Annotated in this window: 36 protein-coding genes (2 of these 36 cut by a window edge); 21 read left to right on the plus strand and 15 right to left on the minus strand. The window is 71.7% G+C overall.

What is annotated here, in order from left to right:
* Positions 1 to 168 carry the 5' end (the start) of a YbaB/EbfC family nucleoid-associated protein gene (locus ACH34T_RS27565; RefSeq protein WP_396023820.1) on the minus strand. Its footprint begins 252 nt before the window's first position, so only the first 168 of its 420 coding nucleotides appear in the window; its start codon is at positions 166 to 168; its stop codon lies beyond the left edge, outside the window.
* 296 nt (positions 169 to 464) lie between these two features.
* On the opposite strand from ACH34T_RS27565, the gene ACH34T_RS27570 reads away from it, so the two are divergent.
* From ACH34T_RS27570 to ACH34T_RS27590, 5 genes are all read left to right on the plus strand, one after another.
* Positions 465 to 944 (plus strand): nuclear transport factor 2 family protein, encoded by a 480-nt coding sequence (locus ACH34T_RS27570; RefSeq protein ID WP_396023821.1) that lies wholly within the window; start codon positions 465 to 467, stop codon positions 942 to 944.
* A gap of 76 nt (positions 945 to 1,020) precedes the next feature.
* The gene (locus tag ACH34T_RS27575) at positions 1,021 to 2,679 is read left to right on the plus strand and encodes a hypothetical protein (protein ID WP_396023822.1); all 1,659 of its coding nucleotides are present in this window, start codon (positions 1,021 to 1,023) and stop codon (positions 2,677 to 2,679) included.
* A gap of 593 nt (positions 2,680 to 3,272) precedes the next feature.
* Positions 3,273 to 4,064, plus strand: a complete 792-nt coding sequence (locus tag ACH34T_RS27580) for an SDR family oxidoreductase (protein WP_396023888.1) — start codon at positions 3,273 to 3,275, stop codon at positions 4,062 to 4,064.
* Between the two features lie 28 nt (positions 4,065 to 4,092).
* A complete protein-coding gene (locus ACH34T_RS27585; RefSeq protein ID WP_396023823.1) occupies positions 4,093 to 5,238 on the plus strand; it encodes a sulfotransferase family protein in 1,146 nt (381 codons plus the stop codon).
* A gap of 370 nt (positions 5,239 to 5,608) precedes the next feature.
* Positions 5,609 to 6,391 carry a class I SAM-dependent methyltransferase gene (locus tag ACH34T_RS27590; RefSeq protein WP_396023824.1) on the plus strand — a complete coding sequence of 261 codons (783 nt, stop codon included), beginning with the start codon at positions 5,609 to 5,611 and terminating at the stop codon, positions 6,389 to 6,391.
* Between the two features lie 669 nt (positions 6,392 to 7,060).
* Here ACH34T_RS27590 and ACH34T_RS27595 read toward each other — a convergent pair.
* Genes ACH34T_RS27595 through ACH34T_RS27605 form a run of 3 tightly spaced genes read right to left on the minus strand, consistent with a single transcriptional unit; the run spans position 7,061 to position 8,685 of the window.
* Positions 7,061 to 7,420: an MmcQ/YjbR family DNA-binding protein gene (locus ACH34T_RS27595; protein ID WP_396023825.1), complete on the minus strand. Its 360-nt coding sequence runs from the start codon at positions 7,418 to 7,420 to the stop codon at positions 7,061 to 7,063.
* A 42-nt stretch (positions 7,421 to 7,462) separates the two neighbouring features.
* Positions 7,463 to 8,098 carry a class I SAM-dependent methyltransferase gene (locus ACH34T_RS27600; protein ID WP_396023826.1) on the minus strand — a complete coding sequence of 212 codons (636 nt, stop codon included), beginning with the start codon at positions 8,096 to 8,098 and terminating at the stop codon, positions 7,463 to 7,465.
* The gene (locus tag ACH34T_RS27605; RefSeq protein WP_396023827.1) at positions 8,095 to 8,685 is read right to left on the minus strand and encodes a VOC family protein; all 591 of its coding nucleotides are present in this window, start codon (positions 8,683 to 8,685) and stop codon (positions 8,095 to 8,097) included. The genes ACH34T_RS27600 and ACH34T_RS27605 overlap by 4 nt, the downstream gene beginning before the upstream one ends.
* A gap of 967 nt (positions 8,686 to 9,652) precedes the next feature.
* Between ACH34T_RS27605 and ACH34T_RS27610 the strand changes: the two genes are divergently transcribed.
* Genes ACH34T_RS27610 through ACH34T_RS27620 form a run of 3 tightly spaced genes read left to right on the plus strand, consistent with a single transcriptional unit; the run spans position 9,653 to position 13,778 of the window.
* Positions 9,653 to 10,567 carry a hypothetical protein gene (locus tag ACH34T_RS27610; RefSeq protein ID WP_396023828.1) on the plus strand — a complete coding sequence of 305 codons (915 nt, stop codon included), beginning with the start codon at positions 9,653 to 9,655 and terminating at the stop codon, positions 10,565 to 10,567.
* Positions 10,564 to 12,588, plus strand: a complete 2,025-nt coding sequence (locus tag ACH34T_RS27615; RefSeq protein ID WP_396023829.1) for a GMC family oxidoreductase — start codon at positions 10,564 to 10,566, stop codon at positions 12,586 to 12,588. The genes ACH34T_RS27610 and ACH34T_RS27615 overlap by 4 nt, the downstream gene beginning before the upstream one ends.
* Positions 12,585 to 13,778 (plus strand): ferritin-like protein, encoded by a 1,194-nt coding sequence (locus tag ACH34T_RS27620; protein ID WP_396023830.1) that lies wholly within the window; start codon positions 12,585 to 12,587, stop codon positions 13,776 to 13,778. The genes ACH34T_RS27615 and ACH34T_RS27620 overlap by 4 nt, the downstream gene beginning before the upstream one ends.
* A gap of 122 nt (positions 13,779 to 13,900) precedes the next feature.
* Here the strand turns inward: ACH34T_RS27620 and sigJ are convergent, their stop codons facing one another.
* The 4 genes from sigJ to ACH34T_RS27640 all read right to left on the minus strand — a co-directional run bounded on the left by sigJ (position 13,901) and on the right by ACH34T_RS27640 (position 18,192).
* Complete coding sequence (gene sigJ, locus ACH34T_RS27625) at positions 13,901 to 14,827, minus strand: RNA polymerase sigma factor SigJ (RefSeq protein WP_396023831.1); 927 nt, start codon at positions 14,825 to 14,827, stop codon at positions 13,901 to 13,903.
* Positions 14,828 to 15,011: 184 nt separating this feature from the next.
* Entirely contained in the window at positions 15,012 to 16,604 is a 1,593-nt protein-coding gene (locus ACH34T_RS27630; RefSeq protein ID WP_396023832.1) for an MFS transporter, read from the minus strand.
* 240 nt (positions 16,605 to 16,844) lie between these two features.
* The gene (locus ACH34T_RS27635; protein ID WP_396023889.1) at positions 16,845 to 17,486 is read right to left on the minus strand and encodes a DNA alkylation repair protein; all 642 of its coding nucleotides are present in this window, start codon (positions 17,484 to 17,486) and stop codon (positions 16,845 to 16,847) included.
* Positions 17,487 to 17,637: 151 nt separating this feature from the next.
* The gene (locus ACH34T_RS27640; RefSeq protein ID WP_396023833.1) at positions 17,638 to 18,192 is read right to left on the minus strand and encodes a MarR family winged helix-turn-helix transcriptional regulator; all 555 of its coding nucleotides are present in this window, start codon (positions 18,190 to 18,192) and stop codon (positions 17,638 to 17,640) included.
* On the opposite strand from ACH34T_RS27640, the gene ACH34T_RS27645 reads away from it, so the two are divergent.
* From ACH34T_RS27645 to ACH34T_RS27660, 4 genes are all read left to right on the plus strand, one after another.
* Positions 18,193 to 18,582, plus strand: coding sequence for a hypothetical protein (locus tag ACH34T_RS27645; protein ID WP_396023834.1), 390 nt, complete (start codon positions 18,193 to 18,195; stop codon positions 18,580 to 18,582).
* A 19-nt stretch (positions 18,583 to 18,601) separates the two neighbouring features.
* The gene (locus ACH34T_RS27650; protein WP_396023835.1) at positions 18,602 to 19,516 is read left to right on the plus strand and encodes a zinc-binding dehydrogenase; all 915 of its coding nucleotides are present in this window, start codon (positions 18,602 to 18,604) and stop codon (positions 19,514 to 19,516) included.
* A gap of 257 nt (positions 19,517 to 19,773) precedes the next feature.
* Positions 19,774 to 28,089 carry a SpvB/TcaC N-terminal domain-containing protein gene (locus tag ACH34T_RS27655; protein WP_396023836.1) on the plus strand — a complete coding sequence of 2,772 codons (8,316 nt, stop codon included), beginning with the start codon at positions 19,774 to 19,776 and terminating at the stop codon, positions 28,087 to 28,089.
* Between the two features lie 17 nt (positions 28,090 to 28,106).
* A complete protein-coding gene (locus ACH34T_RS27660; RefSeq protein WP_396023837.1) occupies positions 28,107 to 38,543 on the plus strand; it encodes a neuraminidase-like domain-containing protein in 10,437 nt (3,478 codons plus the stop codon).
* A gap of 32 nt (positions 38,544 to 38,575) precedes the next feature.
* Here ACH34T_RS27660 and ACH34T_RS27665 read toward each other — a convergent pair whose 3' ends face one another.
* Together ACH34T_RS27665 and ACH34T_RS27670 are read right to left on the minus strand one after the other, a co-directional pair.
* Complete coding sequence (locus ACH34T_RS27665; protein ID WP_396023838.1) at positions 38,576 to 39,727, minus strand: hypothetical protein; 1,152 nt, start codon at positions 39,725 to 39,727, stop codon at positions 38,576 to 38,578.
* On the minus strand, positions 39,720 to 40,271 hold the full coding sequence (locus tag ACH34T_RS27670; protein ID WP_396023839.1) for an RNA polymerase sigma factor: 552 nt from the start codon (positions 40,269 to 40,271) through the stop codon (positions 39,720 to 39,722). Before ACH34T_RS27670 ends, ACH34T_RS27665 begins: the two co-directional genes overlap by 8 nt.
* 355 nt (positions 40,272 to 40,626) lie before the next feature.
* Between ACH34T_RS27670 and ACH34T_RS27675 the strand changes: the two genes are divergently transcribed.
* Entirely contained in the window at positions 40,627 to 41,193 is a 567-nt protein-coding gene (locus tag ACH34T_RS27675; RefSeq protein ID WP_396023840.1) for a DUF1062 domain-containing protein, read from the plus strand.
* A 21-nt stretch (positions 41,194 to 41,214) separates the two neighbouring features.
* Here ACH34T_RS27675 and ACH34T_RS27680 read toward each other — a convergent pair whose 3' ends face one another.
* Positions 41,215 to 41,565, minus strand: coding sequence for a VOC family protein (locus ACH34T_RS27680; RefSeq protein ID WP_396023841.1), 351 nt, complete (start codon positions 41,563 to 41,565; stop codon positions 41,215 to 41,217).
* 60 nt (positions 41,566 to 41,625) lie between these two features.
* On the opposite strand from ACH34T_RS27680, the gene ACH34T_RS27685 reads away from it, so the two are divergent.
* Positions 41,626 to 42,264 (plus strand): TetR/AcrR family transcriptional regulator, encoded by a 639-nt coding sequence (locus ACH34T_RS27685; protein ID WP_396023842.1) that lies wholly within the window; start codon positions 41,626 to 41,628, stop codon positions 42,262 to 42,264.
* A 10-nt stretch (positions 42,265 to 42,274) separates the two neighbouring features.
* Here the strand turns inward: ACH34T_RS27685 and ACH34T_RS27690 are convergent, their stop codons facing one another.
* Entirely contained in the window at positions 42,275 to 43,015 is a 741-nt protein-coding gene (locus ACH34T_RS27690) for a VOC family protein (protein ID WP_396023843.1), read from the minus strand.
* 125 nt (positions 43,016 to 43,140) lie between these two features.
* Between ACH34T_RS27690 and ACH34T_RS27695 the strand changes: the two genes are divergently transcribed.
* The 4 genes from ACH34T_RS27695 to ACH34T_RS27710 all read left to right on the plus strand — a co-directional run bounded on the left by ACH34T_RS27695 (position 43,141) and on the right by ACH34T_RS27710 (position 53,422).
* Complete coding sequence (locus ACH34T_RS27695) at positions 43,141 to 46,143, plus strand: CHAT domain-containing protein (RefSeq protein WP_396023844.1); 3,003 nt, start codon at positions 43,141 to 43,143, stop codon at positions 46,141 to 46,143.
* A 17-nt stretch (positions 46,144 to 46,160) separates the two neighbouring features.
* The gene (locus ACH34T_RS27700; RefSeq protein WP_396023845.1) at positions 46,161 to 46,604 is read left to right on the plus strand and encodes a hypothetical protein; all 444 of its coding nucleotides are present in this window, start codon (positions 46,161 to 46,163) and stop codon (positions 46,602 to 46,604) included.
* A gap of 444 nt (positions 46,605 to 47,048) precedes the next feature.
* Entirely contained in the window at positions 47,049 to 49,109 is a 2,061-nt protein-coding gene (locus tag ACH34T_RS27705) for an AAA family ATPase (protein ID WP_396023846.1), read from the plus strand.
* A 3,377-nt stretch (positions 49,110 to 52,486) separates the two neighbouring features.
* Positions 52,487 to 53,422, plus strand: coding sequence for a CHAT domain-containing protein (locus ACH34T_RS27710; protein WP_396023890.1), 936 nt, complete (start codon positions 52,487 to 52,489; stop codon positions 53,420 to 53,422).
* Positions 53,423 to 53,504: 82 nt separating this feature from the next.
* On the opposite strand, the gene ACH34T_RS27715 is transcribed toward ACH34T_RS27710, so the two are convergent.
* Together ACH34T_RS27715 and ACH34T_RS27720 are read right to left on the minus strand one after the other, a co-directional pair.
* A complete protein-coding gene (locus tag ACH34T_RS27715; RefSeq protein WP_396023847.1) occupies positions 53,505 to 53,675 on the minus strand; it encodes a hypothetical protein in 171 nt (56 codons plus the stop codon).
* Positions 53,665 to 54,330 carry a DUF6338 family protein gene (locus ACH34T_RS27720; protein WP_396023848.1) on the minus strand — a complete coding sequence of 222 codons (666 nt, stop codon included), beginning with the start codon at positions 54,328 to 54,330 and terminating at the stop codon, positions 53,665 to 53,667. The genes ACH34T_RS27715 and ACH34T_RS27720 overlap by 11 nt, the downstream gene beginning before the upstream one ends.
* 240 nt (positions 54,331 to 54,570) lie before the next feature.
* Between ACH34T_RS27720 and ACH34T_RS27725 the strand changes: the two genes are divergently transcribed.
* Genes ACH34T_RS27725 through ACH34T_RS27735 form a run of 3 tightly spaced genes read left to right on the plus strand, consistent with a single transcriptional unit; the run spans position 54,571 to position 56,042 of the window.
* A complete protein-coding gene (locus ACH34T_RS27725; RefSeq protein ID WP_396023849.1) occupies positions 54,571 to 54,912 on the plus strand; it encodes an ArsR/SmtB family transcription factor in 342 nt (113 codons plus the stop codon).
* Between the two features lie 3 nt (positions 54,913 to 54,915).
* Positions 54,916 to 55,422: an SRPBCC family protein gene (locus ACH34T_RS27730; RefSeq protein ID WP_396023850.1), complete on the plus strand. Its 507-nt coding sequence runs from the start codon at positions 54,916 to 54,918 to the stop codon at positions 55,420 to 55,422.
* Complete coding sequence (locus ACH34T_RS27735) at positions 55,422 to 56,042, plus strand: dihydrofolate reductase family protein (RefSeq protein ID WP_396023851.1); 621 nt, start codon at positions 55,422 to 55,424, stop codon at positions 56,040 to 56,042. Before ACH34T_RS27730 ends, ACH34T_RS27735 begins: the two co-directional genes overlap by 1 nt.
* A 340-nt stretch (positions 56,043 to 56,382) precedes the next feature.
* Here the strand turns inward: ACH34T_RS27735 and ACH34T_RS27740 are convergent, their stop codons facing one another.
* Positions 56,383 to 57,671, minus strand: partial view of a thiamine pyrophosphate-binding protein gene (locus ACH34T_RS27740; protein WP_396023852.1) — the 3' portion only. Its footprint extends 403 nt past the window's final position; the window shows 1,289 of its 1,692 coding nt (coding positions 404-1,692); the start codon falls outside the window, past its right edge; it ends in the stop codon at positions 56,383 to 56,385.

The raw sequence follows: 57,671 nt of genomic DNA on the forward strand, positions 1-57,671 counted from the left end.
CTCCCCGTCCGCCGACACGGTCGCCCGGACCAGCCCCCCGGCCGCCTCGCCGTGCCCTTTGGCGGACGGCGCGCCGGGACGCGCACCGCTGTTTCCGGCCATCGTCCCCAACGCGGCGCGTGCCTCGTTGAGCAGATGTTCCAGCTCACCACCCGGGATCCCCGCCATCGAGCGCCTCCGCTGCTAGGTCGCTTGGGAGATCATAATCAATCGGTCCAAATGTTGGCCAACGACCAAATACGCGGTGAACTGGGAGAATGGCGAGTTCCGCCGCAGGCCGAAGGTGACAATGGTCACGGCGAACACCGACCGTCACTTATGCTCCACCGATTGCGCATGCAGAACGCCAGGCGAACGCCCGAGACCTGGCACCGGTCCCGCCGGAGGCACCGGGTCCCGCCGGAGGTAGCGGAGATTAGAACCTGTTCTTGTCTTCCGGGTCGGCGCCTAGCAGGCTGTGACGCATGGACCTGGTTGCGCTGGAAGAGATCCGCCGGTTGAAGCACCGGTATCTGAGGTGCGTCGACCTGAAGCTGTGGGACGAGTTCGCCGAGGTGTTCACCGCGGACGCCGTCGCCGAGTACGACACCCCGCTGCTCGGCAAGACCCTCAGGCTGGACGGACGGGACGCGATCCTCGCCTACATGCGGACGAACCTCGGCCCCGACAAGATCTCCACTCACACGGCGGGCTGCCCGGAGATCGACGTGGACGGCGACCGGGCGACCGGCGTCTGGTCCCTCGACGACACGATCATCATTCCGGAGCACCGCCTGCTCATCCGAGGCGCCGCGTACTACCACGACGCGTACCGGCGGGACGGGGACGGCCGCTGGCGAGTCGAGCGGACGGGCCACCGGCGAACGTACGAGTACACGATGTCCCTGGACGACGCACCCAGCCTGAAGTTCACCACTTCCCATTGGCCGGGACGGCGCCGTTGACCCGTGATAGAACGAGTTCTAGTCTCCGGTTCCGACGCCGCGCACCGCATCTCATCCGTGATCTCAGGAGAGCCCGGTGGCCACCGACCCAGCCACAGCCAAGACCACCCACACCGATCACTCCACCCCCACCGCCCCGTCCACCCCCACCGCCCAGCCCGCCCGGCCCGCCCCGTCCGCCCGCACTGACCAGCCCGCTCCGTCCGCCCAGCCCGCTCCGTCCGACCGCGTCGTTCAGCCCGGCGAGACGGGCCAGACTGGCCAAACGGACCGGACCGGCCGCTCCGGCCCGTTTGGCGACTCCGGCCAGATCGACCGCACCGGCGAGTCCAGCGAGTCCAGCGGGTCCGGCGGGTCCGGCCAACCCGATCAGCCCGGCGAGACCGTCCGCCTGGGCCAGTCCGGCGAGGCCGTCTGCCCGGGCCAGTCCAGCGAGTCCGGCGAGAACGGCCAGATCGACCGGACCGGCCAATCCGGCGAGACTGGCGAGGTCGACCGCGCGGTTCAGCTCGGTCAGGGCGATCGGGACGATTCGGCCGGTCGTCCGGGTGGGGGCTCGGCCACGTGGGCGTTCGCCGAAGCGGTCGTCGAGGCAGAGCGGATCATTCGCGGCGCGCCGCACGTCGCGTCCGATCAGGACCTGGCGGAGGGGCTCGACTACCTGGCGGGCAGCATCAAGGCGTCGTTGCACATGGTGGGCGCCTATCAGCGCGAACACCCCTACTTCGCGTCGTCCACCGGGCCCTACACCAAGCTGGGCCTCGACAATCCCGACACGTTGTACTTCCACGCCTACATAAGGGACGACGCCGAGTACGTGGTCACCGGGCGGCGCGGCACGACCGCCGACCTGAGCTTTCAGATCATGAACGGCGACTATTCGCCCACCCAGTCGCCCGACAGCCTCACGGCCTTCGACGACCGCGAGTTGCGTATCGCGGACGACGGGACGTTCCACCTGCGTTTCGGTCCACCGAGGCCGGACGCCGGCCCCGGATACGTCGCGCTTCCTCCGGGCTCGGCGATGCTGATCGTCCGCGAGGTGTTCAGCGACTGGGAGAACGAGCGGCCGGGGGAGATCCGCATCCATCGCGCCGACACTCTCGGGACGTCGCCGCCGCCCGTACCGTCCGACCGGATGGCCAGACGGTACGAGGTCGCGGGCAAGATGCTGCTGGCCAGGCTGCGCACTTTCCTGGCCTTTCCCGAATGGCATTACCTGAAATTGCCGGTCAATACGCTGTCGGAGCCGCGTCCCACACCCGGCGGGCTGGCCACGCAGTTCTCGTCCGTCGGGCACTACGATCTGGACGACGACGAGGTCATGGTGATCACCGCACCGGCCGCCGCCCGCGATGTGGCGCCGTACCAGGGATTCCAGCTCGGCAGCATGTGGTACGTCTCGCTCGACTACATCAACCACCAGACGAGCCTCACCGCTGACCAGGCCCGCGTGGACGACGACGGCATGATCCGGTACGTGGTCAGCGAACGCGATCCTGGCCTCGCCAACTGGATCGAACGCACCGGACATCGCCGCGGCTACCTGCAATTCCGCTGGCAGCGCCTCACCCGCGACCTCACACCCGCGGACGGCCCGACCGCCGAAGTGATGCCGTTCGACGAATTGCCGCGCAGGCTTCCGCACTACGACCGGCAGCGCGTCGACGTCCAGGAATGGACGCGACGGATCGCGGCCCGCCAGGTCGCCGTCGCCCGCCGAATGCTCGGCTGATGGCCGCCAAACCCCCGTCCCCGGAACCCCCGTCCGCCCAACCGCCAGTTGCGGAGCCCAGCGCCGCCGGACAGACGACGCGCAAAGAGCCCACCACCGACCCGCCACCCGCCGACCCACTGGCGGCCAAACCCCCTCCCGCCAACCCGTCAGCTGCCAACCTGCCGCCGGACGCCCCGTCAGCCGCTGAACCGACACCCGTCGCCCCGCCGCCCGCTGAACCATCGGCTGCCGACCCGCCGCCCGCGGACCCGCCGACCGTCGAACCATCGGCTGCCGAGCCGTCAGCTGCCGACCTGTCGCTGGATGACCCGGCAGCTGCTGAACCGACGCCTGTCGCCCCGGCGTCCGCTGAACCATCGGCTGCCGACCCGCCGCCCGCGGACCCGCCGACCGTCGAACCAGCGGATGTCGAGCCGTCAGCTGCCGACCTGTCGCTGGACGACCCGGCGGCTGCTGAAGCGACGCCCGTCGACCCGCCGATCGCTGAACCAGCGGCTGCCGACCTGAGGATCGGGGAGTCGTCGTTTGCGGGATTGGTGGCCGTCGGACAGCCGACCGGTGAATCACCGACCGGGGAGCCGTCGCCGGGTGTGCTGTCGGGCGGTGGGTTGCTGGCTGGGAAGGTCATTGTCGTTTCTGGTGTCGGTCCTGGGCTGGGGCGGGGGCTGGCGGTCCAGTGCGCGAAGGCCGGGGCGGACGTGGTGCTCGCGGCGCGTAACGAGAATCGGCTTGCCGGGGTCGCCATGGAGGTCGAGGAACTTGGCCGCCACGCGGTCATCGTCCCCACCGACATCACCCACCCGGCGGCCTGCGAACGGCTGGCGGAGACGGCCCGCAACGCGTTCGGTCGGGTGGACGGCCTGGTCAACAACGCCTTCGCGACACCGCCGCTGACCGACCTGACCGAGGTCGACCTCGACGCGGTGCGCGCCGGGTTCGAGACGAACGTGCTGGCGGCGCTGCGTCTCACCCGCCTGTTCGCGCCCGTCCTCGAAGCGACCGGCGGCTCCGTCGTCATGATCAACTCGGCGGTGCTGCGGCACTCGCGGCGGACGTTCGGCGCGTACAAAATGGCCAAGGCGGCGCTGCTCGCGATGACGCAGAACCTGTCCACGGAGCTGGGGCCGCGCGGTGTCCGCGTCAACACGATCGCGCCCGGATACATCTGGGCCGACAACCTCAAGTGGTACTTCGACCACCTCGCCAAGAAGCGGGGCGTCCCGGCGCGGCAGGTGTACGACGAGAACGCCGCGACCACCGACCTGCGCAGGCTGCCCGAACCGGACGAGGTCGCCGACGCCGTGGTGTTCATGCTGTCGCCGCTGGCCCGCGCGGTCACCGGCCAGTGCCTCGACGTCAACTCCGGCGAATGGCATCACTGAGCACCCTGAACACCGGGAGGGCGGGCCGATGACCTCAGGCCGCGACAGCGTGGGCACGGTCGAGGACCTGCACGCCTCCGCCACCAAGATCACCGGCATGGACGACTTCGGGGACGGCGCGTACCTGGACGGTCTGACGGTCCTGCTGGAGTCCTACGCCGGGGACGCCGGGCTGACCCCGCTCGGCAACAAGGCGCACCGTGCGATGCTGCGCGGCGCCCTGGTCGCCCGGCAATTCTCCGAGGCGGCGTGGCGGCGGTATCCCGGGCACGCCGATGTCCGCGTCGAGCGTCCGATCTTCGTCACCGGTCTGCCGCGCACCGGCACGACGGCGCTGCACCGGCTGCTCACCGCCGACCCCGCCCACCAGGGCCTCGACCTCTGGCTGGCCGAGACGCCACGGCCGCGCCCGCCGCGCGAGATCTGGGCGGACGACCCGGTCTTCCAGGCGATCGACGCTGGATACCGCCGGCACCACGTCGAGAACCCCGAGTTCATGGGCGTCCACTACATCTCGGCGGACACGGTCGAGGAGTGCTGGCAGCTCCTGCGGCAGAGCATGCTGTCGGTCTCCTTCGAGTGCCTGGCGCACGTGCCGGGCTACTCGTCCTGGCTCGCCGACCAGAACTGGACGCCCGCCTACCGCAGGCATCGCCGCAACCTCCAGCTCATCGGCCTGAACGACGCCGGAAGGCGCTGGGTGCTGAAGAACCCCAGCCACCTGTTCGCCCTGGACGCGCTGCTGGACGTCTACCCCGACGCGCTGATCGTCCAGATGCACCGTGCGCCGCGCACCGCGATGGCGTCCATGTGCAGCCTGGCCGCGCACGCCACGGCGGGCTGGTCGGACGTGTTCACCGGCGCGACGATCGGCCGCGACCAACTCGACCTGTGGAGCCGAGGCCTCGCCCGGTTCCGCGGAGAACGGGCCCGACATGATCCCGCGCAGTTCTTCGACGTCCACTACGACGATTTCGTCCGCGACCCGATCGGAACGGTAGAGAGCGTCTACCGCCATTTCGGGCTGCCGTTCAGCGACGACGCCCGCGCGGCCATGACGGACCTCCACCACGAAAACACCACCGGAGCCGCCAAACCGGCACACCACTACACCCTCGAAGACTTCGGCCTGACCCCCGGCCAGGTCGACGACCGCTTCGCGAACCTGCTCTAGCGTCGTCCCAGACGGCCCATCGCAGGCGGACGCCGTCTAACCCGCTCACCCACCCTCCCCGCCGGAGACGGAGTGGCCATCATCCACAAGCACTCCGGGAGACCGACCCCAGCACGAGCGCCCAACACCCAGCCGCAAAGTACCCAGCGCCCAGCGCGGAGCGCTGCGAAGCGACCGGCCTCGACCGTCGGCTTATCGGGATGTGATCGGGGTAGGGCACCCGGCGACCGGTTCCCTCTCGCGGAACCGGGCTTGGAGCGGGCGGCGAACCACCCGTCCCCGCGAATCGATTGCACCCGGTCCCGGATGTGCCGACGTGGCCTTCAGGCACCGGACAGTGCATCTGAAGCGCATTTAGAGGACGAGACCGATGACCGAGCCGCTCCCACCGACACGCAGAAACCGCGCGAGCCTGACCTACAAACTGCGGTACGCCGTCCAGAACCCGGACCGGATCAAGTCGTACCTGGCGAGAGTGACCAGGGACGTCAAATTCCGCCTTTCCAGCCGTGACCACGTCGCCTACTACAGGGCCGTGATGAAGTCCGACACGGCCAAGAATCCGGAAGCGGCGGTCGGGAGCCGCAGCCACGAACGTTGGCTGGCGCTCGGCCAGATGCAGTTCGACTACCTGCGCAAACATGGACTCAAACCCGACGACCGGGTCCTGGAGATCGGCTGCGGCAACCTGCGGGCCGGATGGCGCCTCATCGACTACCTCGACGCCGGAAACTACTACGGCATCGACATCTCACCCGACATCCTGCTCGCCGCGCAGAACACACTCGTCCGCCAGGATCTGCGGGAGAAGCTTCCGCACCTGGCCTTGGTCGACGACCTGAAACTGGAGTTCCTTCCGTCCGGGCACTTCACCGTCGTGCACGCGCACAGCGTGTTCAGTCACTCGCCCATCGACGTCATCGACGAATGCCTCGCCAATGTCGGCCGCGTCCTCGCGCCCGGCGGCTTCTTCGATTTCACCTTCGACCGCACCGAAGGAACCGAGCATCACGTCCTCCGGGAGGACTTCTACTACCGCACCGAGACCCTGACCTCCCTCGCCGAGAAGCACGGTTTCGCCGCCCGCTTCATGGACGACTGGGAAGAGCTCCCCCACGGCCAATCCAAAATCCGCGTAACCCACCCAGCCTGACCAAACACGAACCCAACCCCAGGCCTGCCCCCAGGCCGCAACCGCCCCTTGCCCTCACCCACAACCCACAACCCGCCAAGCAGAACAGCTCGCCCACTCCAGAACAAGCTCATCCACCCCAGAACAGCACCTCCACGCGCGAACGCGCGTCCGTGCGGGAACGCGCGTCCGTGCGGGAACGCGCGTCCGTGCGGGAACGCGCGTCCGTGCGGGAACGCGCGTCCGTGCGGGAACGCGCGTCCGTGCGGGGAGGCGCGTCCGTGCGGGAACGCGCGTCCATGCCGGAACCGTGCCTCCAAGCCGGAACGCGCGTCCACGCCGATAATGCGCGCTCACGTGGGAACGTAGCGTCCTCGCGGGAACAGTGCGTTCATGCCGGAACGGTGCGCCCATACGGAGACGGCGCGTCCATGCCGGAACCGTGCCTCCAAGCCGGAACGCGCGTCCACGCCGATAATGCGCGCTCGCGCGGGAACGAAGCGTCCACGCGGGAACAGTGCGTTCATGCCGGAACGCGCGTTAATACCGGAGGGGCGCGTCTGCGCAGGAACGTGCTTGTTCGTGCGGGGGCGGTGTGTCTGTGGCCGGGTTTTGCTTGGCGGTGTTCGTTCCTTGTGAGCCGGACGGCCGTCGGGGTGTGGCAGCCCGGTGCCGCCTGAGCGCCGCCCCTTATGGCTGGTCGGGTGCGGGCGGCGGCTCTTGCAGGGCGGCGGCGAGGCGTTTCGGTGCCGACAGTCGCCAGCCTTCGGTGACGAGTTCGGCCAGTTCGACGGGGTCGACCGCCGCGAGCCTGACCTCGACCCAGGCGAACCGTCCGCCCGCCCACGACGGTGAGAAGACCTCCGGTGCCTCGGCGACGAGCGCTTCCTGTTCTTCCCGTGTGGCCTTGAGCATGATGGTCCCGTCGGCTTCGTTGAGGTAGCAGAACCCCTTCCCGCGCACCCGGAATCCGGTCAGCTCCGGATGCCCGTCGCTCTGGCTCACCTCCGGCAGCCCGAGGACGACGCGCAAGAACTCCTCGACGGTCACCCCACCAGGTGTACCAGCGACATCCGACAGTTCAACCGGCGGTCAGGCGGCACGGCGGAAGCGATAATGCGTCGCGGCGACCCGGGGGCCGAGCGGCAGCGGGACGGCCATGTCATTGGGGTAGGCGTCCACCAACCGTAGTTCGGGCGCGAAGAACTCGGCCAGACCGGACCGGCGGCGCGGGCCGATCGGCCGCCAGTCCAGCGGATGCCGTTTGGTCCAGTGCTCCAGCAGGAATTCGCCGCCGGGAGCCAGCCACGACTCGATCAGCCGCGCCCGGTAGGCCCGCAGCCCGGATCGATTCATGTTGTGCAGGCAGCCCGAGTCGAACACGACATCGAAGGGCTCATCGGGGCGCAGGCCCAGCACGTCGCAGTGCAGGACGGTGAAAGGAGTCTGTGACCTGGCGGACCTGGCCCGCGCCATGCCGATCGCCTCGGGATGCAGGTCGATCGCGGTGACCTGGAAGCCCTGCCCGGCCAGGTATTCGGCGAAGTTGCCTGCGCCGCACCCGATGTCCAGGAGGCGGCCGGGCTCCCGTGTCGTCTCGGCGAGCGCGATGAGCAGCCGATCTGGTTCGTCCCGGTTCCATGGCAGCCTTCCGGGGTCCCCCTTGGCCGCCGCGTACGACATGTCCAGGACTTTCCGCTGGCCGAGACCCATGCCCGCGCGTGTCATGGCAGGACCGTCCAGAACTGCCAGTGATGTCCCTCCGGGTCGACGGCCAGGTAGCGGCGGTGGCCGTGCGCGTTCGCCGGCTCGGAGATGATCTCGGCGCCGTGCTTGCGGGCGTGCTCGAAATGCTTGTCGACGTCGTCGACCATCACGTAGAGGCTCTGCGTCGAGGCGCCGCCCAGCGCCGCCGGGGTCGTCGAGCCGTCCGGACCGGACGGGCCGATGGCCATGATGACGCCCTCGCCCAGGCACAGTTCGGCGTGCTCGATCCGTCCGTCCGGCGCCACGTACCGCATGCGCTCGGTCAGCCCGAACACGCGCACCAGCCAGTCCAGGCTCTGGGCGTCCGCGTAGTAGACCATCGGCGTGATCTGCGGGTAGTCCCCGGTCTCGCCTGCGGCGGTGAGCGTCTCGACCGGCACCTCCAGCGCGCCCGCCAGGGCCGCCACCGTCTCGGCCGACATCGACCCGTCCTCCGCCCGCTGGACGGTACGGATCGCCACACCGGCCGCCTCGGCCAGTTGCTCCTGGGTGAGCGCGCGCCGCACCCGCAACCGGCGAACACGCGCACCCGCTGACCTCCGCTGCACCGCGACCTCCTGTGTCCCGTTCGGCTCCGCTCAACCACAGTCCCAGCAGGCACCCCGGCACACCACGACCGCAGGACGACACTTTCCCGCCACCACCCCAAAACCACCCGCACCGGCCCACTGACCCACACCGGAGCACGCACCCCCCGCCTACGCGCTCCGCCCGCGTCCCGCCCACGTGCCTCGCCTACGCGCTCCGCCCACGCGTCCCGCGCGTCCTGCGCGCTCCGCCTATGCGTCCTGCGCGTCCTGCGCGCTCCGCCTATGCGTCCTGCGCGTCTTGGGCGCTCTGCCTGCGCGTCCTGCTTACGCTTCCCGTGTGCGCGTCCGATGTGCAACTCCCGCCTTGGCGTCCCGCGTGAGTGTTCCGGGTGTGCGTCTCGCCTGTGCGTTTCGAGTGCCTGACGAGACCTTCGACATCGGTCTCAACAGCGGGCTCCCTGGTCAGTGATCACACGCCTGCCTGCCCCTTCCAGGGCGGCGGAATAGGCGAAGCGGAAATCACCCTCGATCGGCCACCGCTCCGGTGCTCGGTCGGCATTCCAGAGGTCTCGGACGGTCAGCGGCGATCGATTCGGCGTTCCCACGCTGAAATGTCCTGCGATCGAGCGAATTCTTGGCAGCGCCCAGCCGTGCTCGCGCTCCGGCCGACTCGGCATGCTGCGGGTATACGCGCGAGCGAGCGCTCGGACGCGCTCCCGGTGGCTTTGGCCTTGTTCGCAGCGAATCAAGGAGATTGTTCGGGTGTTGGCTGTTTAGCCTTCGAGAAGGACGCGGGCGCAAGTTTCTCATACCCCTCAGGTAACAAGGAAATGGCGTTGCGTGATCCGCGTCCTCAAATATGGCCGGACGACCGCTGGCTACACTGAATTTCCGGTGGACTTGATCTATGTCGCCGCCAGGTAATTATGCGGCCTTCCGAGCTGGAACAGTCGATGGGGACCGGTGAAATGGAGACAAGATCCTGATGGACGACGTGCGCGACGAAGCCCGCGCCGATGACCACGCCGATCTCCATACGGCGGCCGTGTCCGAGGACGTGGCGAGGTTCGTCGAGATCTCGGAGGTGCTCACCGGCTTCAGCCGCTACGACCTGCGGGGAACCGGGATGGCCGAGCTGTACCTGGACACCGTCAGACGCCAGATCGGTGCGTCCCACTACGACGCACTGCTCGCCATCCTCGCGGAGTCCCCGGTGACAGACCCGGACTGGCAAGCGCACCCGGCCCTGCTGGAGGCCGCGAGGGCAATCGTGTACCTGTGGTACACGGGGGCTTGGCCGCGCATGGCTCCCGCCGCGCACGCAGCGCTGCGACGGCAGATGGCCAACGAGGAGTTCGTCGTCTCGTCCAGCGCCTACACCGAAGGACTCGTGTGGCGGACGTTCCACGGGCACCCGGCGGGCGCGAAACCACCCGGCTACGGCACCTGGTCGATGGCGCCGCCGCCCGTCCCGCCCATCGACGAGATCCTCGACGAGCTTGAGCCCGACTTCACGGGTCGCCATGCCGTGTTCACCACGCCGGTGTCCGTCTCCGACATCGATCCATCCATGCTGCCCGGTCTGGCGGCGGAGCGTTACGTTGCACCGTCCGCCCAGCCCAGAGCCGCCCAGCCTGGGACCACCGATCCCAGAGCCGCCCAGCCTGAAGCCGGCAACCCCAGGGCCGCCGCCCAGCCGAGGGCGACCGAGTCCAAAACCGCCGGATCCAAAACCGCCGGATCCGGAACCGCTGAGTCCGGGACCGCTGAGTCCGGGACCGCCGGGGCCGGGGCCGCTGGGTCCAAAACTGCGGAGGCCGGGGCCGGGGAGGGCGGGGCTGGTGAGGCGGGAGGCGGGCAGGTCGGAGGGGGCGAGTCGGGGCGGGAGGAGAGGTCATGAGCGACGCTGTGAGTGCGCCTGGACGGCTCGACGGCCGCCGTTACGACGTGATCATCGTGGGGGCGGGGCTGTCCGGCAGCCTGATCGCCAAGCGGCTGGGCGCCCAGGGCTGGCGGGTGCTCGTGCTGGAGGGCGGCAACGGCGGGACGCAGACCTGGCCGGGCTACCTGGACTCCCTCGACACCTACCACTCGGCCGCGATCAAGGTGCCGAACTCGGCGTACCGGCGCAACGCCGCCGCGCCGTCCCCGGACGTGCTCGACCTGTCGCCCATCCCCGGCGGGGACGGATACCGCGCCAACGGCTACTTCCTGCAGAAGGGGAAGCTGCCGTACGGCACCGACTACCTGCGCGTACTCGGCGGATCCGCGATGCACTGGCTGGGAGCCGTCCCCAGGATGCACCCGACCGACTTCCAGACCGACACGCTGTACGGGTACGGGCGCGACTGGCCCATCGACGCCGCCGAGATGCAGCGGCACTACGCCCGGGCCGAGCACGAGATCGGCGTCGCGGGCGACGCCGCCGAGCAGCGCGAGTGGCTCCGCGACGTGAGCGACCCCGGCGACCCGTCCGTCATCGCCGACCGCCGCTACTCCTACCCGATGCACAAGATCCCGCCGAGCCACATCGACGAGGTGTTCCGCGGGATCGACGACACCGAGATCTCCGACGATGTCGGCGGTCAGGCGGCCAGGTTGCACGTCACCGCGCTGCCGCAGGCCCGTACCAGCACCCCGAACCCGAAGTACGACGGCGGAGCCGGATACCGGCCGACAGGCGCGGTGGGCCTGCCCAACTACGGGGAGCGCTGCGTCGGGAACGCGAGCTGCGTGCCGATCTGTCCCGTCCAGGCGAAGTGGACGCCGCTGCGGCTGCAGGCGCAGTTCGGCGACTCGGTCACGCTCGCCACGCGGTGCGTGGTCAGCCGCGTGCTGCTGGGCGCGGACGGACGCGTCCGCGGCGTGGAGTACCGGGCCTACGGAGATCCGGCGACCCCGGTCAGCGACGTGTACACCGCGGAGGCGGACGTCGTCGTCCTCGCCGGGCACGCCATCGAGAACGCCCGCCTGATGCTGACCTCGCGCCTTGCCCCGAACAGCAGGCAGCTGGGCCGCAACCTCATGGACCATCCGACCATCCTCGCCTGGGCGCTGATGCCGTCCGGGAATCAGGTGGGGCCGTTCCGGGGGCCCGGCCACACGTCCGGCTACGAGAGCTTCCGCTTCGGCGAGGCGCGCACGTGGCGGTCGCCCTTCCGCATCGAGATCAGCAACTGGGGCTGGGGATGGCCGATGGGCGCGCCGTTCAGCAATGTCGCCGCCATGCTCCGCATCGGCGGCGACTCCGCCGGTGAGGTGCTCGGCCCCGATCCCGTCCTGGACAAGTTCGGCCCCGCGCTGCGCAACTCCCTCGGCGAGACGATCGGCCGCCAGATCTCCCTGCAGATCTCCGTGGAGCAGGCCGCCGATCCGTCCAACACGGTCACCATCGCCCCCAGGGACCTGGACGCGATGGGCAACCCGCGGCCGGTGATCACCTACGATCTCGACGATCACGTCAAGAAGGGCATCTACGCGGCCCGGCTGGTGTCCAAGAAGATCTTCGCGGCGCTGCGGGCCGACGACCACACCGACTACGGGCCCGCACCGGACGGCACGTACCCGGTCGGCCACTTCGCCTTCGCCCCCGACGGGGAGTTCGACCCGCTCGACCTGGGCTACCGGGGAGCGGGGCACGGCGCGGGCACGCACATCATGGGCACCGGGACGGGTGACTCGGTGGTGAACTCCTACCAGCGCGTCCACGAGCACCCGAACCTGTACGCGGTGGGCTGCGGCAGCATGCCGTCCATGGGGACCTCGAACCCGTCCATCACCATGGCCGCGCTGACCCTGCGCAGCGCCGAAGAGATCCACCGGCACCTGGTCGGACTGCACCGCCCGGTCAACCTGAGATCGCAGCCCGGCTCGCAGCCCGGCTTGGAGCCCGGCACCGAGTCCACGGGGGTGAAGGCATGACCCGCGAAGAAGCGGCCGGCGGCAGGATCGTCCAGGCCCACGAGCTGAAGTTCGAGCCGCCCAGATCCCTGGACGAACTCCGCAGGTTCCTGCAGTACGCGCTCCAGGTCGAGCACATCACGGTCCCGCCGTACCTCACCGCGATGTACACGCTGCGGCCCGGCACCAACCGGAGCTCGTTCTACGTCATCCGCAGCGTCGTGCTGGAGGAGATGCTCCACATGACGCTGGTGTCGAACCTGCTCAACGCGGTCGGCGGCACTCCGTGCGTGGCGCACCCTGAGTTCGTCATGAAGTACCCGGCGACGCTGCCCCTCAGCGCCGAGAACATCACCGTCCCGCTTCAGCACTTCTCGCCGGAGGCGCTGCGGACGTTCCTGCGCATCGAACAACCGCAGTCCCTGACCGGCCCGGACGACCCGGACGGCTGGACGTCGATCGGCCAGTTCTACGCCTACATCCGCCGCGGCCTGACGAACCTGATCCACGAGCTCGGCGAGGACGCGGTGTTCACGGGCACCGCGGGCCGGCAGGTCGGACCGGACGACTTCTACAACTCCGGCGGCGAGGTCTTCAAGGTCACGGGCCGCGAAAGCGCACTGCTGGCACTGCGCGTGGTCAGCGAGCAGGGCGAGGGACTCGGCGATTCCATCTGGGACAGCGACGACCAGATCTTCGGTGAGGAACGGCAGGTCGCGCACTACTTCCGGTTCAACGAGATCGCCGAAGGCCGCCACTACGGCCCGCACGACCTCCCGAAGGACGCTCCCAGCGGCCCACCCCTGAGCGTCACCTGGGAGGACGTCTACCGGATCGACGGCGCCTCGACCGTCGCGGAATACGGGCAGTTCCCCGACAAATCCGTGTACCGCCACGCGAAGGCGTTCAACGACGCCTACGCGACGATGCTGGCCTTCCTCCAGAAGGGGTTCACCGGGCAGCCACGCGACATCGCGCACGCCATCCCGGTCATGCTCGAACTCCGGGACCGCGGCCACGCCCTCTACCGCAACCCGCACCCGGACCCGGACAAAGCGGCCGACGGGCTGTTCGCCAGCGCTACCTTCGAGATCGATCAGGCCACGGTCGACCGGGCCGTCGTCCACGCGGACGCCCGCATCGAGGCGGCCGGGCTCACGGCCGACGAGCCCATCGACCTGTCCGCCCTCACCGCGACCCGCCTGTCCTGACAGGACGGCCTCCTCAGCCATAGCCGGGGGCCTGAGGCTGGGTCGTAGCCGGGTCCGGGGGCCGGGGTTGGGGCTGGGTTGCTGGGGGCCTGTGCAGGCTCGGCCGCGGTTGGAGATCTGTGTCAGTTGGTTGTCCAGGGGCGGAGTTTCTCGGGGTTCAGTACGCCCCAGATGTGTTTGATCCGGTCGCCTGCGAACTCGAACGCGTAGACCGCCACGGTGACGTCGTCCAGCTGAGCCGCGAGTCCGGGCTGACCGTTGACCGTGCACTCCCGGATCGTCAGCAGGCCCGAGCGGGGGTCGGCGAGGAAGTTCGCGATCCGTTCGGCGCCTTCGATCGGGTCGGTCAGGGCCGAGACGAGGCCGCCGCCGTCGCCGATGGCGGTGGCGTCGGGGTCGAGGAGGCCGATGAGGGCGCCGATGTCCATGGCCTCCCACGCCCGCTTGAAGCTCCTGACGATCTCGGCCTGGTGGGCCGTCGGCGGCGCGGGGATTCGCGCGTCGCGGATGCGGCGCCGGGCCGAGGACGCCAGCTTGCGGCAGGCGGCCGGGCTGCGGCCGACGATCTCGGCCACTTCGGCGAAGGGGTAGCGGAAGACGTCGTGCAGGATGAACGCGACGCGTTCGGCCGGGGTCATGGATTCGAGCACGACGAGGAACGCCATGTTGATCGACTCGTCGAGGGTGACGCGGTCGGCCGGATCGGTGGTGGCGTCCGGCAGCGCGCTGCGCCATTCGGAGGGTTCCGGCACCGGTTCGGGGATCCATTCGCCCACGTAGCGCTCGCGGCGGGCCCGTGCCGAGCCGAGCAGGTTCAGGCAGATGCGGCTGGCGACCGTCGTCAGCCAGCCGCCGACCGACTCGACGGCCTCCTGCTGCCGGTCGGACATCGCGTACCAGCGAGCGTAGGTCTCCTGGACGACGTCCTCGGCCTCGACCAGCGAGCCGAGCATCCGGTACGCGAGGTTGATCAGCCGCCGCCGCTCGCTCATGATCGCGCTCAGGTTCGGGTCGAGCCGGCCGTCCGCCGGTCCGGGATGGCTGGTCATGGTTCCCCGATTTCCCTTCTGTCGCGATCGAGCCGTCAGCCGTACGACAAGGCAGCCCCTCCGAATGTGAGGTCGGCAAGAACGTGCAGGTCATCGTCCACCCTGCTGGCTCGATCCTAGGGACGCCAGGATCGTGGCCCGGCGACGCCCAGGACCCCGCCGATCCGGGATCGACGCGCGCGCGTCAGACTCGTTCCGCTTCGGCCTGCTCGGACGGCCCCTCGACGGCGTCGTCCGGCGAGGCCTTGTCCGGTGAGGCGTCGACCGGTGGGGTGTTGTCCGGCGAGGTGTTGGCCGGTGGGGTGTTGGTGGGGGTGGGGAGGGGGCCGCTGCGTAGTAGGAGGGCGGTTACGGCGGCGCCGGAGGTCAGGATTGCGGCGCACCACCAGAACACCGTCGAGTAGCTGTGGACCGCCGCGAGGTTGAGCTGCTCAAGGGACGGCCTGCCCTGCACGTTGCCGTCCAGCCAGCCGGTCGCGGCGGTGGCGGCGATCGTGTTGAGCAGCGCGGTGCCGAGCGCGCCGCCGACCTGCTGTCCGGCGCTGACGCACGCCGAGGCGACCCCGGCGTCCTGGGGCGCCACGCCGGACGTGCCCGTGTTCAGCACCGCCGAGTAGATCAGGCCCATGCCGGCGCCGATCAGGGCGAGCGGGCCGAGCAGGTCCGCCGCGTAGGTGGAGTCCACGTCGATCCTGGTCAGCCAGGCCAGCCCGAGCGCGGTGACCAGCAGCCCGGACGGGATCATCGGCCGGGGACCGAACCGCGGCACCAGCTTCGTCCCGCCGACGCCGGTCGCCAGGATGGTGCACACGACGGTCGGCAGCAGAGCGCAGCCCGAGACGATCGCCGAGTACCCCAGGATGTTCTGCATGTAGAAGACGAGGAACAGCAGGAGGCTGAAGAAGCCCGCCCCGACGAACAGCACGGTGAGGTAGGCGCCGCCGCGGTTGCGGTCGGCGACGACCCGGGGCGGGAGCAGCGGATGCGCGGCGCGTGTCTGCCAGAACGCGAAGGCGATCAGCAGCACGCCGCCGACCGCGAGGAAGCCCCACGTGGAGATCCGGCTCCAGCCGTCCTCCGCGTTGGAAAAGCCGAAGACCACGGCGAACATGCCGCCGGACGCGGCGACCACGCCCGGGACGTCCATCTGGGCGCCCGTCCTCGGCTGCCTGGTCAGCAGCACCATGCCGCCGATGAGTCCGGCCACGGCGAAGACCAGGTTGACGTACATGCACCAGCGCCAGTCGAGCCCGGACGTCAGCGCGCCACCGACGATCAGCCCCAGGCCGCCGCCGGCGGCCACGACGCCGCCGAAGACGCCGAACGCCTTCCCGCGCTCCTTCGGGTCGGTGAACGTGGTGGCCAGCAGCGACAGGCAGGCCGGCGACAGCAGCGCGGCGAAGGCGCCCTGCGCGGCGCGGGCCGTCACCAGCGTCTCGAAGTCGCTCGCCGCCCCGCCGACGGCGGACGCGATCGCGAAACCGGCCAGCCCGACGACGAAGGCCCGCTTCCTGCCGATCAGGTCGGACAGCCGTCCGCAGAACAGCAGCAGGCTTCCGAAGGGCAGCGCGTACGCGGTCACGATCCACTGCCTGTCGGCGTCCGTGAAGCCGAGGTCCTTCTGCGCGTCCGGGAGCGCGAGGTTCATCACGGTCAGGTCGAGGCCGACCATGAGGTAGGCGCAGCAGATGACGGCGAGGACGAACCACCGCCTAGGGTCCGCGACCGCCGCCCTCGGGCTCGGCCCAGCCGCGGGGGCTGCGCTCCGTGCTGCCATGATCGTCTCCTTCGCTTCGTGTTCCATCGAACGGGCTCAAGGCCTCACCTCCTATGACAAGCAGTGGCCGATTTTGTGAGGTGGGTGGCCGAGCGGAGACCAATCAGGCGTCCAACCGAAGGCATTCGGGCAGCCCAAGAAATGAGCGGGCAGGACGTATAGAGGAGAATCGCTGGGCATGGCGGGACGTGCCGCGCGGCATCGGTCTGGCCGTGCGGCGGGACGAGGGTGAAGCGCGTTCTAAGCGTGCTGACGGCGCACTATCTCGGTGATCCAGATAGGCGCGAACGGAGATGTGCAGCCCGGCGAAGTCGGGTAGTCCTTGAGCACTTCCAGGCGTTCGCCGATATCGATCGCGCGGGCACGGTGCTCGGCGTGATCGATTCCGATCTGGGCCAGGCAGTGGTTCATCGCCCATTGCAGGCGGTCCGGGGCGTTCTTCATTTCCGCTTCGATGACGTCGAGCAGTTCCGCGAGGTCGAGGCCCTCGGGCCTCTTCGCCACGCGTTCGACGGTCAGCGCCCAGCCGGCACTCGCGACCACCGGATCCGGATCGGCGGACCAGGCCAGGCGCAGTTCCTCGGAATGCGGGCTCTTCTTCACCACGTAGTTCACGAGCCAGTCGTGCACCTTGGGCGTGCGGGCATCGCGCAGCATGGCGTCCAACTCGTCCCGGCCGAACGCCTTCGGGCGGCAGATCAGGGTCGTCAGCAGCCTCGCCGCGGTGTCCTCCGTCTCCCAGAGCCGGCGCGCGAGTTCCTGCTGCGTCTTCAGCCGCTTCGCGACGGCGCGCAGCTTGCCGAGGTTCACGCCATGGTCGTCGCCATGCCGCTCGTTCACCTCACGCACCTTCGGGTCTTCGAGCCCGGCCAACTCGGCCATCACCGCGTCAACCGCCGTCTCGCTGGGAACCGCCTTGCTCCGCGCTGTCTCGCTCCGCGCTGTCTCGCGCGGCGCGGTTTCGCCTCGTGCGGTTTCGCTTCGCGCCGTCTCGGCCACGTCAGCCTCCTGTCCGTCACGTGCAAGACGCAGCCTAGACGGGGAGGTCGCTGTCGAGTCGGTCGTTGTTGACGGGCGTCGGGGAGCCGGGCGCGTCCGGGTCTGCTTCGCCGATGCGGGCCAGCAGCCGGTGCAGGAGAGTGCGCAGGGTCTCGAACTCCTCGGGGCCGACGAGGTCGGTCCAGCGTTCCTCGATCCGGTCCCCGGCACGTGCCGTCACCGGTTGGACGGCGCTTCCCCGTTCGGTGAGCACGATCAGCCGGGACCTGCCGTCGCGGGGATGGGGGCGGCGTTCCAGGTAGCCGTCCCGCTCCAGCTGGGCGACCGACTGGGCCATGGTCTGCTTGCGCACGCCGGCGCGGGCGGCCAGGTCGCGGATCTGGATTCCGTCCGGCGGGACGAACGGGAACACTTTCGCGTCGCCGGGGCGGATGTCACTGAAGCCCGCTTCGGCGAGGGCCGTCTCGATGCCCGCCGTGTACTCGCGGTGGAGCAGGCGCAGGAGGAGCGACAGCCGTGGTCGTCCCGAGGAGACTTCTCCCGGGCGTGATGATGAGCGCGGAACTCGTCGACCTGGTGTGCCGCCCACATGTCCGCCCTGCAGATCGAAACGCATGGGCCCGCCGGCCACCACACACCCGAGGACCAGCCCGATGCCATCGCCGCGTCGCTCCTCGCCTGGCTGGACGAGCACGACCTCCTCTCCCACACGGCGCGCACGGAGCGGGCCAAGCACACGGAGCGCACGGCGCGGGCGGAGCGCACGGAGTGCACGGCGCGGGCGGGGCGGGCGGAGTGCACGGGGCGGGCGGAGTGCACGGGGCGGGCGGAGTGCACGGAGCGGGCGGAGTGCACGGAGCGGGCAAAGCGGGCGGAGCGGGCCGAGTGCGCGGAGCGGGTGGTGTGCGCGGAGCGAGCCGAGCGGGGGGAAGGTGAGTGTTATGCGGGCGATTCGGCAGTCTGCGTTCGGCGGGCCTGAGTAGTTCCGGCTGGAGGACGTGCCCGACCCGCATCCTGCCGGCGGCGAGGTCCGGATCTGGGTCGAGTCGGCCGGTGTCCACCTTCTGGACGCCGTGATCCGCCAGGGAGTGGGAGGGCCACGGGTCGCGCCCCGCCTGCCCATGACGCCGGGCCGGGAGGTCGCCGGAGTCGTCGACGAGGTCGGACCCGGCGTCGACGCCGTCCTGACCGGGCGGCGCGTCGTCGCCGATCTCGGCCTGGCCAGCGGCGGGTACGCCGAACTGGCCGTGGCGCCGGCGGATGCCGTTCACCTCATCCCGGACGGCATCGACGCCGACTCCGCCGTGGCCATGGTCGGCACCGGCCGGACCACCATGGCGATCCTCGAACTCGCCGCACCGGCGGCGGGCGACGTCGTGCTGGTCACCGCGGCCGCGGGCGGGATCGGGACCCTGCTGGTCCAGGCGGCGCGCGCCACCGGCGCCACGGTCGTCGGGGCCGCGGGTGGTCCAGGCAAGGTCGCGCTGGTCCGGCGGCTCGGGGCCGACCACGACGTCGACTACAGCCGATCCGGCTGGCCCGGCGTGGTCCGCGAGGCGCTGGCGGGCAGGCCGGTCACGCTCGCACTCGACGGCGTCGGCGGTGCGATCGGCAGGAGCGCGATGGAACTGCTCGGACCGGCCGGACGGCTCGTGATGTTCGGCTCGTCCTCCGGGTCCCTGACCGAACTGTCGAGCGCCGACCTGTTCAGCCGGGGCATCAGCGCCGCGTCTGCCGTCGGGGCACGCATCCTCAGCCGTCCGGGAGGCACCAGGACGCCGGAACGCGACGCCTTGCAAGCGCTCAAGGACAAGCGGCTCGTTCCGGTGATCGGCCAGCGGTTCGCTCTCGCGGACGCCCCCGACGCCCTGCAATCCCGCGCGACCACCGGCAAAACGGTCCTGCGGCCATAACCGTTCGCGCGTCCGCGATCGATTTGTGCATTTCTTGCCATTTATCCCTATCGGTCGGTGTTGTCGGCTAATCGGTGCGGGAATGGCCGTCTTCGGACGTGGTCGTTTCTTGACGGAGCGGCGACAACTTACAAGGTCTCTGCTTAGCTGTTACATGGACGGTCAAGGGTCGGTCGGCCGAAAGATCGAAATTGGTGTGCGCCGTCACGGCCGGTGAATTACCCGCGGTGCGGTGCCCTTTTTCCCGGGGGCCGTCGATGATGCCATGGCAGACAAGTCCGAACGGGCCCGATCCGATGGGGTTCGGCGCGGGCGGACAGACCGCGAGCGGGTTCGGCAGGAACGGGCTCGGCGAGGACAGGTCCGGTGCGGACGGAGGCGGTGCGCCCGCCGCGGTGCCGGATCAGGCGTCCGCCCGGCTCGGTCCTGGGGCCGGTCCGGTGATCTCGGTGCCCAAGGGCGGCGGGGCGATCCGCGACATCGGCGAGACCTTCGCCGCCAACCCCGCCAACGGGACCGGCACGCTGACGGTGCCGCTCCCGGTCAGCCCGGCGCGGCAGGGATTCGCGCCGTCGATGGCGCTCGTCTACGACTCGGGGACGGGCGGCGGCGTCTTCGGGCTCGGCTGGAACCTCGACGTCCCCGCGGTCACCCGGCGGACCGACCGGGGCGTTCCCCGCTACCGCGACCGCCATGGCGACGCCGGTCCGGCCGCCGACGAGGACACCTTCCAGCTGGTCGGCGGCGACGACCTGGTCCCGGTCGGCGGCACCCGGCGGGTACGGCGCGGGGGCCGCCGGTACGTCGTCCGCCGGTACCGGCCGAGGGTCGACGCCGCGTTCTCCCGGATCGAACGCTGGATCGACGAGACCGACGAGACAGATCAGGTGGATCGGGCGGATCGGGGTGGCCAGGTGGATGCGGTCGGTGGTGGCACTCACTGGCGTGTTACCAGCCGCGACAACGTCACCACCCTCTTCGGCGGCACGGCGGGTGCCCGGATCGCCGACCCGTCCGACCCCGCGCGCGTCTTCACCTGGCTGGCCTGTGCGAGCGTCGACGCTCGCGGCAACGCGATCCGCTACGAGTACAAGGCGGAGGACGCGGCGGACGTCGACGTGTCCGCACCGCACGAGCACGGCCGGGACCCCGCCGCCCGGACCGCCGCCCGCCACCTGAAGCGCGTCCGGTACGGGAACCTGAAGCCGCTGGCCCTCGACGACGCGCCCCGCCCGTCGCTCGATGACGTGCCCGCCACGGACTGGATGTTCGAACTCGTCCTCGACTACGGCGAGCACGGCGACGGCGGCGCGGAGGAACGTTCCTGGACGTGCCGTTCCGACCCGTTCTCGGCCTACCGCGCCGGGTTCGAGGTCCGCACGTACCGGCTGTGCCGTCGCTTCATGCTGCTGCACCACTTCCCGGACGAGCCCGGAACCGGCGCCGACTGCCTCGTCCAGTCGCTGGACCTCGCCTACGGCGTGCAGCGTCCGTCCGGGCTGGCGACCCTGGCGTCGGTGACCAGGCGCGGGTTCCGGCGCGGGGACGACGGGACGCTGGTGTCGCGCGCCATGCCGCCGGTCGAGTTCACGTACGCGCCCGCGGAGTTCGGCAACGAGGTGCGCCGCCTGGACACCGCGTCCGCGTCAGCGTCCGCCGAGAACCTCCCAGCGGGCCTCACCTCTCCGGCCTACCGCTGGGCCGATCTGGACGGCGAAGGGCTGCCGGGCATCCTCACCGAGCAGGCCGGGGAGATGTTCTACAAGGCCAACCTGGCGTCCGGCCGGTTCGGGCCCATGCGGGTCGTCGGGTCGCGGCCCGTCCCGTCCGGGCTGACGGGCGGACGGCGGGAACTCCTCGACCTCGACGGGGGCGGCAATCTCGATCTTGTCGCGTTCGACGGCCCGGTCCCGGGGTTCAGCGAGCGCACCGGCGGAACCTGGACGGAATGGCGGCCGTTCGGCTCGCGGCCCGTCCTGGACTGGCAGGACGGGTCGCGGACCCGGCTGGTGGACCTCAGCGGCGACGGACTCGCCGACGCCCTCGTCCTCGGCGACGACGACCTGACCTGGTACAGGTCGCTGGGCGAGGACGGTTTCGGCGAAGCGGGCCGGACCACCCCGCCCCGCGCCGCCCCTGACGCCGACGCGTGGATCCGGTCGGGGGACGTCGCTGAGACCGTCCAGTTCGCCGACATGACGGGGGACGGGCTGGCCGACCTGGTCCGGGTCCGGAGCGGCGAGGTCAGTTACTGGCCGAGCCTCGGGCACGGACGGTTCGGACGCCGCATCGTGATGGACCACGCGCCCCGGCCCGCCGGTCCCGACGAGTTCGACGCCCGGCGGGTGATCCTCGCCGACGTGGACGGATCGGGCACGAGCGACCTGATCTACCTGGGCGCGGACGGCGTCCGCATGTACGCCAACCGTTCCGGCAACGGCTGGTCGGTGGCCGGGGAGCTGGACGTCCGGTTCCCGCGCGTCGACTCGGCGGTCCAGGTGAGCGCGATCGACCTGCTCGGCACCGGGACGCTGTGCCTCGTCTGGTCCTCGCCGCTGCCGGACGACGCGTCCTCGCCGCTGCGGTACGTCGACCTGATGCGCGCGGGCAAGCCGTACCTGCTCACCGGAATGCGCAACAACCTCGGCGCGGAGACGTCGGTCGTGTACTCGACGTCGACCGCGTTCTATGCGGCCGACCGCGCGGCGGGCCGTCCGTGGCCCACGCGAATCCCATTCCCGGTCCATGTGGTGGAGCGGGTGGAGACGCGCGACGCCGTGTCCCGGAATGTGTTCACGACCCGGTACGCCTACCACGACGGCCATTTCGACGGCGTCGAGCGCGAGTTCGGCGGGTTCGGCATGGTCGAACAATGGGACACGGAGCAGATCGGCGCCCTCGACCCGTCCAGCGATAGCCATGCGGGCGCAGCGAATCGTGAGCCGGGCACGCTTCTCGCGCCCGTCCTCATCCGGTCGTGGTTCCACACCGGGGCGCCCGGGCAGGCGGCCGGGCAGGCGGCCGGGGAGGCGACGCGGGTTCTGGTGCGCGAGCCGGGACGTCCGGCGCGTCCGGCGCCGCTGACCCCGGACGAGGAGCGGCAGGCCGCGCGGGCGCTCCGGGGACGCCTGCTCCGCCAGGAGACGTACGGGCTCGACGACACGCCCCAGAGCTCGCGTCCGTACACCGTCACCGAGCACGCGTACACGGTGGAGCTGCGCCAGGCGGGTCACGGCTCCCCGCGCAAGGACGGGTACGTTCCCGCCGTCTTCACGTCCTACCAGGCCGGTTCCCACGAGGAACAGCACGAGCGGGCCAGGTACGTCGTGGACGGCCGCGAAGTCGCCGACCCGCGCGTCCGGGACGGATTCGTCCTAGACGTCGACGAGTACGGCAACGTGCTGCGCTCGGTCGAGGTGGCGTATGGACGGCGCCACCCCGATCCCGACCCCGTCCTCACCGACGCCGACCGTGCCGAGCAGGCGCGCGTCCGTGTGCTGGTCAGCGAGAACCGGTACACGCACGCGATCGACTCCGGCGCCGACTACCGGACGCCCTTGCAGTGCGAGCAGCAGGCCACCGAGGTCGTCGGGCTTCGCCCGTCCGGCGAACGCTTCGGCGAAGCCGAACTGCGGGACGCCCTCGACCACATAACCGCCGACCTCCCGATAACCGCCTGGGACGCCTACCTCGACGACGGCGACGCGGGCGACGACGGCGAGGGCGACGATGACGGCGGCGGTGACGGCGGCGGCGACCGCGATGGCGGCGGCGGTGGCGGCGGCGGTGACGGCGGCGGCGACCGCGATGGCGGCGGCGGTGGCGGCGGCGGTGACGGCGGCGGTGACGGCGGCGGTGACGGCGATGGCGACGGCGATGGCGATGGCGGCGGTGGCGGCGGCGACGACGGCGGCGGCGGTGGCGACCGCGATGGCGGCGGCGGTGGCGGTGGCGGTGGGACGGGCGGGGCGGCGCGGCGGCTGTTGGAGCGGCAGCGGTCTGTGTTCTGGCGCGACGACCTGAGCGGTCCGCTGCCGTTCGGTGTGCTCGAACCGCTCGCGCTGCCGTACGAGACCGTCCGGCAGGTGCTCACCGACGATCTCCTGGAAGCCGAGTACGGCGACCGGGTCGACGCGGCCCGGCTGGTGTCGGCGGGGTACGTGCGGGAGGACGGGGCCTGGTGGGCGCCGTCCGGACGGGTCCTGTTCACGCCCGGCGACGGCGGTCCGCCCGCCGACCGCTTCTACCTCCCGCACGCTTTCACCGACCCGTTCGGCGCCACGACGCGGCTCGAATACGACCCGTACGACCTGCTCGTCGTCTCCGCCACGGACGCCGTCGGCAACGTCGTCAGCGTCGGGGTGCGGGACGGCGACCGCGTCCTGCCGGGCGGTTACGACTACCGGGTGCTCCAGCCCAGGGTCACCTGCGACGCCAACGGCAACCTGACCGAGGCCGCCTACGACGCGCTCGGCCGCCTCACCGCCACCGCCGTCCGCGGCAAACCGCACAGCAACGCCCGCGACGATTCCCATGATGCGCGTGATGACTTCGGTGACACGGTTGCGGGGCTCGACCTCGACCCCGACGAGGCCGAGTTGCTCGCCTACTTCGCCGACCCGCACACGCCTGGCCGCGCGCAGCGGCTGCTCGGGCGGGCGACCAGCCGCACCCTCTACGACCCGAACGCGTACCACCGCACGCGCGCCGACGCGGAACCCCGTCCGTCCGCGACGGCGCTCCTGAGCCGGACCGAGCACGTGACCGCCCAGCCGCCCGCCCAGCCGCCCGCCCAGGCGCACGGCCAGCCACCCGGCTTCCAGCAGCTGATCACCTACTCCGACGGGACCGGACGCGAGGCGCAGCACAAGGCCCAGGCCGAGCCGGACGCGGACGGCCGCCCGCGCTGGAGCGGCACCGGCTGGACGATCTACAACAACAAGGGCCTGCCGGTCCGCCGCTACGAGCCGTTCTTCAGCGCCACCCACGCGTTCGAGTTCGCCCGCGTCGCCGGGGTGAGCGCCGTCGTGTTCTACGACCCGGTCGGCAGGGCCGTCGCCACGCTGCACCCGGACGGCGGCTACGACAAGGTCGTCTTCGACCCGTGGCGGCTCGCCACCTGGGACGCCAACGACACGATCGCGCTGCGCCCGGACACCGACCCCGATGTCCGCGGACTCGTGGGCCGCTACCTCGACGGGCTCGACGCCGCCGGAACGCCCTGGCGGACCTGGTACGAGGCGCGCATCACCGGCGAGCTCGGCGCGGACGAGCGGAGCGCCGCCGCGCAGACCCTCGCCCATGCCGGGACCCCGTCCCGCGCCTGGTCGGACTCGTTGGGCCGCTCGTTCCTGACCGTCCGGCACGACCGGGGCGCCGACGGGACGGCGGGCGACCAATACCACCGGACGCTCGTCCGGCTGGACGTGCAGGGCCGTCCTCGGGAGATCCGCGATCCGCTCGGCCGCGCGGTCACCCGGATCGGCTACGACCTGGCGGGCGGGCTGATCCGCCGCGCCAGTGTCGACAGCGGGCCGGGGCTCGTCCTGCGGGATGTCCTCGGCGCCGCCTGCTCGTCCTGGACGGCGCGCGGGTTCGTGTTCCGCACCGAGTACGACGCGCTGCACCGTCCTGTCCGGTCGTTCGTGGCAGGGCCCGGCATCGAGGGCGAGCGGGAGCACCAGCGCGTCGAGTACGGCGAGGGACTTCCCGATGCCGCCGCCCGCAACCTGCGCACGCAGGTCCACCGGACGTTCGACGGGGCCGGGGTCGTCACGCACGACCGCTACGACCCCGATGGGAACCTCGCCGAAGCGACCCGGCAGCTCACCCGCGACTTCCGCGAGCCGCCCGACTGGTCGGGCCCGGTCGACCTCGAACCGGAGCGGTACACCGGACGGGTCGCGTTCGACGCGCAGCGCCGCCCGGTCCGGATCACCGCGCCGGACGGCGGGACGATCACCGCGTCCTACAACCCGGCCGGATTCCTCGAACGGCTCGACGCCCGGCCCGACGCGCCGCCCGACGCACGGCCCGACGCGGGGCCCGACGCGCAACCCGACGCGCGGCTCGACGGCGAAGAGCCCGTCCCTGTCGTCACCGGCGTGGACTACAACGCGCGCGGTCAGCGGGTCGCGGTCGAGCACGGCAACGGGGCGCGCACCCGGTACGCCTACGACCCGTTCACGTTCCTCTTGCGCGGCATCGTCACTGAACGGGACGGTGAACGCCTCCAAGACCTCCGGTACGTGTACGACCCGTCCGGGAACGTGACATCCGTCCGCGACGAGTCGCAGCAGACGCTGTTCTTCCGCAACCAGGTCGTCCGGCCGGGCGGACGGTACCGCTACGACGCGCTCTACCGGCTGGTCGAGGCGACCGGACGCGAGCATCTCGCCCAGGCCGACGGCCTACGCCCGCCCGGCCCTTCGAGGGGCGGACGGCCGCCGCTCCACCCCCACGACGGCGGCGCGATGAGCCGCTACACCGAACGGTACGAGTACGACCCGGTCGGGAATCTCCTCCAGATCGTGCACGCGGTGTCCGACGCCGCCACGCCCGGCTGGACGCGGACCTACCGCTACGACCAGGAGAGCCTCCTCGAACCCGGTGTCCCGGGCAACCGGCTCGGTGCCGTCGACGGCGTGCGCCTCGACCACGATCCGCAGGGCAACGCCACCGCGCTGCCCGGTCTCGCGTTCCTCGGCTGGGACGCCGAAGACCGCCTGCACGTCACGGCCCACCGTCCGCCGAACGCGGATGAGGAGGATGAGAGCGCGCTGTCCGAGGCCACCTGGTCGTGTTACGACTCGTCCGGCACCCGGGTGCGGAAGGTCACCGACCGGCCAGGCCTCGACGGCAACGGCAACGGCAATGGCGATGGCAACGGCGATGGCGATGGCGACGGCGGTGAGCGGATTCGGGTCCGCGAGCGCCTCTATCTCGGCCCGTTCGAGGTGTTCCGGGAGTACGCGCCGGACGGCGAGGTGACCCTGGAGCGGACGACCCTGCACGTCCTGGACGAGGACCGCCGCGTCGCGCTCATCGAGAAGCGCACGCGCGGCGACGACAAGGGGCCGCGCCTGCTCGTCCGGCACCAGCTCGACGACCACCTCGGCTCGCCGACGCTGGAACTCGACGAGCAGGGACGCGTCCTCACCCTGGAGGAGTTCCACCCGTACGGCAGCACGGCCCATGAGGCCGTGGCACCTGGCGCGCGCGCCGCGCCGAAGCGATACCGGTTCACCGGACGGGAACGCGATCGGGAGAGCGGGCTCCAGTACCACGGCGCCCGGTTCTACGCGCCGTGGCTCGGCCGCTGGATCAGCCCCGACCCGGCCGGGACGCGGGATTCGCCGTCCCCGTACGTCTACGTCGCCGCGAACCCGCTTCGCCTGACCGACCCGTCCGGACGCCAGGGGACGCCGCCCGGCGGGAACAACATCGACGACCTGTTCACGTTCCTCCGCAACCAGGCGGGGTTCGAGACGGGCGCCGGGCGGGCGCTCGACTTCACGAGGCGCGGCGCGAGCCCCTTCGGGACGGCGGCGCACGCCCAGGTCACCGATCTCCTCGGACGGTTGAAGACGGCCGAGTCCCCGTTCCTCGACATCGAGCGGATCTACTCCGAGGTCCGCGTGGTCGGCGGAGAGATCGCGGAGATCGGCGGCAAGCCGCGCGGTCCGAAGGGCGCCCACAACCTCGATCTCGTGGCCGTCAGGAAGGGGCAGTCGCTCGCGGAGGGCGACCAGCTCACCGCCCAGGTCGCGGAGAAGATCGGCGACATCAAGTACGGCGGCGGCGTGATCAACCAGAAGTACGGCGTCTACGGCGTCGAGCTGGTGACGGTCAACGGCCGGACGGCGGCGGGCCCGGTGCCCGTCGCGGCGGCCGCCACGGAGACCGGTGCGGCCGCCGCCGCGGAGACCGGTGCGGCGGCGGAGGCGAGCACGCAGGCGGTCGCCCAGACCGCGGCCCAGGCGGAGGCCCCCGCCGCGGAGGCCGTGCAGGCGGCGACCGGTGCCGGTGAGAGCGCGGCCTCCGCGGCCCCCGCGGCCGAGGCGGCCGTGGAGACCGGCGCCTCGGTCGCGAAGAAGGCCACGGTGCTGTCGCGGGCGACCGGCGCGGCGTCCAAGGTCGCGGGCGGGGCGGCGCGCGTGCTGCGGGCGGCGGCCCCGGCGCTGCGGGTGGTCGGACGCGTCGCGGGACCGCTGGCCCTGGCGGCGGGCGTGCACCAGGCCGCGACCGCGCAGACGACCGCCGACAAGGCCGACGCGGCGGTGAACGTGACGAGCGGCGCGCTCGCGCTGTCCGCGAACCCGGTCACCGGCATCGCCGCGGGCGGCCTCGTCGCCGGCGGCTACGTCGGCGGGAAGGTCGAGGGCGCCGTCACCGAGGCGACCGGCAGCCGCGAGGCGGGCGTCGCCGCGGGCACCCTCGCGGGCGCCGCGACGGGCGCCGCGATCGGCGCGGTCGTCGGCTCCGTCGTGCCCGGGGTGGGCACCGCCGTCGGAGCCGCCGTGGGGGCCACGGCGGGCGCCATCGGCGGATTCATCAAGTCGTACTGGAAGTAGGGGAAAGGACGAGGCCCATGCCCACTCTCATCATCGTGAGGCTGCGCCCCACCCGGCCGGTCGATGGCGCGGGGTTCACGGCGGCGCTGTCGGGGCTGACCGTCGAGGCGTTCGACCTCGGCTTCGGCTCGACGGTCGACGGGGTGTCCCTCGGCACGGCGAGCGGGGTGTTCACCTCGGCCTCCGTCGCGGACCTCGGCGTCGACCTCACGAGGACGGCGATCGTCCAGCATTTCGTGGACACCGGGCTCCCGCCGAGCCCGCCGACGACGCGCGAGCCCGCGGCGGCCGCCACCGCCGTCATCGTCGCGAACCCGCCCGCGGGCCGTCCGGAATATCCGTCGGGCACCGCCTTCGACCTGCGGTTGAAGCTCACCAGGAACGGCAGGCCGATCGCCGACCGGCGGATCGACTTCAACGCGTCCGTCGTCACCGTGGGGACGCTGCCCGTCCTGCTCAAGGACGTGGTGGCGCTCCCGCCGAGCGCGTACGCGGTGCTGCCGGCCGTCGCGTCCGGCGCGGGCGGGCAGCTGGAGCTGCCGCCGGACGGCGCCCCGCCGGACTTCGCGGCCATGGTCGAGGCCGTCAACGCGGTCCTCGCGCTCGACCCCGCCGACGGCCGGACGATCGCGCAGCGCACCACGCTGTCCGCGGCGCAGGCGCGGCACGTCGCCGCGGAGATCGAGTGGGACCGGGCGATCCACCCGCCGCCGCCCGAGCCGCGCTCGCTTGCCGAGATGTACACCACCCCGCAGCCGAACCCGCTGGTCAAGGCCGAGGACGCCGACAACGACCGGCGCCGTTTCGAGGCCGAGCTTGAGGGCTACTACGCGACGCACGACGGCAACGCGCTGCGGCTGACCGGCTACGTGTACGCGGTCTGGGCCGCGATGATGTGCGAGCGGCTCAGCGCGGGCGAGAACCTCACCGGCCCCGGCCCGGCGCAGGGATCGGTGGACGGGGCGCGCTCCGCGCTGCTGACGTTCCCGCTCCCGCCCGGCACCGGGGACGGCACGACGCTCCGGCACGCGTCCGTGCTGCTCACCGGCGACCCGGCGGGCGGCGCGCTGAATCCGCCGTTCGTCGTCCCGGCCGCGTACTTCTACGCGCTCGGCGCTCAGCTCCCGCCGCAGGTGGACGTGGCGCAGCGGTTCGCGATGGCGAGCGCCGACACCGAGGCGAAGGTGCTGGTGACGATCGAGACCGCGATCGAGGCGGGCACGGTCGCGGCCGCCGAGCCGCCCGCCGCCACGTCCGGGTCAGTCGCCACTTCCGGGGCGGCGCTCGTCCCGGCGCAGGCGGCGCGGCGGCTGCGCGCCATCGGGCAGGCCGCGGCGCCCGCGCCGCCTGTCGCGTTGAACGCGGCCGTCCGTCCGCTCGTGGAGTCCTGGCTGGCGCACGCCGGGCAGACCGGGACGATCGACGCCGACTTCTGGGGGCCTGCGACGGCGTCCGGGCCCGGCGCGGCCGCGTACCTCAACCTGCTGCTGCACGCCGTCACCGGCGGCTTCGCGCCGCTCATCACCGCGATCACCGCCGAGCTGGGCGTGACGACGGCGGCCGGGCTGCGGGCCGTCACCGACGAGCGGTGGCGCACGCTGTTCCTGCCGCCGGGCGCGGCGCCGCGTCTCGATCTGCTGCCGCCGTTCACCGAGGTCGGCACGGCGAGCACGCCCGAGGACAGGGTCGACGCGTTCCTGCGGCACCTGCGGCAGTTCTTCACCGTCCCGTTCTCCCCGGCGTCGGCGACGACTCCGGCGGCGGGGGCCCCGTCCACGCTGGAGCGGCCGAGCCCCGATATCTTCGCCGCCTTCGAGGCGCAATATGCGGCGCACGGCGGCGGCACGTACACGCCGGGCGCCCCGCGCGATCCCGAGGCGACGCGGTCGGCCGTCCTGGACGTGTTCCACGGCGACCCGCAGGCCCGAGCGTGGCTGCTCGCGGCGCTCGACGCGATCGACGCACTGCACGTGCTGACCGCGTTCGCGGCGCCCGGCGAGGCGGCCGCCGAGCTGCGGTTCTCGCTGATGGAGGCCCTCTACGCGCGCGGCTTCACGACGGTCGACGCGGTGACGGCGCTCAGCCTGGACGACTTCGAGCGCGCCCTGGAAGGGACGGTCGCGTACCCGTACGCGGCGGAGATCCAGGAGGCCGCGGGCGGCTCGCAGGTCGACCCGCCGGGCGAGGGCGAGGGGTTCGCGCCGGTCAACCCGGGCACGCTCACCGACTGCCTGCCGCCTGAGCACCTGTCCCCGTTCGGGCTCGTCGCGTATCTGAGCGAGCTGCTGCGGCTGTCGGCGGCGAGCACCTGCGCGGAGCCCTTCCCGGTGGAGGAGGAGACGCTCGGCGGTCTGCTGGACGAACGTCGCGGGCCGCTCGGCGATCTGCACGCCACGGAGGCGAACCTGGCGACGCCGGTTCCGTCCGTCGACCTGGTCAACGAGAGCCTGGAGCATCTCGCCGCGGCCGTGGCGGGCGGCGGCACCCTGAACGGCGCGGTCTTCGACACGGCGTCCGACGAGGTCGGCGGGCACGCGCTCACCGGTCCCGACGCGCACGACCCCGGCACGCTGCTCGCGGCCATTCCGGAGCATTCCGCGCCGTCCGCGCCGCTGCCCGCCGCCTACGCGGCGCTGCGCGACGACGCCGGTTCACCGCTGCTGCCGTACGACCAGGCGCTCGACACCGTCCGCTCCTACCTCCAGGCCGCCGGGACCAACCGGTACGAGGTCATGCGCCGGTTCCGCAAGCGGATCACCGAGTTCGCGATCGACCCGGCCCACGAGCCGGACGGTTTCGCCGCGTACCGCTGGCGGTATCCCGTCCGGCTGGAGACGGCGCTCGAATACCTGTGCCTGGGCGCGCACGAATACGCGATGTTCTTCACCCGCACGCCGGGGGAGGAGCCGTCCGAGGACGTGCCCGCGGCGTGGCGGCTGTACGGGTTCACGCAGGCCCGCAGTGGCAGGACGCACTGGTCGAAGACCGCCGTGCTGCTCCCCGAACTGCTCGCGCGCACCGGCCTGGAGTACTGCGAACTCGCCGAGCTGCAGCGCAGCGAGATCGTCCCGTTCGACCTGGTGAAGATCCCCCGGCGGCGCGGCGGCGACGGCGACGGGCGGCTGCCCGACTGCCCGCCCTGCGACCCGGAGGAGTACCGGGTGCGGTTCCTCGGCGAGCGCGACGACGCCGACCGGTCCGCCGCGCTCGTCCGGCTCGCCCTGGTCGTGCGGCTGTGGCGGGCGCTGCGCGGGCGCTGCGGCGGCGGCATGACGTTCCGGACGCTCGTCGACGTCGACGCCGTCCTGTCGCTGTTCACCGTGGAGGGAGCGGTGAACCCCGACTTCCCGCGCCAGCTCGCCGCCCTGCTCATGCTGTGCGACGACCTCCGGCTGCCGCTCGGCGGCGGCGTCGAGGCCGGCCCGCTGGGCCGGATCCCGCTGCTCGCCCTGTGGGCGGACGGCGTCACCCCCGCCGAGTGGAGGCTCGCCGTCGCCCTGCTCCTGGACGGCGTCGAGGAGACCGCGGGCGAAGCGAACCCGGCCCTGGAGACGACCCCCGAGCTGATCAAGATCATCGCGGCGAACCTCGACCGGCTGTCGGTGCTGTGCGGCTTCGACCCGGACACGCCGTCCGACACCTGGCACGCCCGTCCCGCCGCGACGCTGCGGTTCGCCGAGGCGCTGCTGAAGATCTACCAGTCCCCGTTCACCGTCGGCGAGCTGCTGTTCCTGTTCACCACCGACGCCCACCTGGGCGGCGACGACCCGTTCCCGCTCCAGGACCGCAACGAGGCCACCGACGACCCGCTGGGACTCGGCGAAACCGAGCCGTTCCGGGGGGTGTGGGGGGTCGTCCCCTCACAGGGATCCGAGCCGTTCCGGGGGGTGTGGGGGGGCGACCCCCCACAGGGATCCGAGCCGTTCGACGGCGTCGGCCCGCACTCGCTGTGGACGCTCCGCGCCGCGCTCGGCGACGTCACGGTGCCCGACGAGGAGACCGCCTCCTGGACGTGGCCGCGCATCGCCGCATCGCTCCGCTCCGACTTCGGCTACACCACACCGGCCGGCGCCCCCTCCGGCGCTCCTGACCCGTTCGACCTGCTCGGCCGCCGCTTCTTCGCCGCCGAACTGCGCCGCCGCGGCATCCCGGTGAGCGCGGCCGAGACGCGCTTCGCGGTGCCGCTGGCCGCCGCCGACACCTCCCCGGACATGTGGGCCGGCGGCCCGCCCGAAGGCGGCTTCGCCTACGACCGCGCCGCCGAGGAGCTGTACTGCCTGCTCCCGCTGCGCGACGCCGACGTGCTCGACCGGCTGCTGCGCCTGCGCCCGCTCAACCCCGCCGAGCGCCGCGCGGTCCGCGACCTGTACTTCGCGCCGCGGGCCGCGTGGGCGCCGTTCGCCGCGCTGTTCGAGAACCCGGTGCAGGCCATCGAGTCGCTCGTCCAGGAAGGGGACGCCGACTTCCGCTTCGCCCTGTTCCAGAAGGCGTACGCGCTGTTCGTGCGGCGCTGCCGGGTCGTCGCCGAGCATCTCGCCCAGCACGTGCTGGGCGCGACCGGCGCCGAACCAGGCGATCCCCGTCCGGTGGCCGACGCGGCGTGGCTGATCCTGCGCGGGCTCTGGGCGGACGAGAACTTCGGGCTGACCCCGTGGGAGCACGACTCCGGCGCCCCGCCGGACGTCACCTGGCCCTGGCGGCCGGGCGCGGGCGCGTTCGCCGCGCTGCTCGGGCTGCGCGGGACCGGCGTCGTCGGCGAATACCGTCCGGACACCCCGCGCGGCGCGCTGCGCTGGCGCGAGGTCCGCGGGCCGCTGGACGCGTTCGGGGACGTCCGGAACGCGGCGAACGCCCCGGTTCCGACTGTCCTCCCGGCGATGGATCTGGAGCTGACCGAGGAGCAGGAGCGGTACGTCAGCGTCCGGAACGGCCTCGCCCTCCTGGACGCGACGGGCGAGCCGCTGGGCGGGGCCGAGCCGTTCGCGGTGCGCTGGCACGGCGTCCTGCTCGTCGAGCACGCGGGCGTCTACCGCTTCAACGCCGGCCAGCCCTCCGACGACGGCCATGACCATGACCATGACCCGGACGAGCATGGGGATTGGTGCGAGGGGCGGCGTTGGCTGGTCGTCCTGCGCCGGGGGCAGCGCACCTGGGCCGTCCTCAACCACGGGATGCCGGGCGACGAGGCGCCGGGCCATGTGTCCGGTCCGCTGCGGCTGCGGCGCGGCACGTACGAGATCACGATCGAGGCCCGCCAGGCCAAGCCGAAGTTCGCCGGACGCACCGACACCGAGCCGACCCGCACCGGATTCCGGTTCGGCTACGCCGGGCCGGACACCGGCGACGCCGTCACCACCCTGCCCTTCGACCGGCTGTTCCGCGCCGCGAAGGACACGACGCTCGGCAGCGGCGTCGTCCGCGACCCGACCACCCTCGACAAGGACGCGACGGCGGACGCGACGGCGGGCGCGACCACGGGCGCGGCGGCGGGCGCGACGGCGATCGGACGGGCGCTTTCCCCCATCCGTCCTGGCGAGAACGCCGCCGCCTGGCTGAACGGCCTCTACACCAGCAGCCTGCGCGACATCCGCCGCACCTACCAGCGGGCCTTCAAGGCACTGCTCGTCGCGCACCGGTTCGGGCTGTCGGCGGAGCCGGTGCCCGGTTACCGGCAGTCCGAGCTGGGCTACCTGCTCGCGCATGCCGAGGCGTTCGCGGGCACGTCCCATCCGCGCACCGGGTCGGCTTCGTTCGGCACCCACCACGCCTGGTTCTCGCCCGACCTGCTGCCGGTCGGCGACCCGTACCTCACCGACGTCGTGGACGACCAGCGCAGTGACCCGGGACGTCCCCGCCAGGCCGCGCTCTTCGACGTCTGGGAACGCCTCTACGACTACTGCGACCTGCGGCACGAGACCGGTTTGGCGCGCGAGCGCCCGGCCTGGCTGCTGTTCGCCGAGGTGTCCGAGCAGCAGCCGGACGACCCGGTCAACCTGCTGCGGCACCTCGGCGTGGACGCCCGGCACGCCCCGCTCGTCAGCGCCTACTTCGACTTCCCGCCCGACCCGTACCGGCTGGGCCCGCACGACCTGGAGGACGAACGCTGGGCGATCCGCGCCTGGCTCGGCTCGCGACTCCTGCACCGAGTGACAGACCGGCTCGTCCCGCGTGATCTCGACGCCGTCCACCCCTACCTGTGGGCAGCCGACGACCCCGGCGCGCCGGTCGGGACGCCGCCGACCTCCGGCACCGCCGACCTCATCCGGTTCGTCGAGGACGCCTACATCGAGAACGCGGAGCCGCGCCGCTACACCGACCTGCGGCGGCTCAACGACGGGCTGCGCGAGCGGGCCAGGCGGGCCCTGCTGGCCTACCTGAGCGGGCCCGGACGGTTCGCCGCCACGCCCCGCGACATTTCCGACCTGCTGCTTCAGGACGTCCAGGCGGGCCTGGTCCAGCGGGTCACCCGGATCGAGGACGGCGTGGCGGCCGTCCAGGCGTTCATGCAGCGCGCGCTGCTCGGCGTCGAGCCGTCGCTGCCCATTCCCTATGCGCTGCGCGAACTGTGGCGGAACCGGTTCGCGACCTTCGCGCAATGGCGCGCGTGCGTGCAGCGCGAGGCGTACCCGGAGAACTGGATCGAGTGGGACGACCTGCGCGAGGCGCGCTGGTCGGAGGCGTTCCGCATGCTGGACGCGCGGCTCCGCGAGGACTCGCTCACCGTCCCGGTCCCCGGCGGCCTGGCCTGGTGGCGCGGCACCCGTCCGCCGGAGCACCCCGGCCTCACCCTGCTCCAGGACGGGACGCTCGCCGTCGAGCGCCTGCTCTCTCCCGCGCCAGAAGGCCTCGGCCTGCTCGGCACCCCGGCGCCGCCCGCACAGCCGTCCTGGCTCGCCTCGATCACCCTGCCCGCCGCAACCAACGGCAACGGCAACAGCAACAGCAACGGAGACAATGGCGGGCCAGTTGACCGCCATGCCGCGCAGGCCCTGCAGGAACGGACCTCCCGGGAACTCGAAACGGGCGGGCAGGGGCGCGCGCTGCCGTTGTGGCTGACGGCGGCGATCTCGCTCGGTGTCCCGTTCGTCCGGATAGCGGCGGCGGGGGTCCCGTCCGCGTCGGCGCATCTCGCCCCGTTCGGGCACGGCGCGGGCTGCTGCCGGGACTGCGGCGAAGAACGCCCCGAGGACGGCATCGACGAGTACTACTTCTGGCTGGCGGGCGCGGCCGTGCACGCCGACGCCGACGCCGTCCAGGACGCGGACGCCGGTGTCGTGGTGTCGACCCCGCAGGACCCGGCCGACCAGACGTCCGACTGGCACCGTCCTGACAAGCTGCCCGGCCTGCTCGCCTGGCCCCCGAAGGACGGCGCGCACCTGTACTGGTGCCGTGTCCGCGACGGCAGGTTCGAGCCGCCGCGCCGGAGCGCGGAAGGGGTGCGCCTCCGTCCTGGCCATGGCACGCTGCGGCTCGTGTTCGAGGGCCGGACGGGCGACTCGCTCCGCTTCACCGTCCCGGACGCGCAACGCCCGACCGGCCACTCCGACCCCACGGCGCCGGGATTCCGCTACGACCTGCCGCAGGACGACGCGATCGTCCTGCCCCTGGTCACGGCCCCGGACCCGCCGGACGTCACGTACCCGGGCGCCATGGCCGCCTACCCGTACTTCACGATGCGGCCGCCCGGCGCGCCGCTGCTGCCCCTGTCACCGTTCCCGGTCGCGTCCGCCGTCGCGGGCGCGCTGCGCGCCCACTGCCGCCACGAGGCGGCGCTGGCCTGGTACGGCCTCGCGTACCGTCCGCTCGACTCCGACAACACGTGGCGGACGTTCGCGTCCGGTGACGACGTGGCGCGGCGCCGGGACGTCCTGCTGTCCTACGCCGAGACCCTCGCCCAGGCCGCGGACGCCGCGTTCGCGCGCGGCGACCTGGAGGGCGCGCGGCAGGCCCGCGTCCTGCTCGACGTGCTGTCCCGGCTGCTCGGCCGCCCGCCGAGGCGGATCGCCGCCGCCACCGACGACGACCCCGCCGAGCTGGCGCACTTCATGGCGCGGCCCGCCCCGCTCAACCCCCGCCTCCTCGCCCTGTACGAGCGGACCGGCGACCGGCTCGAGCTCGTCCGGCACGACATCGACGCCCATCGGCTGCACCGCGGCCCCGACGTGCCCGCCGACGCCGAAGACGTCTGCGCCGAGGGCTGCGACGGGACGTCCTGCCACGGCCCGGTCGGCCCGTACCGGTTCACGTACCTCGTCCAGAAGGCGCTGGACCTGGCCGGTGAAGTCCGCTCGCTCGGCGCGAGCCTGCTGACCGCCTACGAGAAGGGCGACGCCGAGGCCCTCGCCTCGCTGCGCGCGACGCACGAGCGGCAGCTCACCGAGCTCGGCCTGCGGACGCGCCAGTTCCAGTGGCGGGAGGCCGACTGGCAGGTCCAGGCCCTGCAGAAGACCAAGCAGGGGGCGCTGACCAGGCTCGCGTACCACCAGGCGCTGCTCCGCGCGGGCAACAACGCCGGCGAGATCGGCTACGAGGCCATGACCGTGGTGTCGACGGCCTCGCGGATCGCGGGCAACGTGTCCGAAGGCATCGCCCAGGGCATCGGACTGTCGCCCGACTTCTGGCTGGGCGTCGCGGGCATCGCCGGCACCCCGCTCCAGTTCAACCAGTTCCCGCTGGGCAACAAGCTCGCGGCCGGTTTCAGCACGGCCGCCCGGATCCTCGGCTCGGTGGCGGAGAACGCCGGCACCACCGGCGGCCTCAGCCTGACCGAGGGCGGCTGGCAGCGCCGCGAGGACGAGTGGCGCCACCAGGTCCAGGTGATCGGCGTCGAGCTGCAGCAGATCGAGCGGCAGATCCTCGCCGCCGAACGGCACCGGGACGCGGCGCTCCGCGACCTGAACGTCCACCGGCGGCAGATCGAGCACGCCCGCGAAGTCCAGGACTACCTGCGCGACCGGTTCTCCAGCGCCGAGCTGTATCTGCACCTGCAACGCGAGACCGCCGCGCTGCACCGCCGCCTGTACGACCTCGCGCTCCGCCTCGCCCGCCGGACGCGGCGCGCCTTCGTCCACGAGCGCGGCACCCCGGCCCCCGCGCTGCCCTCTCCCGCCTGGGACTCGCTGCGCGACGGCCTCCTCGCCGGTGACCGCCTCCACCTGGCGCTGCGCCGGATCGAGACCGTCTACATCGAGGAGAACTGCCGCGAGTACGAGCTGACCCGGCACCTGTCCCTGCGCGCCGACTTCCCGATGGCGTTCCTGCAACTCCAGCAGACCGGCTACTGCGAGATCGAGATCCCGGAATGGCTGCTCGACCTCGACCATCCCGGCCACTACATGCGGCGGATCAAGAACGTCACCCTCACGATCCCCTGCGTCGTCGGACCCTACGTCAGCGTCAACTGCCGGCTGACCCTGCTGAGCAGCCAGACCCGCGTCGACCCGTCCCTGCGCGCCGCGCCCACCCGCTGCTGCGGCGCCCCGTCCGGCCGGTCCGCGCCCGGCCCGTGCCGCTGCCCCGGCGGCGGCACCCCGCGCACCTGCCCCTGCGCGACCGGCGCCTGCCCCCGCTGCACCCCCGCCGCTGCCCCAGCCTCCGGATGCGACCGCGCTCCAGCCTCCGGATATGACCCCGCTCCGGTCTCCGGATACGACCCCGCTCCGGCCTCCAGGTACGACCGCGCCCCGGCCTCCGGATGCGACGCCGCTCCGGCCTCCGGGTACGACCCTGTTCCGGACGATCCCCGGATCGTCCACGCCTACGACGCGACCGAGGCCATCGCCACGTCCAGCGGCCAGAACGACTCCGGCATGTTCGAGCTGAACTTTCGCGACGAGCGCTACCTGCCGTTCGAGTTCCGCGGCGCCGTCAGCCGCTGGCGCGTCGAACTGCCCCCCGAGGACAACCGCTTCCCGCCCGGCAGCCTCAGCGACGTGGTCATGCTCGTCAACTACACCGCGCGGGAGGGCGGCGACGTCCTGCGCGCCGCCGCCCGCGCGGCCGCCGCCGGCCGCCTCCCCGGGGCCGGGCTCCGGCTGATCGACGTCCGGCGGGACCTCCCCGACGACTGGTACCGCCTCCAGACCCCGGACCGCCCCTGGCCGCTCCGCCTGACCCGCGAGCTGTTCCCGTACGTCCCCGGCGGCTGCGACCTCCGCGTCACGCGGACCGAGATCTTCGTCGAGGTGGCCGACCCCGGCTGCACGTCCGTCCTGCCCGTCCGGTTCTTCGCCCACCATGCCCACCGTCCGGACGAGCCCTGCACCTGCTGCGGCGTCCCGGTCGACTGCGTGGCCGGCGCCGACTGGCCCTGCCTCTTCCACGGCGTCCTGGAAGCCGACCTCCCGGTGCGCCCGCACCCGTCCGGCGACCTTCTCTTCCCGAACCTCCCCGGCGCCATCACCGCCCTCCACCTCCTCTGCACCTACACGACGTCCGGCCGTCCGGGGACGTGAGGAACACCGGATGGCCCGTTGCGGCGGTCGCTTCAGAGGCGCTTGGCGGGGAGGACGGGCGGGACGTCGGTCCCGCCCTGGCGCCGGACGAGGGTGTAGGCGTCGAGTTCGCCCGCGACGTAGCGCTCCAGGGCGAGCGGGTGCCCCGTCCGCGGGTCGACGATCAGTTTGTCCGCCATGGCGCCGACACCGCTCCAGAACGCCACCCCGCGGCGGCCGAGCCGGTCGGTCACGGTTCCGCGGCTCCGCTTGATCGGCAGGTCGGCCAGAACCCGGTACAGAGCGGCCTGCGAGGCGGGCGGGGTGGGGACGCTCACGAGGAGGTCGGCGATCTCCCGCACGGTGACGTCCGGCGGCACGTCCCGGCGCGCTCCGCCTCCCCTCGGCGCGGTGAAGTCGAGCCACAGATCGTCCAGGGCCGCTTTGAGCGCCGCGGGATGGGTGGGCAGTGCGGCGATCTGGTCAAGGGTGACCGGAATTCCCGCGATGTTCGGATAGGTGGGCTCGTCCGGGCTGTTCGCGTGCCCGGTACGCACCAGCCGGAGCGCGGCGGGCGGAGCCGACCGCAGGCCGATGCTCGTGTTGTGGATCTGGCAGCCGCGGGGTCCCGGTGATCCGTCTTCCCGCCAGGCCCGCTCGTCGGCGCGGCTCAGCCGCCGGTCGGTGACCGAGTCGATGACGAGCCAGCTGCCGTCGCGGCTGGACGACGCGGCCCACAGCCTGGCGTCACAGGTCGACGAATATCGATACAGGGGTTTCGCCGTAGGGGGCGGGGGTCCCGTCGGCGTGTCACCGACGTAGGCGACGGTGATGTAGCTGCTGAGATCGGCGGTCCAGTACCTGCCGGTGGCGGAGACGCCGCGTCCGAGCGTCGTGGCGGCGGCGAGCAGGGTCTGCCGCGCCGACGGCTGCCGATCGCCGGGCCGAGTCACAATGATCAAGCTGATGACGAGGACGCCCGCCATGGCCCCCGCCACGGCATACCGAACCCCCCGCCGCCGCCCGCCCCCATGCCTGACGCCATGCCTCACGCCGAGCCGGCGGCGTCGCCCCGGGGGCGGCGATTCCGTCCCCGACAGTGCGGCGGCGCGGAACCGCTCCAGCCGTCCGGGGTCGTCCGGCGGGTCGAGCTGCTCTGGCCGGACGGCGGACATCACCGCGAGGAGATCGGTCTTCCTACTCATCGGTCTTCCCTCCACGCTCATGGTCGGAGTCGTGCGCCGCGCCATCGATGTGGCGGGCGAGGTGACGGCGGGCCCGGTGCACGCGCATGGCGAGCGCGGGCCTTGAGCACCCCAGGACCTCCGCGGCCTCCCGCGTGGACAGCCCGTGCCAGCCGAGCAGCATCAGGGCCTCGCGATCGCGCTCCGGCAACGCCGCCAGCCCGCGCAGGACGGCGTCCCGGTCGGCGACCAGTTCCGCGACGTCCCCGGTGACCTGGGGGGCCGCGGCCCAGGACGTCAGCTCCGCGGCGATCAGGTCCTGGCGCAGCGCGTCCCGGTACTGCTCGCGGGCCACGTTGCGCGCGACGCCGATCAGCCAGGCCAGCGGGTCGTCCGGCAGCACGTCGCGGCGCCGCCACGCGATGGCGAACGTCTCACTGGCCACCTCCTCGGCGTGCGCGCTCCCGACGCGCGTCACCGCGTACGCGTACACGCGGTGGAAGTACCGGCCGAAGAGATCGTCGAACCACCCGAGCGGTTGTCGCTCCGCGTCCTCGATGGCCACTCCCTGTCGGCTCGGCCCACGCTTGCCCAATTCCGTCACACAGGGAAGTGGTCAGAACCGGCCGGATATCACGCGGACCAAGGAAACTCGCAGACCGTCACCGCCGAAAACCCTTTGAGCCTTCCGACCGCGTTCGCGTAGGTTGCCTGCGGCCCATCGCAGTGAGGACAGAGGACGAACCGCGTGACCCCGCCTGCCCTTCAGACCTGACACCTTCTTCCGCTCACCTTGCAGCCGACCCTTCCGGTCGGCTCTGCCGGGCTGCCCGCGTGCGCCCGGTCATTCAGCGTTCGAGGTCGCGCGCAATCGGCCTCGTGTCAGGTCTTGAGAGCTCATGTCTTCACAACCTCATACCGTGCTGCCCTGGGTCGTCCGCCGGACCGGGCTGCCCCTGCTCTCGTTGCGCTGCGTGGACTGCCGGTCGGAGTCTGCCACCGCCGGCGAGGGCAGGTTCCGCGTCAACGCCAACGGCAAGCTGCTGGACGTGTGGCTGCTGGTCCGCTGCGTGTCCTGCGATCGGACGACCAAACGCACCGTCCACGAGCGAACACCGGTCAGATCCTTCGCCCCGGCCGTGCTGGACGGCTACCGCGCCAACGACCCGGGGCTGGTGGCGTCCACACTCCTGGATCCACTGTTCGCCCGCCGCAACCGCCTCTCCCTGGACTGGACGGGCGCCTGGCGCCTGGACACCCCGTCGCCGTGCCCCGCCGAGGCCTGGCCGGTCCAGGTGGAGGTCGTCTTCGACGATCCCATCCCGCTGCGCCCGGACCGGCTCATCGCCCAAGGGCTCGGCCTCAGCAGAAACGAGGCGCTACGCCGCATCAAGTGCGACGTCCCGCTGCGCCGCCCGACGAGCACCGACTTCACCTTCACCGTCATGCCCGAGGACTGGCGAGGAACGAGCGATCCCCTCCGATGACCGGTCGGCCATCCGCCGCTGTTACGAGACGTTCTGATCTGTTGATTGGTCCATGACGTAGATGGTCGCGCCGCCCGGGTCGCTGTAGGTGGCCAGGAAGCCGCCGGGGATCTGCGAGGGCGCCTCGACCACGGTGAGCGTCTCCGGGCGGGCCGCATGGAAGTCCTGGACGCTGTCGACGATGAACAGCGGCCCGACCGGGGCGTCGGGGTCGTGGGCGTCGAGCATGAGCTGGACCTCGGTGCCCGGCACGGCCAGCGCCACGGTCTCGTCGCCCTCGCGCCACGTCTCGGTGAAGCCGAGGCCGTCGCGGTAGAGGGCGAGGGAGGCCTTCAGGTCGGAGGTGGGGACGAACAGAAACTCAAGTTTCACGGTGTGCATCCTTCCGTTCCGTAACTGGACTTAGGGAGAGCATAACGGCATTATGTCACTATGCGCGAATGGATCCCGGTTTCGACGTCCCCGCGGGGCCGGCTCGCGCTCGCCGCGGTCGAGGCGTTCGGGACGCGTCCCTTCGCCGAGGTCACGGTCACCGAGCTGGCTTCGGCGGCGAACGTCACGACCGGGGCCCTCTACCACCACTTCGGCAGCAAACTCGGGCTCTACGCCTTCGTGCGGGACGACGTCGAACGCCGCCTGCTGGACCGGATGGAAGGCGCGTTAGCCGCATCCGGCTCGGCGTCGGACCGCTCGGCAGCCGCCTCCGGCTCGGCGCCGGACCGCTCGGCGGCCGTGACGTCCGCGCTGCTCGTGGGCCTGGACTTCGCCGTACGCGAGGGTTTCCTGCACATCCTGGGAGACCCGCCCGCGGGCACGGACCACGACCGGCTCGCGGAGATGCTCAGCCAGAGCGTCAGCCCGCCGAGCGTCAGCCCGCCGAGCGTCAGCCCGGCGAGCGTCAGCCCGGCGAGTGCCAGCCCGGCGAGCGTCAGCCCGGCGGCGTCGATTCTCGGCCGGGTCCTCGCGGCGGCCTGGCGCGCGGCACTGGCGGCGATCGCCGAAGGCGCGGAGCCCGATCACGCCCGCGCCGCCATAGCGGCCCTCAGAATCCACTTCCCCGACGGCGCGTGATCCCGCTGCGTCAGCCCCGGCCGAGGACGCAGAACTCGTTGCCCTCCGGGTCGGCCAGGACCGTCCACGGCACGTCGCCCTGACCGAGGTCGACGTCGGTGGCGCCGAGAACCCGCAGCCGGGCCACCTCCGCCTCCTTGTCGTCGATGGGGTCCGGCAGCAGGTCGACATGGATGCGGTTCCACCACGTCCTCGCGTCAGGCATGCGGAAGAACTCCAGATACGGCCCGGCGCCCTGCGCCGAACGCAGCAGCGCGTGATCGTCGGTTACCTCATGCAGGGTCCAGTCCAGCGCCTCGTCCCAGAACCGGGCCATGGCCCGCGGATTCGCGCAGCCGACCACCACCACGGCGATCGGCCCGGTGTCCCGGTGGACCTCCCGGGGCTCCAGCACGCAGAACACGTTGCCCTCCGGGTCGGCCAGGACCGTCCACGGGACGTCGTCGCCCTGGCCCACGTCGGCGGGCGTCGCACCGAGTTCCTTCAGGCGCGCGACCAGCTCCGCCTGATGGGCCGCGGAGGTGGTGGCGAGGTCGAGGTGCACGCCGTACTTCACCGTTTCGGGGTCCGGGACCCTGACGACGTCGATGTAGAAGGTGGCTGGGTCCGGCCAGTCGAAACCCACGGGTTCGAGGTTGGTCACGCCGGGTCCCTCGCTGGAAACGTCCCAGCCGAGCGCCTCCGCCCAGAACCGGCCCAGCGCCGAGTCGTCCCGAGCCTTGAAGTTCACCTGAACAGGTCGCAGCGCCATACCGGCCGATCATAGGCCCGGGTGAACGGGCTTTCCAAGATCCAGATATGCGGCGGCCTTGGCCACAGTCGCAGGTTTGGCTAATTGATGCGGATATGCAACGGCCTTGTCCCATACTGCTTGTGATGGACGGGACGCCAACGCCACCGCGCTGGATTCGCGGGTTCTCGCTCATGCTGGCCATCTGGCTTGCCGGGGTGCTCATCTTCATCACGTTGACCTGGCTGGCAGCGGGACTGCTGGGTGTTTCCACTCGCCCGGCGATCGTGCTGGTCACCGTGGGAACCATTGGCTATGCCCTGCTCACCGGCGAATACATGCTTTTGAGCTGGTTCAGGGTCGTGCCCCGCCGTGGCGAGCGGTTCCGGCTTCGTTCTTCCGTCGTGGTCCTGGCGGTTTTCTTCGGCGTGGTGCTGTCCTGGGGGACTTACCCATTCGACGCGTTGGAGGTCGTCGGCTTAGGCGTCTATGTCGCGGGTGCTCTGGTCGCACTGGCCCGTTTCGGACCCTCGTATACGCGCTCCATGCCCCAGGACGCCCTGATCCAGCCACGGAGCGTCGAAGACGCATTGCACATGGTGGAGCTCTGTCTGACCCTGGAAGCGCGGACTCTACGCCCGATCCAGCGGTACAACGTCATGGTCAACCATGCGAGTGCGCTGACCATCGCGGCCCGGGCCGGCGATCCGCACCGACGGCTCTTGGACGCGTACCAGATCCTGCTGGAATTGCACCGCTCCCCTCTCGTGAACGAGCGAGGACGACGATTCGAGGTCACCAAGCGACTCGTTTTTGTCGCGTCTGCGCTGAACGAACACGGGGATGAGGCCGCCCTGTACGAGCAGGCATTGGAACTGCTGCGGCAGGAGGCCGACAGAAGTCCCGGAAACGCGAGCGTGCGGTGGTCGTGGCTGGTGAACAGAGCGGTTTTCCTCTTCTGGCGGATCGACCGCGACGTGGCCGACGGCCGGGTGGTGCCGGTCGACGAGAAGCGACGGCGCGAGGAGGCCCTGCGCCTGCTCTGGGAGGCGTTGCCGCTGTCTCTCCCGGGCGACCGCACCGAGCTGCGGCTACGCATCCTCGGCGAGCTCGGCGAGTACGTGGAACGTACAGGCGAGACCGCCGGCCTGGCCGAGCACATCGCGTTCGCGCGCATGACGATCGGCAAGATCGGTCGGCTCAACAAGGAGGCTCGTCCCACCGCGCGGATCATGCTGGCGAGGCTGCTCCAGCAGCGCGCCTCGCTGACGGACCCTCCTGACCTGGCCGTCCTGGACGAGGTCGACGCACTCCTCCGTGGGGTCACCGCGTCCAAGGACGTCGACGAGCGGACGGCCGGTTGGGTGCTCATCGCCCTGCTGCACCGGCTTCGCCAGGAGCGGTGCGGCGGTGGCACGCAGGCCGCACGACGCAGCCTTGAGGCCCTGAACATGGCCATGCGGGTGGCGCCCGGACATTCCGCGTTGTCGATGACGGCGGCCGTCCTGTCGGGAAGGTGGGCGGCGGAGCAGGACGACGCGGGGGCGGCCGCGTCCGGCTTCACAGCTGCCCTCACGGCCGTCCGGCGACTGTCGGCCATGGGCATGGCCCGTAGCCAGAAGGAGCTCCCGCTGCCGCAGGCCGGCGGTGTCGCCGCCGAGGCGATGCACTGGGAACTGGCCCGCGGCCGCCGCCGGGAGGCGGCCCTGGCCCTGGAGGCGGGACGGGCGCTCGTCCTGACCGACATGGTGGGGCGGGAAATGCTCGTGCGCAGGCTTCGCGTGCAGGACCCGGCCCTCGCCGAACGCTATTCCCGCCTGGTCGTCGAGCTCGCCCAGGCCGAGTTGGACGACGCCGGATCCTCGCTCTCAGGAATGGCGCCCGTCGCACATCTGCACGCGCGGCTGCATCAACGCAGCCACCTGCGCGTCCTGCGGGACGAGTGGGATGCCCTTGCCACTCACCTGGGCTCCGTCCCCGAGTTCCGGGCACTGATCGACGAGCCACGCTATGAGGAATTACAGGAGGCCGCGCGCCAGATGCCGCTGCTCTACCTGGCGGCGGCGGAGCGCACCGGACACGCGCTCCTCATCACGGCACAAGGACCCCAGCCTGCGACCATCGAGCTACCCGGTCTTACCCGCAAGGCCCTCGACGAGATCGCCGCGCGATATCAGAACGCCGTCATGGCCCTGCCCCAAGGAAGCACCGCCTTTCCCGAAAATGGTTGGACGGCCGTCCTGCGGGAAACCCTCGGCTGGCTCCATGAGAACGTCATGGGCCCGGTTACGGCCGGGCTCGGGCTTTCCGGCCGGGTCGCGGTGGTCCCGGTCGGTCCGCTGGCGCTGTTGCCGACGCACGCCGCGCTCGCGTACGCCGATCAGGCGGCGGCCGAGAAGGTCACCTGGCAGTACACCCCGAATGGCCGCGTCCTTGCCCGCCACGCCGGCCTGATACGCAACACGCCCAGGCGGAACCGAGTGCTACTGACCCTTGACGAAGGACAGGACGGAAACGCAAGGCTGCGACGCGTACCACAGGTCAAAGCGGCGGTGAACGCCCGAGCACCCGAGCCGCCCACCGTGCTCGGTCCTGGAGCGGCAACCCGCGACATGGTGCTGGCCGCCCTTCCTCACCACGACGTCTATCACTTCAACTGCCACGGACGAGCCGATCGAGATGACCCGTTCGCAAGTCACCTGCAATTGGCGGACGGTCCGCTGACCATCCGAGACTTTCTGGGCCGCCGCTTTCCCGGACGGTTGGCAATTCTGTCGGCCTGCGAAACCGCGATACCTCGGCGGGATCTGCCCGACGAAGTCGTCAGCCTCCCCGGCGCGCTACTTGAGGCAGGCGTCCCGGGCATCATCGCCAGCATGTGGGCGGTCGACGAGATGGCCACTTTCCTGCTCACGGCCCGCTTCTACGAACTGTGGCTCGGCGGGAGGCTGCCGCCACCGGACGCGTTGCGCCAAGCGCAGTCATGGCTCCGGTGGTCCACCGTCCGCGATTTCGACATTTACCTACGGGCGAACGGGCACGGCGGCTGGCCTTGGCGCTACAGCGCGTCAAGCGCCGAACGCAAGCACGCCCAGCGGATCTACCACGACCCCGACCACTGGGCCGCATTCACCTACACCGGCATCTGACGACAAGGAAACGCCCCATGACCCCAGCCGTGATCACGCTCTACCGCGATCTGCCGGACAAGGACGTGGACGAACTCCTCTCCCTGCTCGACGATGCCGAGATCGACGCGGAGATCGGCCCACCCCACGTCCGCATGGGCACGCTCGCGGAGGCCACCACGCAGATGCTCCTGCAGATCTCCCTGGAGAACCTGAGCGCGGTAATGATCACCGCCGCAGGCATGCGCCTGTGGAAAGGTCTCCGCACCCTGTTCGATCGCGACGACGAGGAGAGCCAAAACGAGGCCCTGATCGTCATCATCGATCCACAAACCGGCCACCGAATCGAACTGACCCACAGCGCCCTACACCACTCCTCGCTATCCGAGCTCCTCGATCTCATTAACGAACAGCACCCGAGAGAGCCCCCACCCCTGATCGCCACCTGGGACGAAACGTCCAGCACCTGGCACATCCACTGAAACACTGGTGGGAGCCCAGCCACCCAAGCCACACCTGCGTGGCCACGCTCCGGGCCTGTGCCGAACCTTTGACTCGGAAAGACATTCGCGCTGGCTTGGCCCGTCAGGTCGAGGCCAATGATCACTAGCATTGGGATGATGACTTAGCTGATTATCTGTGTCCTCCCGAACCGGGGGGAGTTGTCCGCCTTGCAAGGGTCCGAGGGTAGGGCCGGGCTTTCGGGAGGGGTCTCCAATGCCCGCGCTTCCCGCGGCGGTGCCCGATCTTGGAGCGGGTCCTTTCTCTGTTTCGGCTAGGCGGAATCCCCTGCTGCGAGCGGGCCGATCAAAGGTGTCCGGATAAACGAAGCCCTTGTGCCGGAGAAAGAGGGGCTGCGATCCTTTCAGAGTGGAAGAATCCCAGGGATCGCGGACGAGGGTGGGATGACGGCGGACGGGGGTCGAATGACAGAAGTCACGGATCCCGAGCCGACGACGGGGTGGCCGGCGCGAACCCGGATCGGCGGAAGCCGTGCCGCGATCCTGACGACGACGTTGCAGATTCTCCTGGTCGTGTCCGCGATCGCGCTGTGCCTTCAGGCGCCCTTGCAGGTGCGGATATGGGGCGTCCTTGTGTGGGCGATCGTCCTGATCAGACTGGTGGGCAGGCTGCTGGGCCCGAAGTCTCTCGTCCTCGCGCACGACTCGCTGGTGGTCCGCAGCGCGTACGGCACCATGTGGATCCCCTGGGACGAGGTCGACGGAGTCTTCCTGCTCCCGGCGGCCAGGCGGCGCACGCTGGTCTGGCACCGCCTTTTCCAAGGCCGGCTCCTGGTGCGGACGGCGAAGGAGCGCGTGAAGGAAGGGGCATGGCAGGCCGCCTGGCCGGGGCTCGTCATCGATCTGCGGCTGCTGGACGTCACGCGGCAGAGCCTCGACGAACTGCTCCAGAGGTACGCCGGGGAGCGCTGGCACGGGGCGACCACGCTGGCGGCCGGGAACGTGCGGGCCGTCCAGATCCGCGGCGAGCTGCTGACCTGGACGGCGCGGGCGCTGCTGCGGGCCAGGCTTCCGGTGTCCGCGGTCGCGGCGGTCGCGGTCGGCGCGTGGGCAGGCGCCGACGCGTGGGACGGTGCGGGTGCGGGGGCCTGCGTCGCCATCATGGCCTTCGCGGTCGTCTCCACCGGGGTCGTCCTGGGCACCAGGAACCTCACGGTGAAGGTCGACCAGGAGGGCATCGACGTCACCGTCGGGACCACCGGTCGCACCGTGCGCCGGATCTCGCTGGACGCGGCGGGCGTCTCGGCGGAGCGCCTGTACGCGAGGTTCGGCGCGGACGCCACCGCGCCCCCGGGATTCCGGGCGTCGGGCTGCCTCGTCCCGGCCAAGGACGGGACGGTGACCCTGGTCCCGATGTTGTCGGAATGGCACGGGTACCAGCACGGCCTCACCGCGTATCCGGAACAGGTCGACGCCGCCCTGCGGCGCTTCGGGTACCCGGTCGCCGAGCGGACGGCGGTCGCCGAGCGGACGGCGTCGTCCCCGCCCAGGTCGCGGCTCGCGTCCGCGCCGGGGGTCAGGCGGCAGGAGCGGGAGGAGGAGCCGGACCCGCTCGCCGAGCTGCGCTCCCTCGTCGGCCTTGACGAGGCCAAGGAACTGGTCGAGATCCAGATCAACCTGCTGCGGCTGGCGAGGCTGCGCCGCATGGAAGGGCTGGCCGCGCCCCCGAGGGCCCACCACCTGGTGTTCGCCGGTCCGCCCGGCACCGGGAAGACGACGATGGCGCGGCTCTACGGCCGCATCCTCGCCTCCCTCGGCGCGCTCGAACGCGGGCACCTGGTCGAGGTGTCGCGCGGCGACCTGGTCGGCGAGTACCTGGGGCACACCGCGCAGGCCACCCGCAACTGGTTCAACAAGGCGCGCGGCGGCGTCCTGTTCATCGACGACGGCCACGGCGAGAACGACCCGGCCACGGGAGAAGGAGCCGAACACAGGTGGACGAACTTCCCAGCGAGATCGCCACGGTCATGGACCGCTTCGCCGCCGCTGCGGAGACCGACGACGCCGGATGGTTCCTGTCCGACGAGGCCGAAGCCTGCGCAGCGGCCCTTCACGCGCACGTCACGCCTCAGGGGCAGGGCCAGATGCCGGTGCTCTTCGCGTTGGCGAACCTGTACTGGGCCCAGTACGTGGCCACCGAGGGGACCCGTCCGGAGGCAGGCGGCGGAGCGCTGCTCTTCTTCGCGCCCATCTACCGGCTCGACCCGGAAGGCGTCCCCGAGCCGCTGCGCCCCGTGCTGGCCGCCCTCCTCGACCTCCCCGAAGGGACCGGGCTCGACCCGGCGGTGGCGTACGACCTCGGCAGCGGCCTGCTTGAGATCTACCACCGGCACCAGTACGTCACCGCGCTCCCCGACGCGCAGAAGCTGCTCACCATCGCGGCCAACGCGTTGCCCCCTTCGGAGCCGTGGTACGGCGCCGCCCTGTCGACGCTCAGCGCGGTCGTCGCCTACGAGTCCGCGCTGACCCCGGACCCCGCGGTGCTGGACTTCGCGGTCCACTGCGCGGACGCGGCGGTCGCGGCGCTCGCGGAGGCCTCCGCTGAGCCGCCGGAGCGGTCGCGACGGCTGGCCAACCTGGGGTTCGTCCTGAGCAGGCAGGCGGAGCGCAACGGCGACCGCGAGACCGCGCTGCGCGGCGTGGCCGTGCTCAGGCGGGTGCTGGAGGAGGCCCCGCCCGACGACCCGGTCCGTCCGCTCGTCACCGCCAATCTCGGCGAGGCGCTCGTCGTGCTCGCCCAGCGGTTCGAGGACGACTCCGCGCTCGCGGAGGGGACGGAACTACTGCGGCAGGCCATCGCGGTGATGCCGCCGGAGACCCGCGCGTACGCGGGCAGGCTCGTCTCGCTGGGGACGGCCCTGCTCGGCGCCGCCGTCACCGCCGAAGCGGCCGGCACCGGGACCTCCGCCGACTTCGACCCGGCCATCGAGACGTTCCGCCAGGCGGCGAACGTGGCCCCGGCCGGCGCCGATCGCATCACGGCCCTGGCCAACCTCGCCCACGCGATCTACGGCCGGGCCCTCCCGGAGTCCGACGCGGCGGCGCTCGACGAGGCCGAGGCCGTGGCGCTGCGGGCCCTGGACGAGACCCCGACCGGCCACTGGCTCCGGCACCAGACGCTTTTCGTCCTCGGCAGCGTAAGGGCGGCACGGTTCGAGAGCAGGGGAGACCCGGCCGATCTGGACGCCGCCGTCGCCGACGCCAGGGAGGCGCTGGAGCTCACCCCGCCCGGAGATCACAAGCTGACCGGACGCGTCACCGGCCTCGCCTCCCTGCTCCTCGAACGGAACCAGGACGAGGCGGCGGACGAGGCCGTCCACCTGCTGCGCGGCGCCCTCGCGAAGACCGCTCGGGACACACCGGAGCACTCCCGGCTCATGCTCGACCTGGGCTGGGCGCTGAGCCGCCGTCCCGGGCACACCGAGGAGGCCCTGCGGCTGCTGCACGAATGCCAGGACCTTCCGTCGCCGGGGACGAGCTTCACCGTACGGGCGCGTTTCCGGCTGGGCGCCGTCCTGGCGGGCGACGACGCGAGCCTGCGGCAGGGCGCCGCCCTGATGCGGCAGGCCGTGGACCTGCTCCCCGCCGGGTCCCCCGCCCGGCCGCAATTCCTCGCCCAGATGGCCTCGCTCTATCTGGAGCGGGCGAAGGACACGCTCGACAGCGAGCTGTTCGCCGCGGGACGGAGCCTGCAGGAGGAGGCGCTGTCGGAGGCCGAACCCGGCACGAGCCGGTACGCCATGCTCCAGACCACCCTGGGCGTCGCGCTGGCCACCCACGGCTGGAACATCGGCGACAGCGAGCTGCTGGCCGATTCGGTGCGGGCGCACCGCGCGGCCGTCGCGAGCACGCCGCCCACCGACGGCTTCCGGGCCGTCCGGCTGGGCAACCTGGGCGACAGCCTTCGCGGCCTGGCCGAGTTCAACTCGGACGTCGCCGTGCTCGAAGAGGCGATCAAGGTGCAGCGAGAAGCCGTCGCGGCGTCCTCGGACGACTTGCGCAACCGCGCCGTCTGCCTCACCCAGCTGGCGTCCTCGCTGCGCCTCCTCACCGGTCTCACGGTGGAGCCCGGCAGGCTGAGCGAGTCCACGGGCCGCCTGCGGGAGGCCGAGGGGCACCTCCGGGAGGCGGTCGCGCTCGGCCGGGCGGCGCGGCACCCGGTGGCGCCCCAGCTCGTCGGCCTGTGCAGCGTCCTCATCGACCTCGCGGGCCACACCCGGGACACCACGCTCACCGACGAGGTCGAGCACCTGCTGACCACGGAACTCGACACGGCCGGGCACGTTCCCGAGGAGCGGGCGCTGCTGCTCTCCGCGCTCGGCCTGAGCAAGTGGAATCGCGCCACCGCCATCGGCGACAAAACCCTTCTGGAGGCCGGGCTGGACACGCTCCGGCAGGCGGTCGCCGTGCTCCCTCCCCGGCACCTGACCCGGACCGCGGTGCTCATGAACCTGGGCGGGGCACTCCTCGACCAGTACCTCAACATCGGTGATCCGGCCTGGCTGGACGAGGCGGTGGACGTCCTCGGCACGGCCCTCGCCGAGTCCCCGCCGCGGGGGTACCTGCGCGTCGCCGTCCTGTCCAACCTGACCATGGCGCTCGGCCACTCGTACGAGGCGACCGAGGACCCGGCCGTCGCCGACCGGGCGCTCGCGCTCGGCAGGGAGGCCGTTTCGGCGGACTACGGCGACCGGCTCGCCCATGGCATGGCGCTGATGAACCTGGGTGTTGTGCTGCAGGGCGTGGCGACCGTCGCCTTCGACCCGGAGATCCAGGCGGAGGCCATCGCCACTCTTGAGGAGGCGGCCGCCGCCATGGGCGAGGACCACCCGCGGCGCGCGCTGTGCCTGTCGGACCTGGCCACCGCCTACTGGACCCGCACGCAGATGCCCGGCGACATGAGCCCCGAGGCCGCCGGCGTCGCGCAGTTCCTCGGGATCGGACCGGCGCTGACCCCCGGCGGCCGGGAAACCCGGGAGCGGCTGCGGCGCGCGACCACGGCGGCCCGCGCCGCCATCGCCCTCACCCCGGACGGCCACCCCGACCGCGCCCTGCCCGAGCTGACCTTCGCCCGCTCGCAGCTCACCCGCGCCCTGCTCGGGGAGCGCGTCGACCTGGCCGAGGCGGTGCGGATCGCGCGGCGGGCCGCCGAGTCGGCGAACGCGTCCATCGTCGTCCGGCTGCACGCCGCCCGCGTGTGGGGGGACGCGGCGGCGCGGGCGGGCCTGTCCGCGGACGCGCTCGCCGGCTACGCCTACGGGGTCGAGCTGCTGCCCCGGGTGGCGCCGCGCGGCCTGGACCGGATGGTGCAGGAGGACCGGCTGAGCATCACCTTCGGCCTCGCCAACGACGCCGCCGCGTTCGCGTTGCGGGCGGGCGACCCGGAGCGGGCGCTGGCGCTCCTCGAACAGGGCCGCGGCGTCCTGCTGGCCCAGGCGCTGGAGACGCGCGGCGACGTCTCCCCGCTCCGTGCCGCGGACCCCGCGCTGGCCGCGGAGTTCGAGGAGCTCAGGGAGGCCATGGCGGGCGCCGGGCAGGCCGCGGTCCCGGTGACCGCCGACCTCGGCCCCGAGGGCGAGATCCGGACGCGGAACGCGGCCGTCCGGCTGGCGGAGCGGCGGCAGGCCCAGGCCCGCGCGTGGGATCTGCTGCTGGAGCGGATCCGCGCGCTGCCCGGTCTTGAGGGCTTCCTCCGTCCGCCGGAGACGGCGGAGCTGCTGGCGTCGGCGTCCGACGGGCCGGTCGTGGTCGTCAACGTCAGCCGGTACCGGTCGGACGCCCTGCTCGTCACCGCCGGAGGCGTCGACGTGGTGGAGCTGACCGGCCTGTCCACGATGACGGCGATGGAGAAGGCGACCGAGTTCATCGCCACGGTCGACGAGGCGTACGGCGAGCGGGGCCGCGAGGCCGTTCCCGCCGCCGCCCGGTCGTTGACCCGCTCCCTGGAATGGATGTGGTCGGTGATCGCCGGGCCGGTGCTCGACCGGCTCGGCCTGCGCTTCACGCCGGACGAGGACGCGCCGTGGCCCCGGCTGTTCTGGTGCCCGACCGGCTGGGCCTCGTTCCTCCCGCTGCACGCCGCCGGAAACCACGAGGACGGCAGGCGGGCGACCGTGCTCGACCGCGCCGTCTCGTCCTACACGCCGACGCTCCGCGCGCTGCTCCGGGCGCGCGCCGAACTCGCCGGGCGCGCCACGGCCGAGCCCGCCCCGCTGGTGATCAGCTTGCCCGAGACCCCAGGCGGCGGCGGGCTGCCCGGCGCGGCAGCCGAGGCCGACCTGATCAAGGGGCTCTTCCCGGACGCGGCGGAGCTGACCGGGCCGGAGGCCACCGTCGACGCCGTCCTGCGGGAGCTGCCCGGGCACGCGTGGGTCCACTTCGGCTGTCACGGGGTCAGCGACCTGAACCGTCCGTCCGAGGCGGGGCTCCAGCTCCACGACGGACGGTTCCGGGCCTACGACGCCGCCGGGCTCCGCATGGAGCGACCGGTCCTGGCGGTGCTGGCGGCCTGCTCGACGTCGCGCGGCGGGTTCTTCGTGCCCGACGAGGTCATCCATGTGGCCTCGTCGTTCCAGCTGGCCGGATACCCGCACGTCATCGGCACCTTCTGGCCGGTCTCCGACAGGCTTTCGAGGAAGGTGACCGAAGAGTTCTACCTCGCGCTCGCGCGGGGCGCCTTCGCACCGGCCACCGCGCTGCACGGCCCGATCAGACGGCTCCGGGACAGGTTCCCCGCCGCACCGCACCTGTGGGCCGCCCACGCACACACCGGCCCCTGACCCGGCCAGCCCACCAGGAGCCCGGCCTGGTCAGCCCGCCGGGAGCCCTGGCCCGGTCAGCCCGGCGGGAGCCCCGGCCCGGTCAGCTGCCCGAGGACGACGAGTCGCTGTCGCTCGTCGAGGTGCCGGACGGCCCCTGCGGCGGGTTCTCCGGCTCGGAGACCTCGTCGTCCGGACGGTAGGTCCGCCGGTCGCCGTACTCGTCGGCGAGGGCCATCAGTTCCTCGTCACTGGGCCGCTGCCTACGCGCCAACGGACTCTCCGTTCGTCTCCTGGGACTGCCGTGGTCTCGGCACCCGCATGAGCTCCACCACTTCGATCTCGGCCGCCCGCACATAGACCCCGTCCGTGCCGGGGACCTTCTCGCCGAAGGAGCCGTCCGGGCTCATCCTGTACTGGCTCTCCAGGTAGATGTCGGCCTCGTTCGGATACGCGGAGACCGCCGAGCGGGAGCCGAGCCAGCCCCCCACCCACGCGCCGCTCTTCAGCCGTATCCGCACATAGCACGAGCCCCGGTCGCGGAACAGCGCGTCCCACGCGGTCGGGGTCGGGTCGTACCGCGCCTGCAGCCGCCGCGCGGCCAGCCGGGCCTCCGTCCAGGCGACCAGGGAGGGGATCAGGACGACGAACACCAGGATCGCCCACCCAGCCTGCCGGGGATGCCGGGACAGCCCCGCCACCGGCCCCTTGCCGTCGCCGAGCAGCAGGTCGGCCAGCCAGGGCCCGCCGGTCACCGCGTAGACCCCGACGAGCAGCACGCCCATCGCGATCGCCCGGATCAGCCGGTTCTGCGGATCCCGCTCCGCGGGCAGCGTCCCGCGGAACCGCTCCCTGACCCCCTGATAGAAGACCCCGGGCAGGACGAGGAACAACAGGATCATGAACTGCTGGGCCGTGCCCGGAACCATCAGACCGGCCTGCACTGGAAGGGCTCACCGTCGGCGGTTTCGACCGTCACCCGTTCATCATGCCCCGACGGCGCATGACCCGCCCCGCCATACCGGGCAGAGGGAATGCGAACCGCGCGACCGCCCCGGACGGTATCGAGGTCGTCGTAGACGATGGCACAGGACACCCCGGTTTCCCGGCCACCACGTACAGATCAGGGTCGGCTTGACGCATTCCGATATGGGCATATGATGGCGGCCATGGCACGAGCAGCGACGACATCGGACGTCTTCAACGCGATCGCCGAGCCGCAACGCCGCCAGATCCTGGTACTGCTGCGGACGGGCGAGCGGCCGGTGACCGAGCTAGCCCGGGAACTGGGGATGACCCAGCCCGGGGCGTCCAAACACCTGCGGGTGCTCCGCGAGGTCGGGCTGGTGCGGGACCGCAAGTCGGGTAAGCAGCGCTTGTACGGCCTGGACGCCCGCGGGCTGCGGCCCGTCCACGAGTGGACCGGTGGGTTCGAACGATTCTGGAACCAGAGCTTCGACCGGCTGGACGCCTACGTGCAGGACCTCAAACAAGCAAGGCAGGAGGAATAGCCAATGAGCGCGACGCGACCAGGAGGACCGGCGCAGTCCGCGACGGCCGACCGCGAGACCGTCATCTCCCGGGTCATCGACGCCCCGCCAGAGCTGGTGTTCGAGGCGTTCACCGAAGTCCGGCACCTGTCGCGGTGGTGGGGACCGGACGGATTCACCACCACCACACAGTCGTTCGAGTTCCGCGTCGGCGGAGAGTGGGACTTCGTGATGCACGGACCGGACGGGACGGACTACACCGAGTGGATCTCCTGGACCGAGATCACCCCGCCGGAGCGGATCGCGCTGCTGCACGGCGAGTCCCGCCACGACCCGAACGCCTTCGAGTCGGTCCTGACGTTCGCGCCCGACGGCGCGGCGACCCGGATCGAAATGCGCACGGTGTTCCCCACCAAGCAACTGCGCGATGAGGCGGTCGAGAAGTACCACGCGATCGAGGGCGGCCGGCAGACCCTGAGCAACCTGGCCGCCTACGTCACCGAGCTCGTTCAGAAGAGAGTTGAGGACTGATGGCCGGAAAAGTGTTCTTCAGCGTGTCGATGTCGCTGGACGGGTTCATCGCGCCCGAGTCCACCGAGGAGTTGATGGGGCGGCAGTGGATGGAACTGCAGGCGTGGATCTTCCCGCAGCGGTTCTTCCGGGAGAACCTGAAGCTCGGCGGGGGCGGCGAGGAAGGCCGCGACAACGACATCGCGCGGGAGACGTTCGAGCGCACCGGCGCGAGCGTGATGGGCAAGCGCATGTTCGACGCCGGCGAGCGGATGTGGCCGGAAGAGGCGCCGTTCCACACGCCGGTCTTCGTCGTGACCCACGAGAAACGTGACCCCTGGGAGCGGCCGGGCGGGACCACCTTCCACTTCGTCAACGACGGCATCGAGACCGCGCTCGACCAGGCCCGCGAGGCCGCCGGCGACCGCGACGTCCGCATCGCGGGCGGCGGCGCGACCATCCTGGAATACCTGAACGCCGGCCTGATCGACGAGTTCTCGATCGCGCTGTCACCCGTCCTGTTCGGCTCCGGAATCCGCCTGTTCGAGGGCGTGGACGCGGCCCGCATCGCCCTACAGCCGGCCCACGCGGACCCCACCCCGAGGGCCACGCACCTGACCTACACCGTCCGGCAGCGATAGACGCACGACGCACAACACCACGGCGGACGCAAAGGACCCCCCAAACGGTCGGCACAGACGATTCCCTACCGGAATGACCAGCCCACTTGCTGGTTGGCCAGGAACGAGCCAGGAGAATCGGTGGGCCGCTCGGCACCCATGGGGGACGATTCGCCAGGTGGAATCGCCAGCAACAGGTGCGCGGCTTTGGATGGTGGTCGGCGTTCCGGCAGACGACGGTCTGCGGCATGTGTTTGCGAGCATCTTGAGCGGAAACAGCGCTGACGATCACGGTCGCGGTGGGTTCCATTTCGGTGGCCCGGCGCAATAATTTGCCCTCCGCGAGCGGCGTTTTGGCAGCTCAACCGGATGCCGCACAGCTTGCTGTGCGCCCTTCCGAGAAGGCGTTCTTCAACCACCAGGCCGTTGTGCTGCTCGTCACCTTTGCATCGACGAGGAGGGGCCGGTTCCGGGGACCCGCCAGCCAGTTCGCAACGGGTGCCAGGTCCTCGGGCCGGCGTACCGTGATGCCTTCGCATCCGAATCCCCGGGCGATGGCCGCGACATCGGCCGGCGGGAAGGTGACGGTGTCCAGCGGATGGCCGCCCGGACCGAAATGGTGGACCTCGGCCCCGTACGCCTCGTCGTCGTACACCACGATCAGCAGGCCGAGCCCGAGCCGCGCGGCCGTCTCCAGGTCGGCGATGCCCATCAGGACGCCCCCGTCACCGATCGCCGCCACCGTGACCTGGCCGGGCCGGGCGAGGGCCGCACCGACGGCGGTCGACAGGCCCAGCCCGACCGACTGGAACGACTGGGTGAACAGTAGCGCTCCCGCCTGCGGGACACTGAGGAACGCCGACGGGTAGCCCAGATGGTGCCCGGAGTCGATCGTGATGGTGCGCTCGTCCGGGAGCAGATCGTCCAGGGCGATGGACAGGGTGCGCGGATCGATGCGCGCCCCGTCGGAGTCGTCGTCGTAGGGCAGGTCGCGCCAGCGGCCCTCGCGGGAGATGCGTTCGGCCAGCTTCGGTTCGCGCCGCCCTGTGGACCGGTGCCCGCGACGAGCCAGCTCCGCGGCGACCGCCCGGGCGGTCTCGGCCACGTCGCCCACGACGCCGAGGTCGGCGGGCACGTGGCGGGAGAGCGCGAGTTCGTCGACGTCCACTTGGACGATCTTGGCGTCGGCGCCGACCAGCGTGCCGTGTGCCAGCGTCCACCTGTTGAGGGAACAGCCCCAGCCGACGAGCAGGTCGGCGGCCTCGATGAGCTCGGCGGCCAGGGGGGTGGCGAAGCCGCCGCTCACGCCGAGGTCGAACGGGTCGCCCGTGAACAGCCCCCGCGCCACCACGGAGGTGGCCAGCAGCGCGCCGGTCGCCTCGGCCAGCTCCCGGAGCGCCGCCCCCGCGCCGGCGAGCCAGGCGCCCCGGCCGCCGACGAAGACGGGGCGGCGCGCCGCGGCCAGCAGGTCGGCCAGCTCGGCGACCGCGGCGGGCGACGCCATCGGAGGACGCGGCCTCAGCGCGGGCGCCCGTGCGGCAACGGGGATCGCGGCGGCCTGGACGTCCAGCGGCAGGTTCAGCACTACGGTGCGGCCGCTCAGTGCCGTACGGCATGCACGGGCCAGATCGTCAGCGGCGGTTTCGGGCG

It is taken from the genome of Actinomadura sp. 9N215 (assembly GCF_044326345.1).
Classification (GTDB): Bacteria; Actinomycetota; Actinomycetes; order Streptosporangiales; family Streptosporangiaceae; genus Spirillospora.

Coding starts and splice junctions, on each gene's coding strand:
- ACH34T_RS27725 (WP_396023849.1), top strand. CDS start 54,571: ATGGCACGAGCAGCGACGACATCGGACGTCTTCAACGCGATCGCCGAG.
- ACH34T_RS27720 (WP_396023848.1), bottom strand. CDS start 54,330: ATGGTTCCGGGCACGGCCCAGCAGTTCATGATCCTGTTGTTCCTCGTC.
- ACH34T_RS27660 (WP_396023837.1), top strand. CDS start 28,107: ATGCCCACTCTCATCATCGTGAGGCTGCGCCCCACCCGGCCGGTCGAT.
- ACH34T_RS27590 (WP_396023824.1), top strand. CDS start 5,609: ATGACCGAGCCGCTCCCACCGACACGCAGAAACCGCGCGAGCCTGACC.
- ACH34T_RS27695 (WP_396023844.1), top strand. CDS start 43,141: ATGGACGGGACGCCAACGCCACCGCGCTGGATTCGCGGGTTCTCGCTC.
- ACH34T_RS27730 (WP_396023850.1), top strand. CDS start 54,916: ATGAGCGCGACGCGACCAGGAGGACCGGCGCAGTCCGCGACGGCCGAC.
- ACH34T_RS27585 (WP_396023823.1), top strand. CDS start 4,093: ATGACCTCAGGCCGCGACAGCGTGGGCACGGTCGAGGACCTGCACGCC.
- ACH34T_RS27630 (WP_396023832.1), bottom strand. CDS start 16,604: ATGGCAGCACGGAGCGCAGCCCCCGCGGCTGGGCCGAGCCCGAGGGCG.
- ACH34T_RS27645 (WP_396023834.1), top strand. CDS start 18,193: ATGTCCGCCCTGCAGATCGAAACGCATGGGCCCGCCGGCCACCACACA.
- ACH34T_RS27690 (WP_396023843.1), bottom strand. CDS start 43,015: ATGGCGCTGCGACCTGTTCAGGTGAACTTCAAGGCTCGGGACGACTCG.
- ACH34T_RS27685 (WP_396023842.1), top strand. CDS start 41,626: ATGCGCGAATGGATCCCGGTTTCGACGTCCCCGCGGGGCCGGCTCGCG.
- ACH34T_RS27665 (WP_396023838.1), bottom strand. CDS start 39,727: ATGAGTAGGAAGACCGATCTCCTCGCGGTGATGTCCGCCGTCCGGCCA.
- ACH34T_RS27615 (WP_396023829.1), top strand. CDS start 10,564: ATGAGCGACGCTGTGAGTGCGCCTGGACGGCTCGACGGCCGCCGTTAC.
- ACH34T_RS27600 (WP_396023826.1), bottom strand. CDS start 8,098: ATGACACGCGCGGGCATGGGTCTCGGCCAGCGGAAAGTCCTGGACATG.
- ACH34T_RS27705 (WP_396023846.1), top strand. CDS start 47,049: ATGACAGAAGTCACGGATCCCGAGCCGACGACGGGGTGGCCGGCGCGA.
- ACH34T_RS27710 (WP_396023890.1), top strand. CDS start 52,487: ATGGAGAAGGCGACCGAGTTCATCGCCACGGTCGACGAGGCGTACGGC.
- ACH34T_RS27620 (WP_396023830.1), top strand. CDS start 12,585: ATGACCCGCGAAGAAGCGGCCGGCGGCAGGATCGTCCAGGCCCACGAG.
- ACH34T_RS27735 (WP_396023851.1), top strand. CDS start 55,422: ATGGCCGGAAAAGTGTTCTTCAGCGTGTCGATGTCGCTGGACGGGTTC.
- ACH34T_RS27655 (WP_396023836.1), top strand. CDS start 19,774: ATGATGCCATGGCAGACAAGTCCGAACGGGCCCGATCCGATGGGGTTC.
- ACH34T_RS27700 (WP_396023845.1), top strand. CDS start 46,161: ATGACCCCAGCCGTGATCACGCTCTACCGCGATCTGCCGGACAAGGAC.
- ACH34T_RS27635 (WP_396023889.1), bottom strand. CDS start 17,486: ATGGCCGAGTTGGCCGGGCTCGAAGACCCGAAGGTGCGTGAGGTGAAC.
- ACH34T_RS27610 (WP_396023828.1), top strand. CDS start 9,653: ATGGACGACGTGCGCGACGAAGCCCGCGCCGATGACCACGCCGATCTC.
- ACH34T_RS27570 (WP_396023821.1), top strand. CDS start 465: ATGGACCTGGTTGCGCTGGAAGAGATCCGCCGGTTGAAGCACCGGTAT.
- sigJ (WP_396023831.1), bottom strand. CDS start 14,827: ATGACCAGCCATCCCGGACCGGCGGACGGCCGGCTCGACCCGAACCTG.